The 57,671-nt window shown below is 47.4% G+C and carries 48 protein-coding genes and 1 riboswitch (2 of these 49 cut by a window edge); of the genes, 27 read left to right on the top strand and 21 right to left on the bottom strand.

What is annotated here, in order from left to right:
* From QHH26_09875 to QHH26_09865, 3 genes are all read left to right on the top strand, one after another.
* Positions 1 to 626 carry the 3' portion of a bifunctional 5,10-methylenetetrahydrofolate dehydrogenase/5,10-methenyltetrahydrofolate cyclohydrolase gene (locus tag QHH26_09875; protein MDH7482263.1) on the top strand. The gene continues 238 nt to the left of window position 1, outside the view, so 626 of the gene's 864 nt are visible here — the last part of the coding sequence; its start codon lies beyond the left edge, outside the window; the stop codon is at positions 624 to 626.
* Between the two features lie 9 nt (positions 627 to 635).
* Complete coding sequence (locus QHH26_09870) at positions 636 to 1,532, top strand: polyprenyl synthetase family protein (protein MDH7482262.1); 897 nt, start codon at positions 636 to 638, stop codon at positions 1,530 to 1,532.
* A gap of 91 nt (positions 1,533 to 1,623) precedes the next feature.
* Entirely contained in the window at positions 1,624 to 3,717 is a 2,094-nt protein-coding gene (locus QHH26_09865) for a tetratricopeptide repeat protein (protein ID MDH7482261.1), read from the top strand.
* 85 nt (positions 3,718 to 3,802) lie between these two features.
* On the opposite strand, the gene QHH26_09860 is transcribed toward QHH26_09865, so the two are convergent.
* From QHH26_09860 to QHH26_09840, 5 genes are all read right to left on the bottom strand, one after another.
* On the bottom strand, positions 3,803 to 5,905 hold the full coding sequence (locus tag QHH26_09860) for a tetratricopeptide repeat protein (protein ID MDH7482260.1): 2,103 nt from the start codon (positions 5,903 to 5,905) through the stop codon (positions 3,803 to 3,805).
* A 164-nt stretch (positions 5,906 to 6,069) separates the two neighbouring features.
* The gene (locus tag QHH26_09855) at positions 6,070 to 8,190 is read right to left on the bottom strand and encodes a tetratricopeptide repeat protein (protein ID MDH7482259.1); all 2,121 of its coding nucleotides are present in this window, start codon (positions 8,188 to 8,190) and stop codon (positions 6,070 to 6,072) included.
* Between the two features lie 64 nt (positions 8,191 to 8,254).
* On the bottom strand, positions 8,255 to 10,099 hold the full coding sequence (locus QHH26_09850; protein MDH7482258.1) for a tetratricopeptide repeat protein: 1,845 nt from the start codon (positions 10,097 to 10,099) through the stop codon (positions 8,255 to 8,257).
* Positions 10,089 to 11,771 (bottom strand): tetratricopeptide repeat protein, encoded by a 1,683-nt coding sequence (locus QHH26_09845; GenBank protein ID MDH7482257.1) that lies wholly within the window; start codon positions 11,769 to 11,771, stop codon positions 10,089 to 10,091. Before QHH26_09845 ends, QHH26_09850 begins: the two co-directional genes overlap by 11 nt.
* Positions 11,771 to 13,405: a glycosyltransferase family 39 protein gene (locus tag QHH26_09840; GenBank protein ID MDH7482256.1), complete on the bottom strand. Its 1,635-nt coding sequence runs from the start codon at positions 13,403 to 13,405 to the stop codon at positions 11,771 to 11,773. Before QHH26_09840 ends, QHH26_09845 begins: the two co-directional genes overlap by 1 nt.
* Before the next feature lie 235 nt (positions 13,406 to 13,640).
* On the opposite strand from QHH26_09840, the gene cdaA reads away from it, so the two are divergent.
* Positions 13,641 to 14,528: a diadenylate cyclase CdaA gene (gene cdaA / locus QHH26_09835; protein MDH7482255.1), complete on the top strand. Its 888-nt coding sequence runs from the start codon at positions 13,641 to 13,643 to the stop codon at positions 14,526 to 14,528.
* Positions 14,525 to 15,505 carry a CdaR family protein gene (locus tag QHH26_09830; GenBank protein ID MDH7482254.1) on the top strand — a complete coding sequence of 327 codons (981 nt, stop codon included), beginning with the start codon at positions 14,525 to 14,527 and terminating at the stop codon, positions 15,503 to 15,505. Before cdaA ends, QHH26_09830 begins: the two co-directional genes overlap by 4 nt.
* A gap of 30 nt (positions 15,506 to 15,535) precedes the next feature.
* On the opposite strand, the gene QHH26_09825 is transcribed toward QHH26_09830, so the two are convergent.
* The 12 genes from QHH26_09825 to QHH26_09770 form a co-directional block, all read right to left on the bottom strand.
* Entirely contained in the window at positions 15,536 to 17,536 is a 2,001-nt protein-coding gene (locus QHH26_09825; protein MDH7482253.1) for a diguanylate cyclase, read from the bottom strand.
* A gap of 74 nt (positions 17,537 to 17,610) precedes the next feature.
* Complete coding sequence (locus QHH26_09820) at positions 17,611 to 19,062, bottom strand: transglutaminase domain-containing protein (protein ID MDH7482252.1); 1,452 nt, start codon at positions 19,060 to 19,062, stop codon at positions 17,611 to 17,613.
* Between the two features lie 73 nt (positions 19,063 to 19,135).
* Positions 19,136 to 19,546 (bottom strand): F0F1 ATP synthase subunit epsilon, encoded by a 411-nt coding sequence (locus tag QHH26_09815; protein ID MDH7482251.1) that lies wholly within the window; start codon positions 19,544 to 19,546, stop codon positions 19,136 to 19,138.
* Between the two features lie 80 nt (positions 19,547 to 19,626).
* Positions 19,627 to 21,030, bottom strand: a complete 1,404-nt coding sequence (atpD, locus tag QHH26_09810) for a F0F1 ATP synthase subunit beta (GenBank protein ID MDH7482250.1) — start codon at positions 21,028 to 21,030, stop codon at positions 19,627 to 19,629.
* A 67-nt stretch (positions 21,031 to 21,097) separates the two neighbouring features.
* Positions 21,098 to 21,955, bottom strand: coding sequence for an ATP synthase F1 subunit gamma (gene atpG / locus QHH26_09805; protein ID MDH7482249.1), 858 nt, complete (start codon positions 21,953 to 21,955; stop codon positions 21,098 to 21,100).
* 1 nt (position 21,956) lies between these two features.
* Entirely contained in the window at positions 21,957 to 23,477 is a 1,521-nt protein-coding gene (gene atpA / locus QHH26_09800; GenBank protein MDH7482248.1) for a F0F1 ATP synthase subunit alpha, read from the bottom strand.
* 24 nt (positions 23,478 to 23,501) lie between these two features.
* Complete coding sequence (locus tag QHH26_09795) at positions 23,502 to 24,041, bottom strand: F0F1 ATP synthase subunit delta (protein MDH7482247.1); 540 nt, start codon at positions 24,039 to 24,041, stop codon at positions 23,502 to 23,504.
* A complete protein-coding gene (atpF, locus tag QHH26_09790) occupies positions 24,038 to 24,541 on the bottom strand; it encodes a F0F1 ATP synthase subunit B (GenBank protein ID MDH7482246.1) in 504 nt (167 codons plus the stop codon). Before atpF ends, QHH26_09795 begins: the two co-directional genes overlap by 4 nt.
* A gap of 25 nt (positions 24,542 to 24,566) precedes the next feature.
* The gene (atpE, locus tag QHH26_09785) at positions 24,567 to 24,833 is read right to left on the bottom strand and encodes an ATP synthase F0 subunit C (GenBank protein ID MDH7482245.1); all 267 of its coding nucleotides are present in this window, start codon (positions 24,831 to 24,833) and stop codon (positions 24,567 to 24,569) included.
* 48 nt (positions 24,834 to 24,881) lie between these two features.
* Positions 24,882 to 25,556 (bottom strand): F0F1 ATP synthase subunit A, encoded by a 675-nt coding sequence (gene atpB, locus QHH26_09780; protein MDH7482244.1) that lies wholly within the window; start codon positions 25,554 to 25,556, stop codon positions 24,882 to 24,884.
* A gap of 35 nt (positions 25,557 to 25,591) precedes the next feature.
* The gene (locus tag QHH26_09775; protein ID MDH7482243.1) at positions 25,592 to 25,975 is read right to left on the bottom strand and encodes a hypothetical protein; all 384 of its coding nucleotides are present in this window, start codon (positions 25,973 to 25,975) and stop codon (positions 25,592 to 25,594) included.
* Positions 25,968 to 26,210 (bottom strand): AtpZ/AtpI family protein, encoded by a 243-nt coding sequence (locus QHH26_09770; protein ID MDH7482242.1) that lies wholly within the window; start codon positions 26,208 to 26,210, stop codon positions 25,968 to 25,970. Before QHH26_09770 ends, QHH26_09775 begins: the two co-directional genes overlap by 8 nt.
* Positions 26,211 to 26,570: 360 nt before the next feature.
* Positions 26,571 to 26,673: riboswitch (cyclic di-GMP riboswitch) on the top strand.
* Positions 26,674 to 26,733: 60 nt separating this feature from the next.
* Between QHH26_09770 and QHH26_09765 the strand changes: the two genes are divergently transcribed.
* The 14 genes from QHH26_09765 to QHH26_09700 all read left to right on the top strand — a co-directional run bounded on the left by QHH26_09765 (position 26,734) and on the right by QHH26_09700 (position 43,256).
* A complete protein-coding gene (locus tag QHH26_09765; protein MDH7482241.1) occupies positions 26,734 to 27,039 on the top strand; it encodes a flagellar biosynthesis anti-sigma factor FlgM in 306 nt (101 codons plus the stop codon).
* Positions 27,040 to 27,319: 280 nt separating this feature from the next.
* Positions 27,320 to 28,207 carry a ParB/RepB/Spo0J family partition protein gene (locus tag QHH26_09760; GenBank protein ID MDH7482240.1) on the top strand — a complete coding sequence of 296 codons (888 nt, stop codon included), beginning with the start codon at positions 27,320 to 27,322 and terminating at the stop codon, positions 28,205 to 28,207.
* Between the two features lie 28 nt (positions 28,208 to 28,235).
* The gene (locus QHH26_09755) at positions 28,236 to 28,775 is read left to right on the top strand and encodes a hypothetical protein (GenBank protein ID MDH7482239.1); all 540 of its coding nucleotides are present in this window, start codon (positions 28,236 to 28,238) and stop codon (positions 28,773 to 28,775) included.
* A 303-nt stretch (positions 28,776 to 29,078) separates the two neighbouring features.
* The gene (locus QHH26_09750; protein MDH7482238.1) at positions 29,079 to 31,538 is read left to right on the top strand and encodes a glycoside hydrolase family 38 C-terminal domain-containing protein; all 2,460 of its coding nucleotides are present in this window, start codon (positions 29,079 to 29,081) and stop codon (positions 31,536 to 31,538) included.
* Positions 31,535 to 32,860: a DegT/DnrJ/EryC1/StrS family aminotransferase gene (locus QHH26_09745; protein MDH7482237.1), complete on the top strand. Its 1,326-nt coding sequence runs from the start codon at positions 31,535 to 31,537 to the stop codon at positions 32,858 to 32,860. Before QHH26_09750 ends, QHH26_09745 begins: the two co-directional genes overlap by 4 nt.
* 14 nt (positions 32,861 to 32,874) lie before the next feature.
* Complete coding sequence (locus tag QHH26_09740; protein MDH7482236.1) at positions 32,875 to 35,571, top strand: GH116 family glycosyl hydrolase; 2,697 nt, start codon at positions 32,875 to 32,877, stop codon at positions 35,569 to 35,571.
* A gap of 171 nt (positions 35,572 to 35,742) precedes the next feature.
* Complete coding sequence (locus QHH26_09735) at positions 35,743 to 37,440, top strand: protein kinase (GenBank protein MDH7482235.1); 1,698 nt, start codon at positions 35,743 to 35,745, stop codon at positions 37,438 to 37,440.
* Between the two features lie 2 nt (positions 37,441 to 37,442).
* Complete coding sequence (rpe, locus tag QHH26_09730; protein ID MDH7482234.1) at positions 37,443 to 38,102, top strand: ribulose-phosphate 3-epimerase; 660 nt, start codon at positions 37,443 to 37,445, stop codon at positions 38,100 to 38,102.
* A gap of 38 nt (positions 38,103 to 38,140) precedes the next feature.
* A complete protein-coding gene (locus QHH26_09725; GenBank protein MDH7482233.1) occupies positions 38,141 to 38,518 on the top strand; it encodes a hypothetical protein in 378 nt (125 codons plus the stop codon).
* A 10-nt stretch (positions 38,519 to 38,528) separates the two neighbouring features.
* Complete coding sequence (gene ribD, locus QHH26_09720; GenBank protein MDH7482232.1) at positions 38,529 to 39,587, top strand: bifunctional diaminohydroxyphosphoribosylaminopyrimidine deaminase/5-amino-6-(5-phosphoribosylamino)uracil reductase RibD; 1,059 nt, start codon at positions 38,529 to 38,531, stop codon at positions 39,585 to 39,587.
* 35 nt (positions 39,588 to 39,622) lie between these two features.
* Positions 39,623 to 40,270, top strand: a complete 648-nt coding sequence (locus QHH26_09715; GenBank protein MDH7482231.1) for a riboflavin synthase — start codon at positions 39,623 to 39,625, stop codon at positions 40,268 to 40,270.
* Positions 40,271 to 40,321: 51 nt separating this feature from the next.
* On the top strand, positions 40,322 to 41,557 hold the full coding sequence (locus QHH26_09710; protein MDH7482230.1) for a bifunctional 3,4-dihydroxy-2-butanone-4-phosphate synthase/GTP cyclohydrolase II: 1,236 nt from the start codon (positions 40,322 to 40,324) through the stop codon (positions 41,555 to 41,557).
* Positions 41,558 to 41,593: 36 nt separating this feature from the next.
* Positions 41,594 to 42,067, top strand: coding sequence for a 6,7-dimethyl-8-ribityllumazine synthase (ribE, locus tag QHH26_09705; GenBank protein MDH7482229.1), 474 nt, complete (start codon positions 41,594 to 41,596; stop codon positions 42,065 to 42,067).
* Positions 42,068 to 42,128: 61 nt separating this feature from the next.
* Complete coding sequence (locus QHH26_09700) at positions 42,129 to 43,256, top strand: trypsin-like peptidase domain-containing protein (GenBank protein ID MDH7482228.1); 1,128 nt, start codon at positions 42,129 to 42,131, stop codon at positions 43,254 to 43,256.
* Positions 43,257 to 43,445: 189 nt separating this feature from the next.
* Here the strand turns inward: QHH26_09700 and QHH26_09695 are convergent, their stop codons facing one another.
* On the bottom strand, positions 43,446 to 43,640 hold the full coding sequence (locus tag QHH26_09695; protein ID MDH7482227.1) for a ferredoxin: 195 nt from the start codon (positions 43,638 to 43,640) through the stop codon (positions 43,446 to 43,448).
* Positions 43,641 to 43,800: 160 nt separating this feature from the next.
* Between QHH26_09695 and QHH26_09690 the strand changes: the two genes are divergently transcribed.
* Positions 43,801 to 44,892: an MFS transporter gene (locus QHH26_09690; GenBank protein MDH7482226.1), complete on the top strand. Its 1,092-nt coding sequence runs from the start codon at positions 43,801 to 43,803 to the stop codon at positions 44,890 to 44,892.
* Positions 44,893 to 44,948: 56 nt separating this feature from the next.
* Here QHH26_09690 and QHH26_09685 read toward each other — a convergent pair whose 3' ends face one another.
* The gene (locus QHH26_09685; GenBank protein ID MDH7482225.1) at positions 44,949 to 45,380 is read right to left on the bottom strand and encodes a hypothetical protein; all 432 of its coding nucleotides are present in this window, start codon (positions 45,378 to 45,380) and stop codon (positions 44,949 to 44,951) included.
* A gap of 258 nt (positions 45,381 to 45,638) precedes the next feature.
* On the opposite strand from QHH26_09685, the gene QHH26_09680 reads away from it, so the two are divergent.
* Positions 45,639 to 47,723 (top strand): tetratricopeptide repeat protein, encoded by a 2,085-nt coding sequence (locus QHH26_09680; GenBank protein MDH7482224.1) that lies wholly within the window; start codon positions 45,639 to 45,641, stop codon positions 47,721 to 47,723.
* A gap of 51 nt (positions 47,724 to 47,774) precedes the next feature.
* Here the strand turns inward: QHH26_09680 and QHH26_09675 are convergent, their stop codons facing one another.
* Positions 47,775 to 49,103 carry a Gfo/Idh/MocA family oxidoreductase gene (locus QHH26_09675; protein ID MDH7482223.1) on the bottom strand — a complete coding sequence of 443 codons (1,329 nt, stop codon included), beginning with the start codon at positions 49,101 to 49,103 and terminating at the stop codon, positions 47,775 to 47,777.
* Between the two features lie 209 nt (positions 49,104 to 49,312).
* Here QHH26_09675 and QHH26_09670 point away from each other — a divergent pair, with 209 nt between their 5' ends.
* Positions 49,313 to 50,101 (top strand): sulfite exporter TauE/SafE family protein, encoded by a 789-nt coding sequence (locus tag QHH26_09670; protein MDH7482222.1) that lies wholly within the window; start codon positions 49,313 to 49,315, stop codon positions 50,099 to 50,101.
* Between the two features lie 199 nt (positions 50,102 to 50,300).
* On the opposite strand, the gene QHH26_09665 is transcribed toward QHH26_09670, so the two are convergent.
* On the bottom strand, positions 50,301 to 53,444 hold the full coding sequence (locus tag QHH26_09665; protein MDH7482221.1) for a DUF5107 domain-containing protein: 3,144 nt from the start codon (positions 53,442 to 53,444) through the stop codon (positions 50,301 to 50,303).
* Positions 53,445 to 53,621: 177 nt separating this feature from the next.
* Between QHH26_09665 and QHH26_09660 the strand changes: the two genes are divergently transcribed.
* The 5 genes from QHH26_09660 to QHH26_09640 form a co-directional block, all read left to right on the top strand.
* Positions 53,622 to 54,236, top strand: coding sequence for a PHP domain-containing protein (locus tag QHH26_09660; protein ID MDH7482220.1), 615 nt, complete (start codon positions 53,622 to 53,624; stop codon positions 54,234 to 54,236).
* 80 nt (positions 54,237 to 54,316) lie between these two features.
* A complete protein-coding gene (locus QHH26_09655) occupies positions 54,317 to 55,540 on the top strand; it encodes an MFS transporter (GenBank protein ID MDH7482219.1) in 1,224 nt (407 codons plus the stop codon).
* Between the two features lie 155 nt (positions 55,541 to 55,695).
* On the top strand, positions 55,696 to 56,310 hold the full coding sequence (locus tag QHH26_09650) for a DNA-3-methyladenine glycosylase (GenBank protein MDH7482218.1): 615 nt from the start codon (positions 55,696 to 55,698) through the stop codon (positions 56,308 to 56,310).
* Between the two features lie 153 nt (positions 56,311 to 56,463).
* Positions 56,464 to 57,423 (top strand): sugar-binding protein, encoded by a 960-nt coding sequence (locus tag QHH26_09645; GenBank protein ID MDH7482217.1) that lies wholly within the window; start codon positions 56,464 to 56,466, stop codon positions 57,421 to 57,423.
* Between the two features lie 51 nt (positions 57,424 to 57,474).
* Positions 57,475 to 57,671, top strand: the 5' portion of a protein-coding gene (locus QHH26_09640) for a sugar ABC transporter ATP-binding protein (protein MDH7482216.1). It continues 1,300 nt past the right edge of the window; the window shows 197 of its 1,497 coding nt (coding positions 1–197); it begins with the start codon at positions 57,475 to 57,477; its stop codon lies off the right edge, out of view.

Genomic DNA, 57,671 nt, shown 5'->3' with positions numbered 1-57,671 from the left:
AAGACCTCGTCAAGAAGCTTAGCGCCGACCCAAGCATTCACGGCGTTATGGTTCAGCATCCAGTTCCAAAGCACCTAAACGAACAAAGCATCCTTGATGCTGTTGCTCCAGAAAAAGATGTTGATGGAATCAGCCGATACAGCTTGGGAAGCCTAGTGACTGGAGATCCTTTGTTCGTAGCAGCAACTCCTGCAGGCATTATCGAGCTACTCGACCGATATAATATTCCTATAGAAGGACAGCATGCAGTTGTAGTCGGCCGAAGCATAATCCTTGGCAAACCGGTCGCGCTTTATCTCCTCAACCGCCATGCAACAGTGACTATATGCCACACACGCACCCGAGACCTGGCGGAGATGACAAGGCAGGCAGACATTCTCGTGGCAGCAGTAGGCAAACCGGAAATGATAACGGGCGATATGATTAAAGAAGGCGCAATCGTTATTGATGCAGGCTATAACAAGGTCGAAGGCCGCGATAAGGATGTTGGCGATGTGAACTTCGAACAAGCAGCGGAAAAGGCATCTTGGATAACGCCCGTTCCTGGCGGTGTCGGTCCAATGACGATTGCAATGCTACTAAGAAACACTCTAAAAGCAGCTAGCCGAATAGCAGAACGCAAATAGCTTTTGCTAATGATTAACAAAACCTTTGACCTGCAAGAATATTTTTCGGAAAAGCGCAAGCAAATAGAAGCCGCCCTCGATAGGTTTCTACCACAAGAGGACCAATACCCACAAATCCTCTTCCGCGCAATGAGATATAGCGTCTTAGATGGCGGCAAGCGGATAAGGCCAGTCCTCGTGCTGGCGGCATGCGAAGCTGTAGGCGGTGATTCCGAGAAAGCCTTGCCCACAGCATGCGCCGTTGAATTCATCCATTCCTTCTCCCTGATTCACGATGACCTACCTGCATTAGACAACGATGACTTCCGAAGAGGCAAGCCTACTAATCACAAGGTCTTTGGGGAAGCCATGGCAATGCTTGCAGGAGATGCGCTGCTGGCGCTCGCATTTGAAACAATCACCAAAACTGAAGGCGTGCCTGCAAACACAATACTTGATGTAACGAGGCGGATTGCCGCCGCTGCTGGCACTGGGGGTATGGTTGTCGGTCAAGTTGTAGATATGGAGTCTGAGGGCAGAAAAATTGAACTTGAAACGCTCGAATTCATGCATTCCCACAAAACTGGCGCATTAATCGAGGCGTGCATTGTTTGCGGAGGGCTTCTAGGCGGAGCAACTTCCGAACAGTTGGCGGCGCTGAGCCTTTATGGGCGAAAGATTGGTCTTGCGTTTCAAATTGTTGATGATATCCTCGACCTAGAAGGCGAACAAGAGAAGCTCGGCAAGACAGTCGGAAGCGACCTGCGCAAGCAAAAATCAACCTTTCCTGCAATACTAGGCTTGGAAAAATCAAAAGAAAAGGCTCTGCAAGTCACCCAAGAAGCCTTAAAAGCACTAGAAAGCTTTGACATGCGTGCAGAACCGCTTCGTGCAATTGCACGGTTCATAGTTGAACGCAAGACATAAGATTAAGCAACAAAATTCTCATTAAGGAAAAGCTATGGATTAACACACAAGGCGCCGGTCTGCGCTTCTCTGCAGAGGTGTCAAACTAAGAATGTCGGGAAAGAACGCAAGTTCCCTGCGCCGAGAAATACTGCCAATAGGGCTTATTTTGCTCGCGGCAGTGACGCTTCGAGCCGTATACCTGTTAGAATACAAGGCACACATCCCTTACTATTACCGCGTTACCTTAGACTCCGCCTACTACGACGCATGGGCGCAGAGAGTCGCCGAGGGAAAAGGATATGGGCCGATGCCATTCTATATGGCGCCGCTATACCCCTATTTTTTAGCACTAATTTACAAAATAGCCGGACACAACTACCCTATTATTTATCTACTTCAGGCGGTGCTAGGCACTATAAACACGATTCTTGTCTACATCATCGGGAGAAAGCTTATAAGCCGTGCGGTCGGTCTTGTTGCTTCTGGACTAGTGCTCATTTACTCGCCACTAATCTATCTTGAGACCAAGCTTCTCACTGAGATACTTGCCATAACTTTGAATCTAACCTCAATTCTCGCTCTGATTTATGCCACCGAGCGGCAATCAGCTAGCATGTTTCTAGCCTTAGGACTGGCTTTCGGAATTAGCGCTTTATGCCGCCCTGCTGCCCTCATAATGGCCCTGCTCGCAGTTCTATGGCTTTTGCTAAAATACAAACGCAACAACCGAACAATCTGCTATACTGCACTCCTCCTAATAGGCGTGGTGATTCCGATTATCCCGGTTACCGCGCGAAATTACTTTATAGGCAAGGACTTTGCCTTGCTTTCCACAAATGCAGGCATCGTGTTTGCCCAAGGGAACAGCGAATATGCAACCGGAATATCTACCCCGCTACCAGGGTTTAGCGGCACAATTCTCACCCAACAGCAGGAGGAAATGGCTCAGGCATCGAGTGCACTCGGTAGGCAAGTTAAGCCATCCGAGTCATCGGCATATTGGTTCAGGCTCGCCCTGAGCTTCATCTGCGAGCACCCATTCGAGTATCTGAAACTTCTTGGCCGCAAAGTCATCTGGTCGCTCCACAACCGCGAATCTCCCTGCAGTTACAACATTTATTATGAGCGCGAATATGTTCCTATTCTTCGCTGGCTTGCTTTGCCATTTCCCTTACTTGCCGGACTTGGGTTATTTGGATGGAAAAGATTGCGCGATAGACAGGTCAGCATTCTTGGTCTATACATACTTTCGATTTTCTTAAGCCTAATGATTTTTTCTGTAAGTTCTCGATATCGTGCGCCTATGGTCCCGGCACTAGCAATCTTTTCGGGTTATGGGCTGCTAGAAGCAACCAAGCTTGTTTTAAGAAGGGACATCCGCGGCACTATTTGCTTCATATTATGCATCGCTTTGATGTTTTTACCTTCACTAGTGCGTTTCCCAACCCCCACGGTGACAGCAGAAGCACCGACTAATATGGGATGGAGCTACATGGAGCAGGGCAAAGTCAAAGAGGCGATAGTCCAGTTCAAAAGGGCGCTGGAAATGAATCCAGAATTCTCACATGCGCATAACAACTTAGGCATTGCGTTGGCAAGACAGGGCAAAATTGACGAAGCCATCGCTGAATATGAGGAAGCCTTAAGACTCACACCTAACTATCCTGAAGCACATTTCAACCTTGGCGACGCACTTGTGCGCAAGGGCAGGCTCGATGATGCAATCGCCCACTACCAAGCATCAATCCAGCTTAGGCCAGACTATGCCCCAACGCGCGTTCACCTTGGCAACGCCCTACTTTTAAAAGGTTTGTATGACGAAGCAATTGCCAACTATCAAAAAGCGCTCCAACTTGACCCAGAAGTGCCGGATGCGCGACATAATCTGGAGGTCGCCATCGCCACCAAAAATCTGCTTGAGGGTTCAAGCAAAAAGTCAAAGCAGAACCTAGCAATAGAACACTATAACAGAGCGAACGGCCTACTACGTGAAGGCAAGTTTGATGAAGCTGCAAAGGAATATAAGAAGGCATTGGCTTTTGATCCAAAATTTGGCCGTGCACACAACAACCTTGCAGTAGCACTTTTTATGTCAGGACGGTATGCGGAAGCATGGAACGAGGTCATGCTTGCAAAGAAATATGGTGCCGAGCCAAATCCCAACTTCCTTCGGGGATTATCAGAAAAGATGCAAAAACCCTGAACGCGTGGCCCTTAAGTTTCTAGCTGAAGAAAATAACGACTTTTGGAATTCCTGCCAGCTACGCTCACGCTAAACCCACTGGGCGCTAGTTACCAACCGGACGGTGAGCTTCGTAACTGCGCAATCTCATCTCGATTTCAGGAGCTGCTGGTGAGCCCTGAGTTATCGCCAGCTGAAGCGCTCTGCGTGCCGTAGATATAGCCTGGTCATAGCGGCCAGCGGCGGCATAGGCGGCTGCAAGCGTATCCAGCAAACCCGAATCCTCATATCTGACGGCCTCGCATGCCGCTTTCGCCAGTTTTATCGCCTCTAGCGCATCGCGGTAAGTAGGCTTCTTCTGGGTTGCTAGCAACCAAGCCAAATTGTTCTTCGCCTCAGGCCAGTTTGGGCGAAGCTTTAATGCAACTCGGCAACTTTCAATTGCCTCACGCACTTTTCCTAGCTCCCCCAATGTTATGGACAAATTATAATGTGCATCCGGCAGGAACGGATCGAGTTCAATCGCCTTTTTATAACTCTCAACTGCCTCTTCAGATTTACCCTTTATGCCCAGAAGGATACCTAGATTGATGTGTGCTTGTGCATAATCTGGCTTCGCCATTAGAGCCTTATCGAAGTGCATTGCCGCTTCATCAAGCCTCCCCTGCTTTAGAAGAAGTCCTCCATAGTTGTTATGAGCCCGCGCATGCTTAGGATCTATTTTCAAAGCTTTTTGGAAATGAAAAGCGGCTTTTTCAAAGTCCATGCTTTGAAAATATGCAATTGCCAGATTATGATGTGCATCTGCCCAAGTAGGTTCGATTTTCAATGCCTTCTTGAAATGCTCGATTGCCTGAGCATGTTTTCCTAGAGCGGTTAATGCAAGGCCAAGGTTGTTTTCTGCCACGGGATTTTCCTTTGTCACTTTTAGGGCATGGCTGAACAACGTCACGCTATCTCGCCAATGCGTCACTTGCCTAAATGTCGTTGCCGCTAGAATCATGACAAGAACACAAGCTACTGCTGAGAAAATAAGGTTTTGTCTGATATCTGCTGTCTGGCACTTTTTCCCGACCTGCTTGCCCGTTCGGATAGACTCAATTAAATCAGGGATTCCCCACGCGAGAATAACAAACAAACCAATCAACGGAATATATGTGTATCTATCTGCCATCGCCTGCCAACCAACCTGAACAAAGCCAATCACAGGAACCAAGGTGCCCAAATACCAGAACCATCCAAACACAAGATATGGCCGCCTTCGGGACTGCCAGAGCACCAAGGCAGTAATGGCGACAATAATCACAAGCGCACCAATCATTTTCCATGCAACTATGACGGCTGGGTATGGATAAAAGACCGATAGGCCGCTTGGAATTATCATCTTGCCAATATATGAGACATAGGAGATTAACGCATTGCCTATGCGCATTCCAATCGGGTAACGCTCCAGCGTGGCGACACTGAGGCCCTTCTGCTGAGCGATATACGTGATTATTGCAGAACCAATGGTAAGCACAAAAAAGGGTATTTTCTCAACCAATAGTTTCTTATTCGTAAGTGTAGAGAACAACGAGGGATTTGCAGCGCTAAGACGGCGAAGAGGCCAGAAATCCATGAGGAGAAGAACGAATGGGAGCGTCAAAACCATGGGCTTTGCCATCAATCCAAGAGCAAAGAATACGATAACTGGGATGTAAGTTGCAATCCTAGGGGATTGAACATATCGGATGTAGGCTAATATCGTAATCATCCAAAAAAGGGTGCTTAGAACATCCTTTCTCTCTGCTACCCAGGCAACCGACTCAACATGAAGCGGATGCACGGCAAACAAAGCCGCAACAAACCCACTCTTCCAAATCGACCTAGTAAGAAGGCTAAGAATACCAAACAGCAATAGTGTGTTCGCTATGTGTATAAATAAATTTATGAGGTGGTGACCTATTGGATTCAAGCCGAAAAGCTGGCAGTCGAGCATGTGAGACAACCATGTAAGAGGATGCCAGTTGCTCTCGTGCATTGTGGTGAACGCCCAGCCAACGTTTGCAAGCGTAAGGCCAGCCCTAACATGACTGTTGTCTGTTACATATTCGTCATCGTCATAATTTATAAAGCCATTGCCGAATAGAGGCACAAAAGCAACGATGGCTACAAGTATAAGCAAACACCCGGCCAAATATGACCCATACATTTTGACAAAGCCATCCATTCCGCGAGCAAACCTCCCTTAGCCTTTGGATATGTGGTAAATAAAACTTCAAAATGGATTTTAGCTCGTTTCGAATTTAATTTCTTGGTGCCTGAAAAACGTCAACCGCCTCGCTTAACCTTAATTCAAGAATAAGTTTTGTGACATCTTAATCCCTAATCAATCTATTCGCCGGGATCGGGCATTTTTTGAGAAAGTGAGTTTAGCAATGCAGGCACCGGATTGAACCCATACCTCTTGCAGAGATGTATTTCTTCCCATGCCTTAGCATATTCTCCTTTATAAAAGTATGCCGCCGCCAAGTTATGGTGCGCTTCAGCATGGTTCGGCCTGATTCTTATGGCGCGCTTATATTCCTCTATTGCTTCGTCATACTTCTTTTGAAGCAGCAAAACATTGCCCAAATTGTTTAGTGCCTCTGGGTATTCGGGCTTGTAGCGAATGGCCTCGCGATATGCCTTAATCGCTTCATCAAACCTGCCAAGTCGCCTTAGTGCCAACCCCATATTGTAATGCGCCTCAGCAAACGAAGGCTTTAACTCAACAGCCTTCTTGTACTCCGCCAAAGCCTCGTCATACTTGCCTTGATCAGCAAGCATTTTTCCTATGCTAAGGTGGGCGCCGGCGTCGTCCTGCTTGATTCCCAAAGCCCTTGAATAGTTTTGCAGTGCCTCTTTTGCCTTGCCTTGGGCAGCAAGAACATTACCCATGTTATAGTAGGCCCTTGGGTCATTCGGGTTGAGTTTGAGCACCTCTTTGTATTCGCGGATGGCGTCGTCGTACATGCCTAATTGAGCATATGCATTCGCCAAGTTACCGTGCGCATCACCATACATCGGTGAAATTTCAAGCGCCCGCTTGTAGTGCGGAATTGCCTCCTCCAGCCGCCCCTGCCATGCCAGGGCAATTCCCAAGTTATTGTGTGCCGTGTCATTATTTTCCGTAACAGCAAGTGCGCGCTCGAACAAGGTTATGCTATTCTTCCAATACCCTACCTGAAACCATGTGCCTATCATTAAAGCAACAATCGCAATGCATGCCGCAAATGGAAAAATGGTCGTCGCTTCTACTTTCTGCCTTCCATCCTCTTTGCCATCGGAATTGCTCTTTCTAATCAATTCGGGTATTCCCCAAGCAATGGCTACGAAGAGACCAATCAGTGGTATGTATGTATATCTGTCTGCCATCGCTTGCATGCCAACCTGGACAAGGCCAATTACTGGTACCAAAGTGCCGAGATACCAAAGCCAACCTACCACCAGATATGGTCGCCGACTCGCAAACCGCCACACAAAATACGAAATGCTTGCAAGTACAACGAATCCCCACAGGACCTTCCACATCGCCAGGTCTCTACCAGGATGCGGATAAAAGCATGCTAAATCGTTTGGCCAGAGTGTTTTTCGGATGTAGCTTGAATATGCAGCGAAAGCATTAGCTATTCGAACACCGAATGGGTAAAACTCAAAGGTCTGAACCGAACCCTGTTTCTTCTGAGCATAGAAGGTTATCACACACGACGCAAGGGTCATCAGAAAAAGCGGCGTTTTCTCCCTCAAAAGGCTCATATTCTCACTAAACCTGACAAAACCTTTGCCTGACTTTCGCCCACTCGCTAAATTGCCCGCCTTATGCTTTCCCTCCACGCCGCAAGACACACAAAGCCCTGAATTACTAGAAAACGTTGTCCGACCAAGGGGCCAGTAGTCCATGAGAAGGAGCACAAAAGGAAGCGTTACAAGCATTGGCTTTGACATCAAACCAAGTGCAAACAAAACAACGACCGGCAAGTAAGTTCCCAGACGCGGTGATGACGCATATCGGAAATACGCCAACATGGTAAGTAGCCAAAAGAAGGTGCTTAGAACATCCTTTCTCTCTGCAATCCATGCAACCGATTCGACATGCAATGGATGTATGGCAAAAAGCGCCGCCACAAAGCCGCTTCTCCACACACATCCAGTCATTAACATGAGCACCAAAAAGAGAAGCACAACATTTGCTATATGAAATATCAAATTGGTCAAATGGTGGCCCATAGCATTAGGACCATAAAGTTGGGCATCGAGCATATGGGATAACCATGTAAGCGGATGCCAGTTGCTCTCGTGAATTCTGGTAAAAGCCCACACAATGCTCTGCGCCGTTAGACCTGCCTGCACTGGTGGGTTATCGGTTACATACTTATCGTCGTCATAATTGGTAAAGTCATGCCGAAGAACAGGCCAATAGACCGCAACTGTAATAATGACAAGTAATAATCCTACTAAATATGGGGAGCGCATTCCAAACCACCTTCCACTTCTTGCAAATGCCCCTGATGATACAAAAATTAGACATGAAGGAGGGTCACTCCTTGCCTGCTTTGATTGCCAAAAATTTCCTAAATTTGTGGTCAGGCTTAAAACCATGCTTCTCTGCCAGGCAAAGCTCCTCCCAGGCACGTTCATATTCACCAGCGATAGAGAATGCAACTGCCAAGTTAAAGTGTGCCTCTGCATAGCTGGGTCTAATTTCAACAGCCCTAGTTAGATATTTTATTGCACTTTGGTTGTCTCCTTTTTGGCCTAATACTGAACCGAGGTTCATCAGCGCCAACACATGGTCAGGCTTTATCGCTAACGCCTTTCGAAATTCCGCCTCTGCTTCTTCAAGCCTCCCTCGCGAGCAAAAAGCAATCCCAAGATTGTAGTAGACATCAGCATCATCTGCGGTTCCCCTCAATGCTCTTGCGAACTCCGTCCCCGCAGAGTTCAAGTCCCCCTTCTCAGCCAAAGTAGTTGCTAAGTTCAAACGAGCATCAGGGTAATTCGGCCTAATCTTGAGAGCTTTTCGAAAATGAGCAACCGCTTCATCGATTCTGCCTTTTTCTTTGAGTGCCACCCCTAGGTTATGATGTGCAAGCCAATTATTCGACGTCACTTTAATAGCATGGCTGAATAGAGTCTGGCCATTCTGCCAATAACCAACCTGCACCCAGGTGGAAACCATCAGGGCAGCGATGACCAATGCGGCTGCAATAGTGAATATCATGGACTCCGAAAACCGAGGAATCGAAAATTTTTCCTCCCTCCCTATATATTCACCCATGCTGGGCGCCAGCCATGCTATTATCATGAAGATGCCAATTAAGGGAATATAAGTATACCTATCTGCCATTGCGTGGGAGCCGACCTGAACGAGCCCAATGACTGGGGCAATGGTGATAAGATACCAAAACCACCCCACGGGAAGAAACGGCTTACGCTTACCTATCGCAAGCACCAAAAACGTTATTGCAACTATTAAGAGAGCAGCTCCGACCACCTGCCACTCTGGAACTGAATCACCGGGATGTGGGTAGAATACGGCAAGCCTTCGCGGCCAGACGGTCTTTGCAAGGTAGCCTACACAAGCAACCAATGAATTTGACAACCGGATTCCTAATGGAATGGCTTCCAAACTTGCCAGGGCTCTGCCGCCTTTTTGAGCGATAAGTGCCCCGACGCCCGCTCCAAATGAGAGTATTAAAAGAGGTATTTTCTCAGCTAAAAGACCTTTGACTGAAACCCTATTGATTAGCGAATGGCTTGACAATGCAGTACGCCCAATAGGCCAGTAGTCCATGAGGATGAGCACAAGCGGAAGAGTTACTAGCATTGGCTTGGCCATAAGACCCATTGCGAAAAACACAACAACAAGGATGTAGGTTCCAATCCTCGGAGAAGAGGTATATCTGACATATGCCCACAACGTCAACATCAAAAATAACGTACAAAGCACGTCTTTCCGCTGAGCAACCCATGCTACCGATTCCACATGAAGTGGGTGCACGGCAAACAACGCTGCGACAAACCAGCTCTTCCATGCTGAGCTAGTCATCTTATTTAAGACGGCAAACAGCAACAAGGTGTTTGCGATATGAAGAAGCAGATTTGTTAGGTGATAAATAAACGGTTTTTCTCCAAACAAAGTGTGTTCTAGCATGTACGACAGCCAAACCAAAGGATGCCAGAAACAAGCTTCCGTTGTTGTAAACGCCCAGGTTACCCCTTCAAACGTCAGCCCACGCTTGACATGATCGTTCTGTGTAATATAAACATCTTCATCAAAACCAACAAAATCGAAGTTCAATACTCGCCAATACACTGCAAGTATTATTAAAACCAGAAGAAATAAGCGCACATAGCTAGCCAAATTAGGTTTATTTACCATCTGGATTTACCTGCCTCTTCCGCAGCATCTCCAGGGCTTGCTGTGCCACCCTCAAATTCGGATTAATGCTAACAGCCTTTGCAAACTCTGCAGTAGCCTCATCAAATCGGCCCAACCTAGCCAATATTGCTCCAAGGTTGTAGTGCGCAAGGGCATTGGTTGGATTGAGGGATATGGCTTTTTGGTATTCGCTAATAGCTTCATTAAAACGCCCCAATTTAGAGAGTGCATTACCCATATTGGTGTGTGCATCGGCATATTCAGGTTTGGCTCGAATAGCAGCAAGATAGTGGCAAATTGCCTCGGTATACCTACCCTCAGCCGCAAGAGCAACTCCCAGATTGTTGTGCATCAACCAATTACCATGCGTGACGGCGACTGCATGCCGATACAAAGAGATGCTATCTTGCCAGTAGCTAACTTGGACCCAAGTGGAGAACATTATAACACCGACTGATATTCCAACCACCAATGGGAGAACATTGGAAGCGAAATAGTGAGGCAATCTACCCTTCAACCTTTCGCCTTGCTTGCCTTTGATTCTCAAATACCCGACCAAGTCTGGAACTCCCCAAGCAATCATTATAAACAGACCAATTAGCGGTATGTATGTATATCTGTCAGCCATCGCCTGGCCGCCAACTTGAACAAAACCAATGACAGGAATAAGGGTGCTAAGATACCAAAGCCAACCTGTTATGAAGAACGGTTTGGTACGCCTTGTAAACACCGCGAACAAAGAAATTGCCAAGAGAGTTAGCATCGCCAAAACAACCTGCCAAGTTGCTATTGAATTGCCGGGATGGGGATAGAAAACTGCTAAGTTCCTTGGCCAGAACATCTTGCCTATATAATTGACATATGAGAGAACCGCATTAGCCGTGCGGATTCCAAAAGAGTATTGTTCAAAAGAACCAACAGCACCACCCTTCTGCTGAGCAATGTATGTTATAACGCAAGACGAGATAGCTAAAATTAACAAAGGTACCTTCTCAAAAAACAGCCACCCCATGGAAGCCGCTCTTTTAGTTGACGATGAGTAAGAAGGAATAGACGAAGAAACACGGCCGAGGGGCCAATAATCCAAAAGAAGGAGCACAAAGGGAAGAGTCACCACCATTGGCTTTGACATTAGACCAAGGATAAAGAAAACAACAACTAACGCATATCTGCTGAATATCGGATTTCTAACATATCTGATATATGCCAATATTGTGAGTAAAAAGAAAAACGTGCTCAGAACATCCTTTTTCTCTGCAATCCATACTACTGACTCCACGTGAAGAGGATGCAAAGCAAACAACACTGCAACGAAAGCACTCTTCCATTGTGACCCGGTTATCTTACTCAGCAACCCAAAAAGCAAGAGGGAATTCACTATGTGAAACATCAAATTAACAAGGTGATGACCAGCAGGCTTTAGCCCAAAGAGCATGCAATCGAGCATGTGAAAAATCCAAGTAAGGGGATGCCAGTTGGCAGAATAGAACGATGTGAAAGCCCATTTAAGATTTTCTAAGCTTATACCTGTCCTAACGTGCTCGTTTAAAAGCACATATGGCTTATCGTCGAAAACAAAATCATGTTCCAGAACTCGACAGAAAACAGCTCCGGTTGCAAATATCAGAAATAGACCAACGGCAATTGAAAGTCTGTTCGCATGCAGATGCATCACCCTCCGGAATCGGCAATTCGCTCGTAAATGTAAATATCGTGTTGCTCAGGTAGTCCGCGGCCGTCCGCATCCCTATCCCAAAGGTACAAAGTAAACTCCGGAGAGAGTATATCAATAATGCCAACTGTATGATAATTGTTCATAATCTGATTTACAAACCAGCCGAACACTTCGTTGGTTGATCCCCTAGCAATACACCATGAACTTTGCATATTAAAGAAAATCAAATATTTCGGCTTTGCTTTATCAAGAAGCCGAATCATGTCACGCTGCATCTCTATCGCATACTGTTGGACTTCCACGAGCGGGTATGTGTAAATATAGGGCACGGCTGAACGACGATGTGCATAAAATGGTACTTGTGGTTCAGATCCAAATACTACAATTTTGTCCTTTTCACTAGTAAGCTTCCGGATATACTTTGCTATCTCTATTGATTCTGGAAATGGGCTGTTCTCGTAAACAGCTCTGCATAGCATACGATTGTCTGCTTTAAATAAAAGATCACCCTGCGTGTAAAGACCATAGGTTGATGCGAATACAAAAATAATGACGGGTATAAAACCGAGCAACGGAACTTTCGATTCTCTCAATACGCGATTCGTTGAGACAACGCTTCTAGCAACGAATAACGAGGCTGCGGGTAGCAAAAGTATAAAGTAATGTTGGCGAAAGTAGAGACCTGGACAAACAGCTAGGAATGAAAATACCAGGAAACCCACAAGAAACGCCGCATGCTCACGGGATTTCCTATCCCAAATAAACGCCGTTAGCCCCAATGCCGACAGAAGCCAAAGAGGCAAAACTGGTATCCCTATAGCTTCTGCGCTCAGATTGAAATTCTCGATTCCGGACGAAAGCGTGGTCAAGCGTGTATATTCGCTTGCGTACTTTACCGTCCAGAACCAGAACTTGTCAAAAACCCCCACCGCCAAGAGTACAGCGCACGTCACAACGTAGGGAATTGCAACCCCAACCGCCAGTAGCCCTTCTGCATTAGGTAGCCTTGGCAACACAACTGAACGATTCCTTAATCGGAGGTAGAAAGTATAAAGAATAGCAAAGATTGCAAAAAACATCCCATGCTGCTTTACAATAATCGCAAAACCAAAAAGCAAGCCGCTTAAGAAGAACATCAATGGCCGCCCTTTTGTGTAGGCTTTCAACAAAAGAAGCATACCACCGACTGCAGGCAGGATGACAAAATGCTCAGAGTTGGCCCACAAACCTTGTATCCACGGGCTTATGGAGAACATAGCAAAGCTAATCCCTGAAATGACCCCAGCACTCTCGCCCATCAAACGCTTGCCAACAAAGTAAATAAGAATAATAGTAGCAACATTTGCGCACAGAAGACCAAGGTGAATCCCAGCTATCGTTTGGCCAAAGAGCAGCATAATTAGCGCATAGACAACATAGATTCCAGGCAACTTCATACTATATGCCAGAAGGTAGGGTGGTACTCCTTCAAGCATGAGTCGTGCCATATAGGCATATTCGCCTTCGTCCCTCTCCAATGGAACATCTAGAAATCGGATTCGGACTATAATGACAAGCGCTATTGTAAGGAAAAGCGCTCCGCGAAGAGCCCAGATGTAATGCCACTTAAGCTTTTCTCGCAAGTTTTTCAAACGCATGTCTTCTAATTATGCTCCGAAAATTGCACTTTCTGCACTATTGCGAATAAGGGGAATTAAAAATTCAAGAAGCATTTATATTTGTTGCACGGCAAGTCTAACATGAGGTTTGACGCAGTGTCAACACGGGCTAGAATTAATCTGCTCGCTTTGGTTGACCCTCATCATAGCCTGTGCTATACTTTTTCAAGAATTTTTAAAGATACCTTGGCGGCAAGCAAGAATCAAGATGAATGCTGGATTAACAATATCGCCCTGGCGATTTTTTAGCGTAGATTACATCTGGCCCGTGGTAGATGTAATCGTAGTCGCTTTCGTCATTTACAAGCTAATGATGCTTGTAAAAGGCACGCGCGCATGGCAGATAATGTGGGGATTAGGAATATTCTTCCTCTTAGTTTTTATAAGCGATTACCTCCACCTCCGAGCACTCAACTGGATACTTAGAGTATTTGTCCCCTTGGGCCCGGTTGCGCTTGTAATCCTCTTTTTTCCAGAGCTTCGCCATGCGCTTGAGGAAATTGGCCGGCTAAAATTTCTAGGCCAAGGTTTCCATGCCCTAGGGCGAGAAGACATCATGGACTTCGTTGATCAACTTAGCAAGGCTATTGCCGAGATGTCAAGGACCAAAACAGGCGCGCTTATTGTAATAGAACGTGACGTTGGCCTTGACAACATTATTGCAACCGGCAACAAGCTTGATTCGGCTGTTTCCGCTGAGCTTCTGAGGACGATATTCCATCCCGGCAGTCCGCTCCACGATGGGGCGGTTATAATCCGAGGCAACCGAATCGTTGCTGCGAGCTGTACGCTTCCTCTTAGCGACAATCCAAGGTTTGGCACGATGATTCATACCAGACACAAAGCAGCTCTAGGGGTCGCTGAGGAGAGCGACGCAATCGTATTGGTTGTTTCAGAGGAAACGGGAACAATTTCCTATGCAGCAGAAGGAGAGCTTCTCCGCGGGTTGAGCCCTGAACAGGTCCGCGCAAAGCTTGTTGAAGCGTTACAACTTACCCCAGAAGACGAGAGGAGGTTCAGGCTCGGGCGAACGGTCTCAAACGCATTCTTAAAAGTGCGAATTGGGAGCACGTCGGGCGAGCGGAGAAACCCATGATTAGGCACAACCTTCCATACAAACTACTTGCCTTGGGTATAGCGCTCGTCATATGGTTCTATGCCAACAAGGGATACAACCCAAACGTCTCTAAAGAACTATCCGGCATTCCGCTGGCAGTCCGCAAGGTCGAACCAGGCCTAATTGTTACCAGCAAACCTGCTACAATCAAGGTCATCCTCGAAGGTCCTCGCGAGCATGTCGACGCAATAGCCGCAGACCCAGAGGAAATACAAGTGCACGTCAGCGCCCGAGGGAAGGGAGAAGGCAAGCATAAATTACCAGTAATTGTTACTCCCCCCCAAGGCTATGCTGGGCTAGTGCGGGGCACAGCCGTTCCCAGCGAAGTCTTCATCACTCTCGTCCGTGAGGCCCGACGGGTGATGAAAGCGGAGGTTGATTTTGCCGGCAGTCCACCCGTAGGCTTTCGTTTTGGCGCTCCCTCATTTACGCCTGCAAAGGTAGTTGTGCGGGGAATGCCCGAGCTCGTAAACCGCATAAGCCGCCTAACCGCGACTGTGCAACCAGGAGAATTAAGAGAGGGAATAATAGAGGGGGACTATCTATTAACAGCGCGGGACAGCAACGACCGCGAGATTCGCGGAATTGATATATCGCCAAGCAAAGTTCACCTTCGGCTTAGCTTAGAGAAAGTCCCTGCAAGTCGCATGGTATTTGTATGCCCTACAATTGTTGGACGCCCTCCTTTCCCTTACAAAGTAAGCAAAATTGACGTCCAACCACAGACAGTAGCACTGAATGGCCGGCCGGAACAGTTGATGCGTATAAGCACGGTAGGAACTGAGACGCTAAACCTCTCCAATCGTACTCGGTCTTTTACTCAGCGCCTCAAGATAGTGCCTCCCCCAGGAACTTCCATCTCGAATGGAAGCAGAGTTCAAGTTAGCGTCCAAATTGCCTTAATTCAGCCTGAGGTGCCAACCACTCCGCCCAAACTCAATAACGAACCGCAGTGACCAAGCATATAGCAAGCATAATTCAAGGAATTATGCAGCCTTATCCTGTGATTCCTCCTCAAAACCTTCTGCTGAGAGTTCGCTCAGAAAAGCCTCGACAACCTTGGGATCAAACTGGGTGCCGCTGTTATTCTTCAACACCTCAATTGCTTTGCTTATGGAAAAGCCTTTCCTGTATGGCCGGTTTGAAGTTAAGGCATCGAAAGCATCTGCAACAGCGATTATTCGCGCAAAAAGTGGTATTTCTTCCTGTGCAAGCCCAGAAGGATAACCTGTTCCGTCATAGCGTTCATGGTGATATAGAATTCCCGGGAGTATCAAATCAAGATTTTGTGAGCCACGGATGATCGAAACGCCTACCTGCGGATGGGTCTTGACAAGTTTTAGCTCATCTTCCGTAAGACTTGCCGGTTTTTCAAGCACACAGTCCGGCACGCCAATCTTCCCGATATCGTGAAGTCGGGCAGCCATATGTAATAGCTCCAACTGCTCATTATCTAGCCCAAAATGCTTGCCTATCAGTAAAGCATATCTGCTAACATTTTCCGAGTGGTTTCGCGTATATGGGTCTCGGGCATCTATGGCTGCAGCCAAGACCTTAATTGCACTTCCTGTCGGGTCTTGCAAGAACATAGAGACATGAGAAGGATCACTTGCACGCGCTCCAATTCCGGCTTTGTAAGCACATACTCGGTCACGCCCAAGTCGCTTTGCCTGATAAAGCGCTGAATCCGCCGCCATTATCAAACCCATTTTCTCCTTGCTGTGCTGCGGGTATACAGCTATCCCTATGCTTACCGTCAAGCTTATTGCTTGGTTTTCGGCATCCCCTATCAATTCTTTGGTAAGCTTAAACGCATGCGCGGATACAGCTCTTCTAATCTTCTCGGCAGTTTTCAAAGCACCGAGCAATCCTTCCCCAGGTAGTATAATGGCAAACTCCTCACCACCATATCGAGCTGCAATATTCTTTTCGTGTAGATTTCGCTTAAGCAAACCAGCTATTTGGCGGAGAATATCATCGCCGGCCATATGTCCCAGTGAATCATTAATCAACTTGAACCTGTCAATATCAAGCATCAGCAGAGCAAGTTCGCCCGATTGCTGTTTGGCACGGTCAATCTCTTCTTGCAACCTGGCTTGAAAGTAACCATGGTTGTAAAGCCCAGTTAGATAGTCCAAATTAATCCGGGAAAGCATTTCTTCCTTATGTTCGAGCAATTGCAGAATTTCATTGAAAGCACTAGCAACCTGTCCTATCTCGTCAGACCTATGGTCATCCGTAAGCCTTGCCAATTCTCCCTTAACCACAGCATGCAAACGACTGACAAACTGCGTGATTGGACGAAAGATAATCGCTGAGAATATTGAGGTCAGCACGATGGAAAATATGACGGATGTTAACAAGAAAAATGCACCCACACGCCGCATTTGGGCCAGCTCACTTTCAAGCTGGTTGGCAGACACTTCTACTCCCACGACGCCTACCAACCGGCCCGAGCTGTTCCGAATTGGCGCATATCCTGATATCCAATTGCCCCAGGGGGCATGCTTGACCTTCGCGACGGATGACGGGCGCAAAAGCGCGTCCCTCAATTCTGGTAGTTGCGATGCGTCAAATTTGTCGCCGATGTGGGGAACAAGCTTTGAGCCTTGTTCTGTGCCTACGAGAAATTTCCATGTCTTGAGATTCTTGCTCGGACGCAGTATGTAGATACGTCTTACTTCGGGATTTGCGGCTCTATAGCGGACTAACAGTTTCTTTGTTTGCCTGTATGCTTCCGTATCTTCGTCTCCGCGCTCATGAAGCAACTCAAGCTCTTCTGCGTTAATTTGTTGGGCAACGCTGTTGGCAAAAAACGCAGGCCTTTTGCATATCTCATCAAAGAGTGTTTGGCGAGCATAGTAGTAAAATGCACAAATACCGCTTGTGCCCACCAACATTACCAGACAGGCAACAAGAGCGCATAGTTTCCAACGCCAAGATGACTGGCCTGATGCTTTTGCTTTTCGAATGCCAATTTTCCGCATAACTTACTATTAATAATTGGCAATAATAAGCTTCTGCTTGAGTTTTAATTTGGGGGTTTTTGCGAAGGCATACTCTACTTAAACTCTAAGATTTCAGCTTTAAGGCTACCCATTGTCTTTACAGTATCGAACATTGCGCCGGTATCGCCTTCCGCTAGCTTGATGTGCGTTGCATCCACAAAGTCAGATGGGAGCGTCGGGTCAATTGGTATCCACTCGCCTACGTAACTCTCCGCCCAAGCATGGTAGAAAAATCCACCCTTCCAATGCACCAGACCAGCCACAAGTTTGGTAGGAATTCCAACGGCCCGTGCGAGAGCCGCATAAAGTATGGCGTAATCACGGCAAACACCGGTTTTCGTATGAAGCACATCCAGAGATGACCTGACAATTCCGATATTCCCTTTCGATTGCATGTTAGCATGAACCCATGACCTTAAGCGAGCAGCAGCAAGATAGGCATTCTTTTCGTTGCCTATGATATCTTTAGCCGTCTGCTGGATTTCAGAGTTTGTGGGTTGGACATAGGGGCTGTCACCAAGATACTTCTCCAGATTCGGATCCTGAATAGGCAAGTTAGGCGCATTCGCTGGAACGAAGTCGGAAGAAGTGATCTCATACTCAGCCGACGGCTTTTCGCCAGAGGTATAAGTCACTTTCTGACGCTTATCGCTAATCGCCAACGATTTGTCGGACAGCCCAATCAACCTTACCTTCATATATCTTACCTGCCGCGGATTTGGGATATCGGTTGTGGTCGGCGCCGACGTCATGACTGCAAGATCTGCGGGTGGCGTGTAGGCCCCTCCAATATTTTGCGCAACCTCTTGGGGTTCGCGGAGCATCACCATCCCCATTAGGGCGGTTACTTTCAGAACCTCGCCATTTTCATCTTGCCAACATGTCATTTCGCCCAATGGTGTTAGGTTTTTTACGACAAAGGCATCATAAACCTTATCACCCAGCTTAAGCTCCTCTCTTCGCAATACTTCAATCTGAAGGTCGTCGAGCATTAAGCTGATGGGATTGAAACACTTAACTGTCATTTTGTCGCCAATTTTTAGCTTCATCATGGCTGGGAAGAACGTAGAATCTCCAACTAGTTGACTTCCCTTCGGAATTGGAATCGTTTTCGTGCTCTTTTCGCCTTCCGATAAAAGCTCAGCCAAAACTTCCTTTTCGCTGAACTTTGCAGTAACTTTGGTAGTATGGCCGCCTGACGACATATCAAATAATTGATAAATCGGCGCAAACTCTTTATTAAGGTAGATGGTAGTCTCCATAATGATTTCTACTGGCTCGCCCAGAGAGAGGAGGCGCGTAAAGCTTGTGCTTTCTAGCTTATAACCCTCCTTACCCTGAAACTTTGCTTTGTCAATCGCGAACCTTGCATAACCAATCTTAGTATCGCCAAGATAGATTCCCATCCATGTTTCGCTAGGTATCTGTTGGCCATTAGCCGGCGCATGCGAGATAAGTGCCGCCGACACCATTACTGTAGCCGCTTTGATGATTACTTTTGCCATGTTAAACCTGCTAAACACTTTTGTCACGCTCCAGAGAAAAAATCTTTCACTACGCGTATTTGTAAAAGGAAGTTTATCCGCCACGTGCTACTTTCAGCCTGGTCAGCGCCCTTTTAAGGGCTGCCTCGGCACGGGCATAGTCAATTCCACGTGCGCGCTCCTTGAGGCGCTCCTCGGCACGCCGTTTGGCAGCTTCCGCGCGGGCAACGTCTATCTCTTCTGCACGCTCTGCCGAATCAGCTAAGATACGGACGATATTTTTGCGGACTTCTATAAACCCCCCAGAGACTGCGAGGCGTATCACATTACCATCTTGTTGGCGAACCACAGCCTCGCCAATATCAAGCTCAGCCACCAGCGGGGCATGGTCTGCCAGAATTCCAAGGGAGCCTTCGATGCCCGGAACGACCAAGGAGACTGCGTCCACCTGCAGAACTACTCGCTCAGGGGTTGCTATTTCAAGTTTAAACGTTTTTTGCGGCATAATCGCACCAAGTAAATGATGAGATACTAATGAATTTTAGCGACTGTCTACCACTAGGCAAGAGTGAGTGAAAATATCTCTTAAGCTGCTGCCTTTATTTGCTCAGCTTTTTCCACCGCCTCATCTATGCCGCCGACCATATAAAATGCCTGCTCTGGGAGATCATCGTGCTTGCCTTCGATGATTTCCTTGAATCCCCTTATGGTTTCGCTGAGTGGTACATAGCGACCTGGCTGTCCTGTAAACTGCTCTGCAACAAAGTTTGGTTGTGATAGGAAAAGTTGGATTCGCCGTGCCCGATGGACCACTAACTTATCTTCCTCTGAGAGTTCCTCGATGCCCAGAATGGCAATGATGTCCTGCAGTTCCCTATATCTTTGGAGCGTTGCCTGAACACTTCGAGCAACCGAGTAGTGTTCTTCGCCAACAATTCTAGGGTCGAGGATACGAGATGTCGAAACCAACGGGTCAACAGCGGGATAAATTCCCATTTCCACTATTCGACGTTCAAGATAGGTTGTCGCATCCAGATGCGCAAATGTAGTTGCTGGTGCAGGGTCGGTGGGGTCATCTGCGGGCACATAGATAGCTTGAATCGAAGTGATGGATCCCCTCTTGGTTGAAGTAATTCGTTCTTCAAGCGCCCCAAGCTCAGTTGCAAGAGTCGGTTGGTAGCCAACAGCAGACGGCATCCGTCCAAGAAGAGCCGAGACTTCCGAGCCAGCTTGAACAAATCGGAAAATGTTATCAATAAAGAGCAAAACATCCTGTCTCAGCTCATCCCGGAAGTATTCAGCCATGCTAAGCGCCGAAAGCCCAACCCTGAGTCGGGCACCTGGCGGCTCGTTCATTTGCCCGAATACCATGGTCGTTTTCTCGATAACGCCTGATTCCTTCATTTCAAGCCATAGGTCGTTTCCCTCGCGAGTACGCTCCCCAATTCCTGCAAACACTGAATAGCCGCCATGCTCAGTGGCAATATTCCTAATAAGCTCCATGATAAGGACAGTTTTGCCTACGCCTGCGCCACCGAACAGACCCACTTTTCCTCCTTTGGCATATGGGCACAGAAGATCAATAACCTTTAGACCGGTTTCGAACTGCTCGGTAACAGTGCTTTGTTCCTCTAGCGAAGGAGCAGGACGGTGAATTGGATACCGTTTTTCAGTGTTCACTGGACCGGCGTTATCTATCGGCTCACCCAGGAGGTTGAATACTCGTCCAAGCGTCTCCTTCCCCACCGGAACTGTTATTGGGCCGCCTGTGTCAATTGCTTTCATGCCGCGAACAAGCCCGTCAGTGCTTGCCATGGCTATGCATCTGACAACCTCGTTCCCTAGCATCTGCGCAGCTTCGACGGTCAAATTAATATTTCTGCTCTCGTCAACTATCTTGATTGCATTTAGAATTTCTGGAAGCTGGCCGATTGGAAATCTTATATCAACTACTGGCCCAATTACTTCGATAACTCGTCCTTCTGCCATGTCTTGAGCTCTCCATCCTAAGGGGCAAGTTTTATGTTCTCTTACGTAGAAGAAATATGCCGCCTGCCTATTTCACTGCCTCCGCGCTACTAACAATCTCAGTAAGCTCTTTGGTGATTGCAGCTTGCCGAGCGCGGTTATATTGCACAGTCAAATCACTTATCATATCCTCGGCATTGTCCGTTGCCAAGGTCATAGCCGTCATTCTTGCTGCATGCTCGCTCGCCAGCGACTCAAGCATCGCCTGATAGATTTGATTATTTACATAGCGGGGCAGCAGACTAGCGAAAAGTGCTTCTGGCGGCGGCTCAAATATGTATTCTATCTGCTCTTCCCGCTCATCGTTAGATTGCGGCCGCACAGGCAACAACTGCAATTCGGTCACTTGTTGCCTTACAGCGCTATAAAACCTCGTGTATACAATGTACACGACGTCAACCTGCTTTGTTTCAAACAAGCTCATAATCTCTCGGCCAATCTGCCGGGCCTCGGCGAAGGTAATCTCAGATGTCGGCATTGGTAAGAAAGACACGATGTCATAGCCACGCTTGACATAGTAGACATTTGCCCGGCGGCCAACTATGACAAGCTTGACATGTTCTTTGCCATATGGCTTTATCAGGGTGTCAACCTTGCGGATGACATTCGTGCTATATCCGCCTGCCATACCTCTGTCCGAGGTTATCACCAGCACCCCTATATTCACAGGCTCGCGAACCTCTAAAAGAGGATGACTAACCTGCGCCCCAACTGCTGAAAGGTCTGCAATTAGACTATGCATTTCTCGAGCATAAGGGCGCCCCTCTGCAACTTTCGATTGGACGCGCTGCAAACGAGCTGCAGAAACAAGCTTCAGCGCTTTGGTTATTTGCTGTACATTTCGAATCGTTTTGATTCGCCGTCGGATTTCGCGAATTCCCGCCATTCTATTTGCTTATCTCCGCCTTGAACTCGGCTTTGAATTCTTCAATTGCCTTCCTTAGTAGGTCCTCGGTGGCTTTGCTGAGCTCACCAGTTTTAGCGATTTGCCTACCGACATCAGGATACCTACCATTCATGAAAATATGGAACTCTTTCTCAAACTGCTTAACGGCCTCCAGTGGGACATCATCCAGGTAACCATTATTTGCAACATAAATAATCATCACCTGGTGCTCGACTGGCATTGGCTCATATTGGGGTTGCTTGAGGATTTCTGTGAGCCGCGCGCCGCGGGCAAGTTGTTCCTGCGTAGCCTTGTCGAGGTCGGTCGCAAATTGCGCAAATGCTTGCACTTCACGATATCTCGCAAGATCTAGTCTCAATCGGCCCGCCACCTGCTTCATAGCCTTAATCTGTGCGTTTCCGCCAACCCTAGAAACAGATACACCAACGTTGATGGCCGGCCTAACGCCCGCATAGAAGAGGTCAGCTTCAAGGAATATCTGGCCGTCGGTGATGGAGATTACATTAGTCGGGATGTACGCCGATATGTCACCCGCTTGCGTTTCAATTACAGGGATTGCTGTTAGCGAACCACCACCAAGCTCATCGTTAAGCTTTGCGGCACGCTCCAGCAGTCTTGCATGTAGGTAAAATACATCCCCAGGATAAGCCTCACGGCCCGGCGGGCGCCTTAGAAGAAGAGAGATTTGCCTATATGCCTGGGCGTGCTTTGAAAGGTCATCATAAAATACGACGGCATGCCTTCCTGTGTCGCGAAACTCCTCGCCCATTGCGCATCCGGCATATGGTGCAAGATACTGAAGCGGCGCTGGGTCGCTTGCAGTTGCGCTTACAATTGTGGTGTACTCCATCGCGCCGAAATCCTCAAGAGTTTTCACAACTTGAGCTACAGTGGAAAGCTTCTGTCCGATTGCAACGTAGATACAGTAGATGTCCTTATCCTTTTGGTTGATGATTGTATCAACTATGATTGCCGTCTTCCCAGTCTGCCGGTCGCCGATTATTAGCTCTCGCTGCCCCCGCCCAATAGGAATCATGCTATCAATAGCCTTCAAACCAGTTTGGAGGGGTTCCTTTACTGGTCGGCGGTCAACAACACCAGGTGCTCGAGCTTCCACGTGGCGGAACTTATCGGTCACAATTGGCCCCTTGTCATCAAGCGGCTGGCCAAGCGCATTCACGACGCGCCCCTTCAGCGCATCGCCCACAGGAACCTGAACGATTTTGCCAGTTCGCTTGGCCACGTCACCTTCTTTTATTTCGATATCCGAGCCCAAAATGATACAGCCAACATTGTCTTCCTCAAGATTAAAAATCATCCCGAAGACGCCGTTCTGGAACTCGATTAACTCGCCTGCCATGGCGTCGCTTAGACCATAAAGGCGAGCAATTCCATCGCCAACCTGAAGAACGGTGCCAACGCCGACCTCTTTTAGTTCCTTACTATATGCTCCCAGCTCCTTTTCAAGGATTGAAGTTACCTCTTCAGGTCTTATTGTTATGTCCATCTAACGCTCCCGTTTCGTTTATCTACCGAGCATTTGATTTCTCAGCGACTCTAGGTAGCCTTTCACACTCCCATCAATTACTGTGTCGCCAATTCGTAGAACCAACCCCCCAATTAGCGTTGGGTCTTCGTGAAGCTCTAGCTCGACCTGCTTACCCGTAAACGCCTCCAGCTTAGCCCGAAGCGCCGACTTCTCATCCAAAGTAAGCGGCAAGGCACTCGTCACCTGAACTAAGACGATGCCACGGTAGTCGTTGGCAAGCTTTACATACTCCTTCTCAACCTCGGTTAATATGCGTTCTCGACGTTTTTCGATTACAAGGCCAAGAAAATTAAGCGTGAGTTCCTGAACCCTTCCACTAAATATATCCCTCACTATTTCTTTCTTGCGCTCAATCGGGATAAGCGGTTGCTCTAGGACCTCCGTCAGTTGAGACACAGACTCCAGCGAGTAAGTAACCAATCCAAGATCGCTTTCCACTAAGTCTATACTATCAGAGGCCTTTGCCGCTTCAAACAAAGCAGCCGCATATCGTTTTGCGAGAACCGTCAACTTCATTTTTTGGCTTCCAGCTTTTCAATGAAATCACTTACAAGCTTTCTATGCCGTTCTTCATCCAGGGCCTCACCAATAACTTTGCCGGCCGCGGCAAGAGATATGTTTACCACTTCTTCTCTGAGTTGGGCAAGTATTTTCTCGCGCTCCCGAGCAAGGTCCTCTTGCCCTCGCTGAAGGATGCTTTCAGCACGATTTCGCGCTTCAGCCAGGATTTCCTCTTTAGCGGCGTTTGCCTCCCTTACTGCAGCCTGCACTCGCGATCGTGCCTCTGCTTCTATGCTAGCCATGCGCTGTTCGAACTCGGCCCGCAGCTGTTCAGCCTTTGCCCGCTCTTCATTGGCATTATCAATTGCCAGCTTAATCTGCCTTTGGCGCTCATCAAGAAAAGCAAGAACAGGACGAAACAGGTAACGAGCTAGTACTATCCACAAGAGGATAAAACCCGTTACTTGAGCCGCCATGACTTTTGGGTCAATGCCAAGCTCTTTAAGGGCTTCCATTTGCCTCTTCCCCCATACTAGCCTATTAGTGGATTAGCTTCAGTATCGCGTCGGTCGCAGGCAGTCTGGTGAAGAGTAGCAGGAGCACAATCACCAGCACATAGATTACCAGAGACTCAATAATTGCAAGACCGATAATCATTGCGAGCTGAATTTTTCCGGCTGCCTCAGGCTGACGGGCAATTCCCTCAAGCGCCGAACTTGCTGCCCTACCTTGAGCCATTGCTGCAGAAAGGACGGCGATAGGCAGTCCCAGCCCGATTGCCAGAACCATTGCCACGAAGTAACTCACTAAACACTCCTCCTTTGCGTAAAACGAGTTTTTGTACAAAAAGGTGTTTTAATGCTCTTCACTTCCAGCAATTGCCATTGCAATATACGTGGCAGAAAGCATCGTAAATACAAGAGCCTGGATAAAAGATGTAAAAATAGCAAATAACATTATAGGAAATTGGGTAGGCAAAGCTATAATGTATGGTATCACCACAAACGTCAGGCTGGCAAGTACGGCAAGCACGGTTTCCTCGCCAAAGATGTTTCCGTAAAGACGAATAGAAAGTGATAAAGGCCTAGCCAGCATGCCTATTAATTCTATTGGGAATATAAGAATCCACAGCCAAGGGGGACCGGGTAGCATTTGCTTCAAATAATTGACAAACCCAAGCTTGCGTATTCCCGCTACATTAAACATTACAAACACAATCAAAGCTAGCGAAATTGTCGTGCTCAAATTACTAGTAGGCGACCTGAGCGGGGGAATTAATCCAAGTAAGTTCATGACTAGTATGTAAATAAACAAGGTACCGATAAATGGGGTATATTTCCTCCCCTCGGGGCCAATTACCCCCCGGGTAAAATCATCAAGCGAGGCAACGATAAACTCTACAAAGTTCTGCCGACGTGAGGTCGGAACTAGCTCAAGTTTGCGAGTAAGCAAAACTGCCAAGATGCAAAGCGCAACAATCACTAGAACCGACATCCCAAAATACAACCATGGGCTTACTTCATACTCCACTTTTGGAACCCTCGCAATTAAACATCGCTCATGTCTTAGGACTGCTTGCTCTTATTTTGTTCAGCAATTAGTATGCCAGCAAGCTTAGCGTAAAGCGCAAAATGCACGAGGACAATTCCTCCGAAGAATGCAGCTGCGTTGAACTTACTCCATCTTACCAAAGCAATCAGAATAATAAAAGCGATCGGATATTTGATAAGAGAAAACTTGAGCAAGGCTCTTTTCCCCTTAGATTCTCCCGGCACAAATGCCTTTCTCACTATTTGATGAAAAGCAAACAAAATTGCCGTGCCCACAGCCATGCCAATTGTTATATTGACGGCAACCCAGGTGCTTCGGAATACCCAGCACCAAATCATAGCAATTACCCACGAAATTGCGATAGAACGATATGCTCTTACAATGACGCCCTCATCCATCAGACGAGTTGTTTTCCCCCTCTTGGATTGCCTGCAATAACATCCTAAACATCTCCACAAATCCTGCCACAATTCCAAGCACCGTAAACACCAGCATCAACCATGGTTCGGTGCCAAATTTCTGGTCAAGCCAACGACCGAACAACAATCCAATAACTGTCGAGATTACCAGCACAAGGCCAGCGCTCAACGCAAGGCCTGCACCTCTCATCCATCTATATCTATTATATGGCATGACGCGTTCCGCACAATTATGCCCGCTTATCAGCTTGTGGGTTGGCAGGCATCCTTGATATTATACCAAACTTCTCAAAACGCACCACCCGCACTTTTGAGAGTCACATATAAACCAGCCGCCAAAAAATGCCCAATCTCACCTTGAGCATTATTTTCTTTTTATTATTGGCAAATGTTCCTTTCATTTTTTAAATAGGGTCAGATTGTGCGTCATCAGCAAAAGGACGAGGTTGACAGCCTGCAAAGAGAGTGGTATACTGACAGCGCTGAAAATTCTTTTGCCAAAAGAATTTTTAGTAAAAATGCCCTTAAGATATTTCACAGTCAGTCCGATAATACAAATAGGAAAAAATAACGAAGAACGAAAAGGCAAACTCTTCGAAAGAAGGGGACGCAAAGCCAAGGGTCTAACCCCGGGAAACTCGGAAAGAGATTCCGGGAATGACAGCCTGGTTGCCGTCTAAGCTTCGGAGCGTTTGCCTTTTTGTTTTTGGCGCTCCGAAGCGGAAGAGGGGCTGAAAATGCAGATATCAGCAATAGAAGTAGCAAAGCTTTTGGCCGCCGAAAGCACAAGACTCGGAAAGCAGAAAACACCAGATTTGGAATTCAAAGAGATTACCGCCGATGAACTACCTGAATCCAAAATAGTCGAGCCGGATGCCGCCGAAGTTGAGCGTGTTGTTCAAATGGTCAAAGAAATGCCCGATGTGCGAGAGGAAATAGTTATGCGGCTAAAAGAGCGCATCGAGAAAGGCGAATACAAAATTTCCGGCGAGGAAATCGCCGAGATGATGCTCCGTCGGATGCGCGCAGATAGAATTCGCTAATTACCATCCACTGGGTATCAACTAAGCAAGAGAGGCTTTCCTTAAAAAGTGGCCTCTCTTGTTTTTTTCATTAGTAGAAATAAAGAGCAAGCTATTTAAGCCCTCCTAATTGCTCGGTTTGAATATCATCACCAAAGCGACAAGTTCGACAATATTATTCTCCCATTTGCCAGAGGGTCAATAATTTTCTTAAAAGGAAATTGTTCTTAAAGTTAACAATATTTATTGTTATCAAAGCAGGAGGATTTTCAAAAATGCCTGTTGAAGTTAAAAAATAACCATGGACATCATAGACAAGAACACTCGCATGGACACAAAGAAACAAGACAATGCCTCGAATATACCTAGGCCTGTTGAAATACAATCTGTCATTGACATCGACATTGACAAGATAAGGCTCAACCCCTATCAACCACGAAAATCATTTGACGACCAGAAACTTCATGAACTTGCAGAATCCATACGACAAAATGGCATACTTCAACCCATCGTAGTGCGACCTGTAGATAACGGTGCGTTCGAACTTGTGGCTGGCGAACGCAGATTCAGAGCGGCGGTTCTAGCAGGCCTTGACAGCATCCCAGGAGTCGCTCGGCAGCTCTCAGAAAGGGAATCGCTTGAGATCGCACTTATAGAAAACCTCCAACGAGAAGACATTAAACCTCTCGAATGCGCCCAAGCTTACCGGCGACTTATGGATGAATTTGGTCTAACGCAGGAGCAAGTTGCCGAGCGTGTTGGAAAAAGCCGCCCGGCGGTGGCAAATACCCTTCGTCTTTTGAACCTTCCAGCAGAAATCTTGGAAAGCCTCGACCGCGAGCAGATTACAGAAGGGCATGCGCGAGCCCTTCTCTCCATTCCAAACCCCGAAGAACAACTCAAGGCATGGGAGAAGATTGTCAAGGACGGCCTCAGTGTCAGGGAAGCCGAAAGGCTGTCCAGGATGTCAGCGACAGGCAAGCCGCCTCGCCATGTCAAAGTTTCACGTGAAACTAGACGTCATGGACACACAAACCCGCATATTGCAAATGTCGAAGATAAACTCAGGCGATTCCTCGGCACAAAAGTTTCGATTTCAACCAATCATGAAAATAAAGGCCGCATAGAAATCGAATTCTACGGGGAGGATGACCTAATGCGCATAATCGACCTAATTTTTCAAACATAATTAATGCAAAAGGGAGGAAAGCAGGGTAATGAATGAGGTGATCTATGACATGTCAATCAAAGAGGCGTCGGAGATCCTCGAAAAGAGTGATCGTCAAATACGCCGCTATGTCAAAGCTAACCGTCTTAAAGCCAGACCAGTCAGAGTCGATGGACATATTAAATTAATGTTCAATCGCGAGCAAGTTTTGAACTTCAAGGAAACTTTGATGAAAGAAAGCGCACTTGGGGAATCTGATAATAAAATAATGGTTGATGCTAAACTTATCAACAAAGCAACGGATGGGGAATCGGAAAAGGACGAGACTGCTGTCATAGACGGTATAGCTTCGATAGCGCCGGACCATATTAAATATGTCATAGACACCCTCTTGGAGCAAATAAAAGAATTGCGAGCGGAGAATCGCGAGCTTCATTATCAGCTGGAACAGCGTTCAGGACAAGTAGGCTTCCTACAAGGGAGGGTTGAGACACTACAAGAAGAGCTCAAAATGCTTGCACCAGCACCAAAAACACGCGAAGAGATAACTCAGCGAAAACCTTGGTATCGCAAAATTTTCGGGGGGTAACGCCCGAGAGTCTCGTGTTCGGGAGCCAACCTATCATGACTTTAGATGGTCATGTTTAAAAATGACATAGACGTAAGATTGGCAATGACAGCAAGGCAGGCCTGCAATAAATACTAGAGTTACTTAATAACTTCTAAAATCTTCAGGGAGTCATATATTGCTTATTAAACTCTCTAATGTCCCACAGTTCTACTCCGTGCGCAAACCTGGTAAATAGAATCCATAAATCCACAAGGGATTAATCAACTTTCCGGCTAATGTATAATCATCTGCACATCAAAAACTAAAATGGAGGCTCTACTGGTGAGACTAAGTGTAGCTCTGACTTTAATATTTGCTTTCTTTTTATGGCTATTCCCAACGGACTTGCATCCAGATTCAGCAATTGACGAAGCATCCATTAAGGAATATACCGTTCATCTTATTGGACACGCACACATTGACATGAACTGGCTTTGGCTTTGGCCAGAAACAGTTGAGGTATGCAAAAACACGTTCTCCACAATGCTCAAATTCATGGAAGAATATCCGCAATTCCGTTTCTCACAAAGCCAGGCATCAGCATATTTGCCAATCGAAGAGCAATATCCCGAAATTTTTAGGCAAATACAGGAACGCGTAAAAAGCGGGCAATGGGAAATTACCGGAGGAACATGGACCGAAGGCGACATGAACATGGCCTCCGGTGAAGCAATTGTTCGCCAAATTCTCTATGCCAAGCGTTACTTTATGGAAAAGTTCGGCGTTGAACCGCTAATCTGCTGGGAGCCTGACACATTCGGACACGCATGGACTATCCCTCAAATATTAGCAAAGAGTGGCATCAAGTACTACTATTTTATGCGCTGCGGCAAAGGTGAACCTGTATTTTGGTGGGAATCCCCGGATGGATCTCGAGTTCTTGCATTTAATCGCGGCAGTTACAACGGCTCCATTAATGAAAGCATCAAGGATGCTGTACTTGACTTAGCCAGACGCTATGACGTCAAAGACGCAATGTTCGTCTATGGTGTCGGTGACCACGGGGGTGGCCCAACTAGGAAAGATATTGAAAAAGCCCTCGAGCTTGGAAAACGCAAAGACTTTCCAAATGTCAAGTTTGACACAGCCGTTGGCTTCTTTGACACCTTGCTAGCGCAAAAGAAAGAGTTTCCTGTTATAAGCAATGAATTAAATTTCGTATTTAGAGGCTGCTATACTAGCCACTCAGATATCAAGAAGATGAACCGCACTATGGAAAATCTGCTGCCGACGGCAGAAACGTTCTCTTCACTAGCGGTTCCTTTTGGCTTCAAATACCCTGCCGAGGAGTTCGTAGAAGCTTGGCGAAATACATGTTTCAACCAATTCCATGACATCCTTGACGGCACGGCGATACACGGCTCCTACGACTACTCAAAGAAGCTTTTCGATAAGGCATATTCGATTGGAGAAGCAGCGCTAAAAGGCGCTCTTAAAACTCTTGCTGACAAAGTAAATACTACAGGCGCTGGAATGCCCATCATAGTATTCAACCCGCTCTCCTGGCAACGAACAGAATCAATAAGCTTGCCCTTACCCAAAAACCTAGTCGGACGAGAAATAAGCGTATGGGACGCTAAAAACCATGAAATGACTTCGCAAATCATCAATGGTCAGTTAGTATTTACAGCAAAAGATGTTCCTTCAGTTGGCTATAAAACATTCTATATTCGCGCAAAGCCGTCAAAAATAAGACAAACGGCACTTTCTCAGGAACCAACAATAGAGAACGAATACTTCAAAGTAACTGTTGATAAGCTTTCCGGTACTATCACCAATATTTATGACAAGAAAACCAGCCGCAATGTTCTCCCTCCGAATAGCAAGGCTGCGCTTCTTCAAGTATTGATTGAAGATCCCGCCGGGATGTCAGCCTGGAATATCGGAAACATTAAGCAGACCTTTGACTTAGACAAAGCCGAGTTTGTCAATGTCATAGCACCAGGTGTCATACGTGTCAAACACAAGTTCAACAAATCCACATTCATGCAAGATATAATCCTCCGTCCTGGTGTGCCGCGGATTGATTTCAAAATGACCGCCGACTGGTTCGAGCAAGGAACATCCAAGACGGATGGTGCAATGCTAAAAGTAGCATTCCCTGTCAATGTCAAGGATGGCAAGGCTGTCTTTGACATCCCTTTTGGAAGCATCGAACGGCCCTCAAATGGCGATGAAGTTCCCGCACTAAAATGGATAGACTTATCCGGCAAAGATTACGGGGTCAGCCTGTTAAACGACTGCAAATATGGCCATGACGTCAAAGACAACGTTATGCGCCTTTCCCTGCTAAGAGCATCGGATGATCCTGACCCGACACCCGACCAGGGACGACATGAAATTACTTATTCTCTCTATCCCCACGCAGGTGATTGGCGTCAGGCCAACACGCCAAGAAGAGGCTTTGAGCTAAACAACCCGCTCATCCCAATTTTTGCTCAAAGGCACCCAGGCAATCTGCCTGAGGAGCACTCATTTCTCAGCATAGAACCGCCGAACCTAATCGTCACAGCACTAAAGAAAGCAGAGGATTCAAATGACCTTATACTTAGGTTTTACGAATGCAAAGGAGAACCAGGAACTGCAAGAATTAATATGGGAATGAAGGTGCGAGCCGCCTTGGAAACCGACTTAGCCGAGCGGCCGCTTCACAAGCCTGCCCTGGCGCTTAGGGGAAGGGATGTTACTATTCCTTTCGGTAAATGGGAAATTAAAACACTTAGATTGGAGCTAGCAAAATGAGTAAATTGGCTTTATTTGGTGGAGAAAAGGCTGTCAAAAGCAACGACGGCGACATTTTCACTTGGCCAATCGTCACAAAAGAGGACGAGGCTGCGGTGCTCGAAGTACTTCAGCGCGGAGCCATGTCCGGCACAGATGTAACTAAGCAATTCGAAGAAGAATTTGCTGCATGGTTGGGCTGCAAATACGCCCTGGCACACAATAACGGCACGGCAGCCATTCAAGCGGCAATGTTTGGATGCAAGATTGGAGTAGGAGATGAGATAATTTGTCCAAGCATAACCTACTGGGCATCAGCAATTCCGGCGTTCACACTTGGCGCAACTGTTGTATTTGCAGATGTAGATCCTTGGACGCTCTGCCTCGACCCGGACGACATTGAAAGATGGATTTCCGACCGAACAAAAGCAATTATGGTTGTCCATTATTTAGGCTACCCAGCGGATATGGACCGCATTATGGCGATTGCCCGCAAACATGGTTTGAAGGTAATAGAAGACGTATCGCATGCACATGGCGGCCTCTATAAAGGGAAAAAAGTCGGTACTTTTGGCGATGTGGCTGCAATGTCCTTAATGAGCGGCAAATCTCTGCCCATTGGTGAAGGTGGCATTCTCTGCACCGACGACCTTGAAATTTATGAGCGTGCAATCGCATTTGGGCACTATGAGCGCTTTGGAGCAAACATAACAACACCCTACCTCAAACAGTTCGCTGGGCTTCCCCTAGGTGGTTACAAATATCGGATGCACCAACTAAGTTCAGCAATGGGAAGGGTTCAACTAAAACATTATGATGAAAGAATGCAAGAAATAGATAAGGCAATGAATTACTTCTGGGATGGCTTGGAGGGTGTCCCAGGCATTAGGGCGCACAGACCGCCTAAAGGGTCGAACTGCACAATGGGTGGGTGGTATGCATGCCACGGGATATACGTACCAGAAGAACTAGGCGGACTTTCCGTGACCCGATTCACAGAAGCGGTGAGGGCGGAAGGTTGCCCTACAAGTCCTGGGGCGAATAACGCTTTACACCTCCATCCACTTTTCACCAAGTGCGATGTCTATGGCCATGGAAAGCCCACCAGAATAGCAAACTCCACACGCGACGTGCGCCAATATAAGGGCGACCTACCAGTAAGCGAAGGAGTAGGAGCAAGGACTTACTCAATCCCATGGTTTAAGAAATACCGGCCAGAAATCATTGACCAGTACATAGAGGCGTTTAGAAAAGTTTGCGATAACTACGAGGAGTTATTAGCCGATGATCCAGGTAACCCTGAGAATATTGGCGGCTGGCATTTCTTCCAGCACTCCAGCTAACATTGGAGGAAGAAATGGGCAAAATACCATATAAGCATAGCGAACTTACCAGAATTGGTGAACAGCGTACTTTTGAAGGCGAAGCTACCAGTGAGATAGCTTTTCCACTGGGAGGAATTGGTACAGGAACCATCAGCCTTGGAGGAAGAGGCAACCTTCGAGATTTTGAGGTCATGAACCAAGCTGCCAAGGGAACTGTTTGGCCTTTCACTTTCTTCGCACTTTGGGCTAAAGAAGAAAAAGGGAAACCGGTTGCCAAAGTGCTTGAAGGCAGAGTTCCACCTCCATATCGAAGCGGCTTCGGAGAACCACAAGCTCAGTTATTAGGCCTTCCAAGATTTCGAGGTGCTAGTTTCAAAGGCGAATATCCTGTTGCAAACCTCAAACTTTCCGACCCAGATATAATGGTAAATGTATCTTTAGTTGCTTGGAATCCATTTATACCTCTTAATATTAAGGACAGCGCCATCCCTGTAGCAATCTTCGAATGGACGTTCAGTAATCCAAACGATAAACCTGTTAGCATATCACTGGCTGCCAGCATATCAAATCCTTTAATTGCAAGAGACGAGAACGGTAACCCAACGAGCGCAGGTTCATTGAACGCCTTCAAGTCTACCGGCAACCTGCGTGGAATATTCCTAACGCACCCCAAGGCCAACCCTGCAAGCCCTGAGTACGGCACAGTAGCCATAAGCACTACTTGGAACGACCTGGACATCCAAACACACTGGTACAGAGGAGGTTGGTGGGATAAGTGCCACATTTTCTGGGACGACTTCTCCACTGACGGCCGCATTACCGAAGTGATGGATTCCGATCCCACGCCTAGTGTTGCCGATGTTTCATCGCTGGTTTTACACGCTGAAATTCCACCTAACGGATCGGTTACAATGCCCATATTTCTCACTTGGCTATTTCCAATGATGGCGAATCCCTGGCCTCCGGAGGGACTGCAGAACCCAAAACCTTTTAAAACATATCCAGGTGCACAGTTTGACGATGCATGGGGAGTTGCTGAATATGTTGCAAAAAATTTTGAACGCCTCAAAGGAGAAACAGAGCTATGGCGTAGGGCAATCTTCAACAGCACTCTGCCTGCACACGTTCTCGACGCTATAACATCTCAGGCGAGCATCATGCGCTCGTGCACATGCTTCCTTTTAGAAGACGGCAGCTTTTACGGATGGGAGGGTTGCCGCGATAAAGGCGGTTGCTGCCCCGGCAACTGCACCCATGTTTGGAACTATGAACAGGCGGTAGCATTTTTATTCCCGCAACTCGAACGCACCATGCGGCAAACTGAATTCCTCTATAACACTCGCAAAACAGGCCACATGGGCTTTCGTACAAAGCTGCCAAGAGGCTCAGAAATATGGAATTTTAAGCCTTGTGCTGATGGCCAAATGGGCACCATTATTCAAGTTTACCGCGACTGGCAGCTCTCAGGCGACGACGAGTTCCTCAGAGAGATTTGGCCAAAGGTCAAGCTTGCTTTGGAATATGCTTGGACGATGACAAGGGAAAAGATGGCTCCTCCAGCCAGGGAGGGCGACCGTAGCCACGATTCCCTATGGGATCCCAACAAGGATGGCGTCATGGAGGGAGAGCAACACAACACCTACGACATAGAGTTCTTTGGTCCCAATACAATGTGCACTGCCATGTACCTTGGTGCTCTTCGAGCTTGCGAGGAAATAGCTCGCTACCTCGGCGAAACTGAAAAGGCGGAAGAGTATCGCGCCATCTACGAGAGCGGGCGGTCAAAAGTTGAGTCTGAGCTATGGAATGGCGAATATTATATCCAAAAGGTTATGTTAATCGATGGCGTAGAAGTCCCAGACAACCTGAAAACCCCTAAAATTAGCGAGCCATCTTGCCCATGTAAGCAATCACCAGGAGGTCCTGCAGCCGCTTTAGGTAATGGCGATATTATGCCGAAGTATCAATATGGCGAAGGGTGTTTGTCTGACCAGCTTCTTGGCCAATGGGCAGCTCATGTTGCCGGGTTGGGATACTTGCTAGACCCATATCAGGTACGGACCGCGCTCAAATCCATTTTCGACAACAATTTCCTATCATCCGTAGGAAATTTTCCAAATGTCCAGAGGGTGTACGCGTTGAATGACGAAGCCGGACTTTTGCTGTGCACATGGCCGCACGGAAACCGTCCTGCGCTACCTTTCGTATATTCTGACGAGGTCTGGACGGGCATTGAATATCAGGTAGCCGCTCATTTAATATACGAAGGCTGGATTGAAGAAGGCCTTGCAATCGTGAAAGCTACACGCGACAGATACGCTGGTTACAATAGAAATCCCTGGAACGAAGTGGAGTGCGGTCATCATTATGCAAGAGCAATGTCTTCGTGGTCGGTTAAGCTTGCTCTCGACGGATTTACATATAGCCTAGTAGAAAAAAGATTGGGCTTCGCACCAAAGCTTAATCCTGAGAATTATAGCACAGTCTGGAATACAGGCACAGGATGGGGTATTTACTCTCAAGACCTTGGCAATGGCGTATTCACATTCGAGGTCCTATATGGAAGCCAGCAACTTAGTCGCTTAGACATTGCAGACCTTCCCCAAACAGATATCGCTATAAATGGCCCGGATGGCATGGTATCTGCGCACATTGAGGGTCAATCAGTATTATTCGACAAGCCAATAACGCTAAAAGCCGGCGAGAAGTTAGTAATCACCGCCTGTTAACTATTGCTGTCATGACTTCTTAAAGGCCCTAGCAAAGAAAAGGCTTAAGCCAGGCAATATTTGGCGATATTGAGACGCCAAAATAGGAATAATATTGCAATTGTCGAATAATGTAAAATAACTTAGAAATAAATGCTTATTAAAAGGCGAGCCGCTTAACGGAGAATTGTCTTGATTGGTACAGTTCTTAAACATCGCTATGAGGTACTTGAGAAGATTGGGGAGGGAAACCTTTTCACAGTTTACAAGTGCCAAGACAAGATTGACAACCGCACAGTTGCTGTGAAGGTTCTGCTTCCCCAGTATGCCGCAAACGGCATGTTTGCCGAACGTATGATAGTTGAAGCGCAAGCGATGATTGGCGTTCGTCACCCGGGCATCGTGGAGGTATTAGACACCGGTTGTCAAGATGGCAACTACTTCATAGTTGTTGAGTACGTCAAGGGAGTAGACCTTCGGGAGCGGCTGCGCAGAAGCACACCCCTTACACTTTTAACAGCTATTGACCTCGGCATGGCACTCTGCGACGCCCTGGATTATGCACACCGCAGAGGCTTCGTACATGGGGACCTCCGTCCGGGAAACATTCTGGTAACTGCTGAGGGCCAGATTAAGATAGCAGATTTTTGGGTCAACGAGGCAGTAGTATCATCGCAGTCAATCCGCACAAACGCTATGATGCGGGCGATTCATTACATGGCACCCGAAGTTGCCGAGGGCAAGCAAGCTAGTACCGCAAGCGATATCTACTCACTCGGCATAATACTTTTTGAAGCACTAACCGGCACGCTTCCGTTTGAGGGCGACACGCCGATTACAGTAGCGCTAAAGCATGCCAAGGAACCAGTGCCTTCCCCACGCACATTAAATCCTGGCATACCGAAGACACTCGAAGCTGTCATTGTCAAGGCGCTTCAGAAACTACCCCATCAGAGATTTCGCTCAGCTAAAGCTATGTTCAACGACTTAAAGGCAATCCGCGACGCGCTCAACCTGACGAAAACGGTAACGTGGACTCCTGTCTCGGAGAAGGAGACTCCCGAGCCTCCAAGCGAAGAGGTGGAGGAGGAGTGGGAGGAAATACCGATTTTGTCTGCTATTCTAAGGACGCTCATCGTTATAGTCGCCTTGATAGGCTTATTTGGTGTCATGGTAATCGGATATGTATGGATGAGCCCTGGAGAAGTTGAGGTACCAAATCTTATTGGTCAGCAAATTGACCGTGCAAGGATAATTGCCGACCAAAAGCACATAACATTAAATATCAAGGGCGAAGAGTATAATGAAAACACAGAAAAATTCCCAAAAGGGACAATATACTTCATGAACCCTGCGCCAGGCCGCCATATTAAAGAGGGCAAGTCCGTCGATGTTTGGGTGAGCAAAGGCTCAAAGTATACAAAAACACCTTCTATAGTCAATCTCACAATGGAAGACGCCCGTGAGAAAATCATAAATGCGGGGCTTACAGTCGGTGAGATTTCACAAGATTACAATGACACCATTCCAGCTGGAAGTGTGATATCCCAATCACCTGCCCCTGGAACACGCCAAGAAAGGGGCCAGCGTGTGAATATGGTCGTAAGCCTTGGCCCAAAATTCGAAGAGGAGATACCAACACCTCCAGAAGAGGAAACTCGCGCGTCCATGGAGCCAAGATCCTTCGATGTAATTATAAAGAAAGTGCCCCCTGGCCGCGATAATCAGACAGTCCAGATTGTCGTAGTTGATGATCTTGGCGAGAAAGTAGCATACACCGGCGTAGCAAAGCCTGGCGATAGAATCCAACAAACCGTCGAGGGAATAGGTGAACGCATAGTAATTCGCGTTTACATAGACGGCAAGCTCGTGCAGGAGGAAACAAAGTGAAAATAAAGATTTCTCCATCCCTCCTATCCGCTGATTTCAGCAATCTCGAACGTGCCGTTCGCCAAGTAACGGAGGGCGGAGCAGATAGCCTGCACCTAGATATCATGGATGGAAGGTTTGTGCCAAATATCACATTTGGACCACTTGTCGTTCGAAGCATCCGCGGCAAAACCGATTTGCCATTCTGTGGCCATTTAATGATTATTGAGCCCGAATCGATTCTGGCCGAGTTCATTGCCGCCGGATGTGATACAATAATCGTGCATGCTGAGGCTTGTGCCCACCTGCATCGGACTTTGCAACAGATACGAGAGCTTGGAGCGGCACCAGGAGTTGCATTAAACCCTTCAACGCCGTTATGCTTAATCGAAAATGTTCTATCCGAAATAGACGAGTTGCTGATAATGACAGTTAACCCCGGCTTTGGAGGTCAGGACTTCATACCTGAAATGCTTCCTAAAATAAAAGCTGCGCGGGCAATGATTGAAAATTCGGGCCGAAAGATAGATATATCAGTGGATGGCGGAATTAATACTAAAACCTGTGAGCTAGTGACTGCAGCGGGCGCAAACGTATTAGTTGCCGGATCCTTTGTATTTAATGGCCCGGAGTGCATCGAGAAGGCTATCTCGGATCTCCGTCGGCACTGTCGCGAGGTTTGATTTTTCCTTTCCCACTGGAAAGGGCAGAGGAAAATATTATGGGTTTGCTTGTCTACGCAATCCTAGCGGGCTCCATCATCATCCTTTTGCTAGCCTATGAGATGTCAAGGTGGCCGGTGCGCGGGAGACTACTGACACGGCGGCAGAAAATTGCTCGGGTAGCAAGCGGAATAGTTGCGCTCGCCATTCTCAGCCTTATGGTGCTAGGTGGCCAAGCCAGTGAAGCCGGCAATTCAATCTCGGCGTTGATGTATTGGATGATCTGTCTAGCGTTGGCATTTGGCTTGGTTGCTTTGGCGCTTCTAGACCTACGCGACATAGGCATTGGCTACGGTGAACAAAGGAAACGCATAATTCACGACTTGACTACTGGAACAGATGAAAATGCTGGCAGCCAAGAATCAAAAAACACCTGAGACTACCTTCATGAGACGAGCAATTCAGCTCGCCAAGCGCGGACACACCAGCCCCAACCCAATGGTCGGGGCTGTCGTTGTCCGTGAAGGCAAAATTGTAGGCGAAGGGTTTCATCCGAAGGCAGGCGAACCGCACGCCGAGGTATTCGCCCTACGACATGCAGGTGATTTGGCAAATGGGGCGGACTTGTATGTATCGCTAGAACCCTGCTGTCACCAAGGGCGCACCCCGCCTTGCACCGATGCAATTATAAAAGCTCGCATTCGAAGGGTTTTCGCCGCTATGGTAGACCCAAACCCTCAGGTCGCAGGTAAGGGCATCGAGGCACTGCGGTCGGCGGGAATCGAAGTCGACGTCGGCCTCCTCGAATCAGAAGCCCATGAGCTCAATCGTGGCTATATCAAACGCGTTACCAAAGAACTGCCATTCGTTCTTTGGAAGTGCGCTATGACGCTGGACGGCAAAATATGCACGCGAACTGGAGATTCACGATGGATCACCTCAACAAAGGCAAGGCGATACGTCCACCGTCTGCGCAGCCAGTCAGACGCGATTCTCGTCGGCATTGGTACAATACGTGCAGACGACCCTGAGCTTACAGTTCGCGAAGTTCGCGCTGCAGTTCAGCCCATACGAGTTGTGGTAGATACCAAAGCATCTATACCTTTAAATGCAAAGGTGTTGCGACCTGACGCGCCAACCATTTTGGCAGTTGGAAGGAGTGCGCCAGAAGCAAACCTGGATTTACTTTGGAATATCCAAGCTAGGATTCTTTCCATTCGAGAGGTAAATGGCAAGGTTGACCTTCGCTATTTGATGGGCGAACTCGCTAAAATGGGCATAAACAATGTCCTTCTTGAAGGGGGCGGCGAGCTTGCGGCATCCATGATTGCCGAACGCCTAGTAGATAAAGGTCTAATCTTCATCGCTCCAAAAATAGTAGGAGGACGCTCGGCAAAAACACCCGTCGAAGGAGAAGGCATCGAGTTGATGGCCCAAGCCCTGAGCGTGTCAAATTTGAAAGTACGCCGTTTTGGCGATGACTTAGCCTTGGAATTCGACTTCTAACTCAAACTTAAGCCATCTATAACTCAAGGTAAAAAATGTTTACAGGTTTGATTGAAGAAAAAGGAAAAATCGTTCAAATCGAGCGTGGACCTGCAGGGCTGAAACTCACAATCAACGCCCCAGAGATCTCGAGGGATGCCGCTATCGGCGACAGTGTAAGCGTGAACGGCGTGTGTCTGACTGCTGTCGGCGTCAATCCGCCCAATATCACATTTGACGTTGTGCGCGAGACCGTAGAAAGAAGCAACCTTGGCAATCTCAAACCCGGCAACTTTGTAAACCTCGAACGTCCACTTAAGGCGGGCGGCCGCCTTGGCGGGCATATAGTATTGGGTCATATTGACGGAAAAGGAACAATTCGGGAGATTCACAAGAGTAGAGATTCAACTTCGATTCGCATACAAGCACCACCGAATATCATGCAGTATATTGTCGAGAAAGGCTCAATAGCGGTGGATGGGATTAGCCTCACCGTTGCCGAGTGTGGCAAAGATTGGTTTGCCGTGGCGATAATACCCCATACGTGGGAAGCCACAACACTCAGCGAGAAGACCATCGGAGACACAATAAACCTCGAAACTGATATAATAGGTAAGTACGTACATAAATTCTTATCAAGGAATACTCCTGCTTCCGATGAGCGCCTTATTAACTTGCTGTCGGAAGGAGGATTCATGGAATAACAAGTAATTAGAAGCCATAACTGATATCGCATTAATTACCGGAAACGCATCATGTTTTGCACTATTGAAGAAGCAATTGAAGAGATTCGTGCAGGAAGAATGCTGATTGTCGTGGATGATGAAGATCGCGAAAACGAAGGCGACTTCATCATGGCGGCAGAAAAGGTTACTCCCGAAGCCATTAATTTTATGGCGAAGTACGGGCGTGGGCTTATATGCGTGGCGACAACCCGAGCACGAATCGAAGAGCTCGGCCTATCGATGATGGTTGAGAAAAACACCGCCTTACTTGGAACACCTTTTACAGTGAGCGTGGACGCAATTCACGGCACAACGACCGGCATTTCTGCATACGACAGGGCGCACACTATAAAGGTCTTTATTGACCCTGCCACGAAGCCATCGGATTTGGCCAAGCCAGGACATGTATTTCCACTTGTAGCACGCGAAGGCGGGGTGCTAAAACGAGCTGGCCATACAGAAGCCGCCGTAGATTTGGCTCGGCTCGCTGGACTGAATCCAAGCGGCGTGCTTTGCGAGATACTAAGTGAAGACGGAACCATGGCACGGCTTCCGGAGCTCCAAGAAATTGCAAAGAGGTTTGGTCTAAAAATTGCCACAGTTGCCGACCTCATCAGATACCGCAGACGAACCGAGAAGCTTATCAAACGTGTTGCGCTCACCCGCCTCCCCACTCCTTATGGTGAATTCCAACTCCACGCATATGAGACCGAGATTGAAGACAATCCATACATCGCTCTAACAATGGGCGATGTGTCAACCGGAGAGCCAGTACTTGTGCGCATACACTCAAGCTGTCTCACGGGCGATGTATTCCACTCCCTGAGATGTGACTGCGGTCAGCAAATGGAGCTAGCCTTATCCAAAATTGCAGAGGAAGGAAGAGGCGTCTTTGTCTACATCCAGCAGGAGGGACGAGGCATCGGCCTCTTGAACAAAATGAAGGCATATCAGCTCCAGGATGAAGGATATGACACCGTCGAAGCAAACGAGCGGCTTGGCTATCCTGCCGATCTCAGAGATTACGGCATCGGAGCCCAAGTGCTTATTGATCTCGGAGTAAGGAAAATAAGATACATGACCAACAATCCAGCAAAATTAGCTGGATTGGCAGGATATGACCTTGAGATAGTAGAGCGTGTCCCCCTCGTAGCAACGCCGAATAGCAATAGCTTGCGTTATCTTCAAACCAAGCGTGAAAAGATGGGACATCTAATTGACACCGAGGATCTAATAGGGGAGCAAAAAAGCGGCGTGGGCCAATAAACCTATCAGGTCCAACTTTTCAAAAGGAGGATTTTCATGGCTAAGGTATATGAAGGCAAACTGCTTGCCAACGGACTGAGGTTTGGCATAGTGGTCAGTAGATTCAATGAGTTTATTACTAAAAAACTTCTCGAAGGCGCACTAGATGCGCTTGCCAGACATGGTGCAGTTCAGGATAATATTGGGATAGCATGGGTGCCAGGCACATTTGAGATACCAATAGTCGCCAAAAAAATGGCTTCCTCGGGGAAATTCGATGCCGTTATATGTCTGGGCGCCCTAATTCGAGGCGCAACTCCACACTTCGACTACCTAGCGGCAGAGGTAACGAAGGGAATAGCGCAGACGGCGCTTAGCACTGGCATCCCAACAGTTTATGGCATTATCACAGCCGACACCATCGAACAAGCAATCGAACGCGCCGGTACGAAGCAGGGCAATAAAGGCTTCGATGCAGCCGAAACAGCCATAGAGATGGCAAATGTGATGAAAGAGTTAGAAAAAAAGTAAAGGCATTTTGCAAAGTAGAAAATTTAGCCAATAATAAATAGCCAATTAAAAAGGTAAAGCAATGAAAAAAGTCGCTTCTTATGTTTTCGTTTTTGTTTTAGGCTTTGCCGCGTGCGCTTGGATTCTAAAAGAATGGGGTTACACCCGCCCTGAAAATGCTGGGCTAGTGATTTCGCAAGGCACAAGAACAAAACAAGTTGTGCAAAAGGGACTCAACCCTATTGCAGATGCCGCCGCTAAGGTAGCACCAGCCGTCGTCAATATAGACACTGTAAGCGAAATCCGAATGTCATCACCAATCGAAGAGTTCTTTGGTTTCCCAGCGCCCAAATCTCAAGTAAGAGGCCAAGGCTCGGGGGTAATTATACGAAAAGATGGTTACATTTTAACAAATAACCATGTTGTAGAAGGAGCAAACAAAATTGTAGTGCGCCTTGCCGATGGGCGCCGTTTCAAAGGCAGAATAATAGGCAGAGACCCGCGATCGGATTTAGCAGTAATCAAAATTGACGCCAACAACCTGCCTGTAGCAGTGCTTGGAGATTCCGACAACCTCAGAGTAGGAGACTGGGCGATAGCAATTGGCAATCCGTTAGGCTTCAGCAACACCGTTACTGTGGGCGTAATAAGTGCAACCAAGCGCACTGACTTTCCATTGCCAAACGGCAGTGTTCTTGAGGAAGTCATTCAGACAGATGCAGCAATCAACCAAGGAAACAGCGGCGGCGCACTGGCAAATATAAACGGCGAAGTGATAGGAATTAACACGGCGATTCTATCGGAGACTGGCGGAAACATAGGCCTAGGGTTTGCAATTCCTATCAACAACGCTAAAACGATAGTAGCTCAACTCATCGAAAAGGGCGAAGTTGTACGTCCGTGGGTTGGAGTTGCTCTGCAAGACCTCGGGGGTGACCTAGCAGCCTGGTACGAACAGAGGGGCTTCAAAGGCAACCATGGAGTTATAATTGCTCAAGTTGTACCTGATAGCCCAGCCGCAAAGGCTGGAATAATGCAATACGACATAATTACCGATGTTGACGGAAAGAAGTTGCGAAGCGCATCAGAGTTCGTTAAAATTGTTGCCAAGCACAAAATTGGCGACATTATTAGAGTGACCATTTGGCGAGACGGCGTTACAAGAGTAGTTGCAATAAGGCTCGCAAAGATGCCGGCCGGAGTTCAATAGCCCACGGCATCATTCATTCCAAGCATAGAATGAATTCGCTAAAAAGGCCATCCGTCGAATATGGCTGATGGCCTACTCATTAAAAGCAATATAAGGGGAAATTTAAAAGTTTCTTCAATAAACTAGAACCTGCCAATAAAACTTAGCACTTTACTGCAAAGCGGTTAAAAACCCTAATTTTAAACCTAACTAATCCTCCTCAATGCTTATTGCGCCTGTCGGACAGGCTTCAGCGGCCTCGCGAACTTTTTCTTCAAGCTCGGGGCCTGGATTTTCATTGATAACATGTGCAAGGTTATCATCGCCCATCTCAAAAACTTCTGGACAAATATCCGCACAAATTGCATCTCCTATGCAAAGGCTTTCATCAATCTCGGGTCTCATTTGAATCCTCCTTTCTTTTCTTTTTACTTTTCCCATTTATGTATTTAAATACACAGAGGATTATTCTCCCCTTACGGTGAAATACTCCTTGTTCATGAGCAAAATAAACACATTTTATATGAGGTTTTTTTGCTTTACCATCCCAGCCCTAATGGATGGTATGATAGCTCTGGTTCAGGTCGCCCTTCCTCTGCTAGCAATCCAGTTTGGCGCAAGTCCTCATTTTCTAGGGCTTCTCGGTTGGACAGCTCAAAGCGTGCGCCTGCCAGTATGTCTTGCATCCGGTGCACTATCTGAAAAAATCGGCCGTACCACCGTAATTTTCCCCTCCGCTGTTCTAGCATGCATTGCATGTCTTGGCCTCTCTTTTTCACAAAACAATGCCGAAATTCTAATAATTTACATCCTCTTTATGGCATCAATAGGTGCGTTTTATCCCTCCCTCCAAGCTTTCATTGGCGACAGGAGCCCAATTGGAGAACTCAGGAAAAATCTTTCTGCGTTCAATGCCGGGTGGACGATAGGTGGCGCAACATGTGGTTTGGTAGCTGGATACACTTTCGCCAAAAGCCGCGGACTCCCCTTTGAAATTGGAGCGCTTTTCGTTGCCTTAGTAATCATCCTAGTGTATGCTTGGCATAAAACCTACACCTATATGCAACATTCTGATTCAAAAGGATTATCCCCGTCAGCGGGACCTAGCCCAGGTCCACTGCTAGCCATCGCAAGAATGGGACACTTCCTAGGTTTTTTTGCATATGCGGCTGCCCGACAGCTTTTCCCAAAGCTTGCAGTTGAGTTAGGGATGAAACCTGGAGAAATTGGACTCCTTGTTGGCATGCTGTTAGTTGGCCAGGCACTCGGAATCGCCGTCGCAGGCGCCGGACCATGGTGGCGAGGCAAACTATGGCCTTTGTTGCTCGCACAAGGGATGGTGTTAGTCTCGGGGCTGGTAGTATTCTATACCTCAATAGCCGCTTTTTTCGCAAGCGCCTTCCTAATCCAGGGGGTTGGGCTCGGAATAGCTTATACAGCGGCGCTTTATTATGGGTTGCAAGCAAGGATAAATATGGGCAGGAATACAGGAATCCACGAGTCACTAGTAGCTGGAGGTAACATTCTCGGCAGTTTGGTCGGTGGAGAAACAGCCGAGATGATTTCATTACGAGCGCCTTATATGGCAACGGCAATATTTGCAGCACTGCTCATGCTTTCAGGCTTAGTTTATTGGCATTCAAATCGGCAGAGGTAGTGCTCTAATCTTTACGAACACCCCTTGGGAAGAAACCTATATCACTCGCCTCCTAATCATAACTTGCGCTTTGATGTCTTAACAACCAAGACAATGAGCAACACACAAACAATGAACCAAGGGATGTTTACTGCAATTATCCCACCGCTTATTCCTTTTAGTAAGTTTGAAGCCTGTGTATATGCTAGAAGAGCACCTCCTACTAAAAATTGTGCAAGACCCTGAAGCCAAAGCTCCCTATCGCGCTTCTTATTGGCTTCGAAAGAAATCAGCAAGCCAAGGACTGTGAAGATAACTGCAAAAGCAATTCCGGCTGGACGCATTGATATCTGGGTAAATATTGCAAGCAAAACCGCTCCGACAATCCCAACTAACAATGCAACCCCAACTAAGTAATATTTGTTTTTGGTCAACCCACAAGCCGCCACGCCGGCAGATATGGCAATAAGAAGCACAAACAACGCAATCGGCAATGTTTGGCACTCCATAATGTTGGCCCCTTGGAAAGTTATTGGCGATAAACTCAATTTACCACCTCTTCTACTTTTGCATCATAAGTTCCTTCATTTAAGGGCAAGATACCTAAGAACACCATCTGACAATCAAAATACCGCTATTCGACTTAAGATGAAAAAACTTTTAAACCCCTACGACAATAACGCACCAAAGGGCAAAGCGAAGCAGGTTTACCTCGTACTATCATCGAATACCTCAATTGCACTATAAATCCTGGGAGGAGCGTTCAAATGGCATGGCATCGCAGTCAATTTGGTCAGCGATTAGCCATAAGCCTGTTTCTTGCGTTGACTATACTCGCCGCTTATTGGCCGACGCTCAGGCACGAATTTGTTTTTGATGACCGACCTTACGTATCTGAGAACAAAAATGTTCAAGAGGGGCTAACTCCCAAGGCAGTTGCATGGGCATTCACTTCTGTGCGGGCCGCGAATTGGCACCCTATCACTTGGCTATCCCATGCATTTGACTGCCAACTTTTTGGCTTGAAACCGGCAGGCCACCACGCAACCAACATAGTCCTTCATGCATTAAATTCAATCTTGCTCTTCTTTATATTTGCACAAGTAACAGGGTTTACGTGGAGGAGCGCCTTTGTCGCAGGTTTATTTGCGCTTCATCCCCTTCACGTGGAATCGGTAGCATGGGTGGCGGAACGAAAAGATCTACTCAGTACATTCTTTCTACTGCTAACAATTTGGGCGTATTTTCGATACTCTAAATCCCCAGGAATCAAAACATATATACCTGTAGTGCTTTTCTTTGTGCTAGGCCTAATGTCAAAGCCTATGCTTGTAACCCTGCCTTTCGTACTACTCCTACTTGATTACTGGCCAATAGGACGCTTAGCACTTTCTAAACGTTCACCATCCATTAAGCCATCAATAATTTCAAAGCTGGTGGTCGAAAAAATACCGCTTTTTATCCTATCGTTTGCCTCAAGCATAATCACATATCGCGTCCAACAGGCAGCAGGCGCAATGGGACGAGAAGGAGAGCTAATGCCGATTGGCATCCGCCTCGCAAATGCATTTGTCTCCTACGTAGCTTATATTCTTAAGATGATTTGGCCAAGGGCGCTATCAGTGCTATACCCACATCCTGTTCGAAACCTCCCTGAATGGCAAACAATCGCCGCGGCATTCATCCTCGTCGCAATTACTTTGCTAGCTGTCAACGCATACCATAAACGGCCTTACATCACAGTAGGTTGGCTCTGGTACGTGGGAACTCTCGTTCCAGTAATTGGAATTGTCCAAGTTGGAGCACAGGCGATGGCAGATAGGTATACCTATATACCACTGATTGGTCTTTTCGTGATAATTGCATGGGGAATCCCTGAGCTCATCGGAAATACAGCCACAAAAGAAAGAATGGGTGAAAAAAGGAACGGAGAATATCGCCCATTTGCTTTCTTTATTCGCTCAGCTCTCCCACCCGTGGCCATCTTCTCTCTCTTCGCTTTAACTTTATGCACCCGCACTCAAGTCGGCTACTGGAAAAATGCCCTTACGCTTTTCAGCCATGCAATCCACGTTACTAGGGGCAACTACCTAGCACACAATAATTATGGAGCAGCACTCGAAGATGCCGGGCGTGCGGATGAGGCCGCAGCGCACTATCAAATTGCTATTAGAATCAGGCCTACATATGTGGATGCATTGAACAACATGGGGAATGCTTTCCGACGGCAGAAAAAGTGGGCAGAAGCTGAGCATATGTACCGAAGGGTATTAGAACTCGAACCATCGAATGCGAAGGCCCGTATCAGCCTGGGGGCTGTTCTCAAAGAGGAAGGAAAAGTTGATGAAGCAATCGCCGAGTACAGGAAGCTTGGCCAAGCAGCGCCTGATTCGGCAGCAATGCACAATGACCTTGGGACTGCACTCAGCGCCAAGGGCAAGATAGCAGAAGCAATTCAAGAATGGAAAAAAGCCATCCAGATTGATTCGCAGTGCGTTGAGGCGCACCACAATCTAGGGATTGCATTGACTGACCAAGGCAAAATCGAGGAAGCCATTGAACACTACCGCCGCGCCATTGAGATTGCGCCAAATCATGTAAACGCTAATCTAAACCTCGGGGCGCTGCTTGCCGAGCAAGGAAGGCATAAAGCAGCTATACCTTATTTCTTGAAAGTCGTAAAAATCGAACCTCAGAATGCCGAGGCCCACCACAACCTTGCCGTATCGCTTTTCCTTACAGGAAAGTATCGCCAAGCTTGGAACCACATCCATCTCTGCCAAAAATATGGCCTCAAGCCTGACCCGCGCCTCGTGCGCGACCTCTCAGCAAAAATGCCGGAACCGCGGTGATAGAACCCAAAAACAATAAGCCTTGCTTAGCAGTTCAACGCTTCCGATTTATTATATACGCCATGGCTTGCGGCCTGGCCTGCTTAGAAACAGATTTGCCTCGTCGTCGTTGACGAACTCCTCTTTCTTTGGGTCCCAATCCAACTTCCGCCCACCAAGACGGAGAGAGATATTTGCAAGATGGCAGACAGTCACTGACCTATGGCCAATTTCTGCATCGCAGATTGGTTGCCTCTTCCCATCGCGAATACATTCTATAAAGTTGCCCATATGGTCGTTGGATTCATAAAGCCTAACGGCGTTTGCAGGTAGCGGATCCTCGAGAAGACGAGGATCGCTAGCTTCAATCTTGCCACGGCTCACAAATATCCAGCCTTCATCACCCTGGAAGTGTACGCCGTTCTCTCCTTGGTTGGTACATCGAAGTCTAATGCCACCAGGATAGATGAACGTAACATCAAACGCGGGGAACGTGTTGTAACAATTCGGGCATGGGTTGGGCGCTTCGGCGCTTCCATAGACTTGGATAGGTCCTGAGCGCTCTGTTCCGAGTCCCCATTGGGCGATGTCATTATGATGCGCACCCCAGTCTGTAAGCATCCCCCCAGAATACTCCATCCACCATCTGAAAGTCCCATGCGTTCGTTCGGGAACATAATCGGTTTTGAATGCGGGACCAAGCCACATATCCCAATCGAGATCCTCCGGTACAGGCTTCACCTCGAATGGTCCGCCCCTTGGACCAGTTGGTAAATGCGTTTCTACCCACTTGATTCTACCGATGCGGCCATTTCTCACCAATTCACAGGCAAGTCGAAATTTCGCATCCGAACGCTGTTGGCTTCCCGTCTGGAATATGCGCTTTGTTTCACGCCAGACTTTAACAAGCTTTTTCCCCTCATCTATCGTAAGCGTGAGCGGCTTCTCGCAGTACACATGCTTACCAGCTTTCATCGCCGCGATGCACATGTATGCATGCCAATGATCAGGCGTCCCAATAATTACCGCATCTATATCTTTGCGAGCAAGGACTTCCCGAAAATCACGATAACCTTTGCAATCAGGGCCAAACTCTTCACATGCCTCTTTTAGATGCTGAGCATCCACATCGCATGCAGCAACAATCTTGCACCCATTGCGATTGGCAGCTGCGCGGGCATTATGCAACCCCATTCTATATCCACCCTTGCTACCACCGGTGCCAATTACTCCAAATTGTATAGTATCATTTTTGGCTATCCTACGGGTCTCGGCAGCAAGAGCTTCTTTATTGGAAGCCTCAACTTCCTTAGCAAACCATGCAGGGATTCCAGCAACAGCCAGCCCCGTGACCGACTTTGCCAGAAACTCACGTCTTGAAAGACCTTCTTTGTAAACCAAATTAGAAACCTCCAAAACGAAGACTTTAAACTTCCAGCTCGAAATACTGGCTAACTTTCGTATTCACCACGAGCCTATGTTTATCCTCCATACGAAGCCCAGTTCTTGCTTCACTAATAGAAGCTAGAGTATAATGTGGGCTGGCATGCACAAATAAGTAGGAAAGGAACAAAAAACTGAGCACCTCAAGAAGTACACGTAGCGGATGCTTGCCATATAGAATCTTCCTCTCAGTCGCCATCGGATTTACCGCAGGCATGATGAGTGGACTTCTAGGCATCGGCGGTGGAGTAATAGTTGTACCAGCGCTGGTTTATTTAGTTCACCTATCCCAGCGTCAGGCCCACGGCACCTCACTAGTTGCCATCCTTCTCTCAGCAGTTACAGGCGCATGCTACTACAGCACTCACGGGAAAGTTGATTGGTTAATCGGCACCGAGATGGCTTTTGGTGGCGTGATTGGCGCAATCATTGGCGCAAAGTTATGCTCGATATGTAGCAATCGCAGGCTAAGGCAGTTCTTCGGCATCTTCTTAGTACTAATTGGCTTGAGAATGATCGCTGATTGGATAATAAACGGGAGCTCTACCGGAAATCATGCTCAAATCATCGATGCCGCTTCGTTTGCAGGAGGTTTCCTGGTAATAATTGCAGGTCTAGTAACGGGCATCTTAAGCGGACTTCTTGGCATTGGCGGCGGAGTAATTATGATCCCAACGTTGGTATTATTGTTAGGCTTTCCACAAAAGCTTGCTCAAGGCATTTCGTTAGCAGTTATAGTGCCTGTCTCAGTTTCCGGCTCGCTAATGCACTACACCCAGGGCAACGTGAGACTAAAGGTAGCCGTATGGGTAGCAATTGGAGGATTTATTGGCAGTCTGGTAGGCTCAAAGATAGCCATCGGTGCAGAAGAAGTTACCCTTAAAGCAATGTTTGGCTTGCTAATGTTAGCATTTGGAGTAAGCATGGCCAGACCGCGCCAAGCAAAGCCGGCGTAGCCTTCAAGGAAATTTTATACTCACCGATTGACAAGCAGCCATTATAGCCCTATACTTATCGGCGAGCCTGGTAAATCTATCAGGCATTATAGACCGAATATTGCCGAATCTATCTCCTTCATCCTCATTTAGGGCCACGGCTCATGTCGTGGCCTTTCTATCGCTTTAAAGCCGAACTAACTGACAAGTTAATGAATGCCTATACTGCTGTGGGTTCGACCGTCCACCAGACCGGAATTGGCATTCGGCGGCCTTCGGAACGGGTTTGGCAAACAGCCTCGAGGTATGCATGCATTTTTGCAGGAGCAGATAGCTCAATCTCACGGGCGGTTTTGAAGCAGACAGCTGCAGATTCGGCTTCTCCCATTGCCAAAAGATGAAGTCCCTGGAGATATGCATCCCGGGCGTGAGCATGAGGATTATCCGCATCCCTAAGGGCGCTTGTCGGAAGCAAAAGGTCAAAAGCATCACTTGCATCTTTTCTTCCAAGTTTTTCGCGCGCTCGGCCAACATAAAATGCCTGTTCAGCGCCTCGCACGGCAATGTCATCTGCTGCCGACTTCCATGCAAGAACTGCTTCTTTGGTTAAGCCAAGCTGCTCTAGCGCAAGACCAAGGAGATAATATGCCTGGGCATCGCTGGAATCATGGAATTTGCTCGCCCCGATATTTTCCGGATATTCGGTCGCCTTCTGGAAATCTCGAGCCGCCTCTTTAAAGTTCCGTTCGCTAAACAGTCGCGCGCCTCGCATAAGGAGTGCCCTAACATATAATATTCGTGTGTGATATGCCAGCTCCGGCACAAAGAAACGCTTAGTAGTTATCAACTCTACTGCCTCGTCAAGCCGCCCCACTTCAAGAAATGCCCTAACTGCACGTTCCAGACATCCACTATCGTCCGGCGCATATTTTAGGATATTCTCTGCAACTTTAACCCGCTCAGCATCCCTACCCGTTGTCTCAGCCAGAATGTCCAAATCACGCAGAGTCTCTGCATCCCCTGGGCTAACTTGATTCGCCTTTAGCATAAACTTATAAGCTGTCTCCGGATCATTCTTCTTACACCAGTATGCTAATGCAAGGTTCCGATAAGGCATATGATTAGCGCTTCCTGCTTCACAAGCTTGCTTCCAGTGTTCAATTGCCTCATCAATGCGCCCATGAACGTAAAGCATGCAGCCAATGTGAGTTCTAGCTTCTGCGTCAGGCTGCCTTTCAAGAATGCGCATTAATATCCCGCGGTGAGCAAAACAATTTACTATTCCTAACTCATCTGGCCGGCGTTTGCTCGGCAATTCTATTCCAAGCTCAACTGCAATGCCATTTAAAAATGGATCATCCGGCGGCCCATATTCGACCCAAGCATTAATGACCTCCCTTGCCTCCTCCAACAAACCTAGCTCGAAGTACCATGCAGCCGCATCCATGTCTTCCTGGAATCCTTCCAACAAAAGTGTTGGATATACTTGCCTTTTCTTACCAGAAGATTGAACCAGGTCTGATGAATTAAAAAGCCCACTTTCGAGGAAATACCTCTCCCACTGCGCCGTTCGCCATAAAGGGTCTGTATCCTGCAACTTACAAATCAAACTAAGCCCCTGTTCTGTCTCTCCGAGTTTTCTAGCTGATACCGCCGCCGCAAGGGTGAGTAGAGGATCACAAGGATTGTTCTCGTATAGTTGGATAACCTCTTTGTACGCACCATCCCGTAGACCTGCTAGAGCCAATCGCCAAGATGCAAGTTTGCCAAAAACCGTATCTTTAAGAAGCGACCTCCAAAGCTTTCCAGCCTCCGGCGAATCACCCAAGGCTAGCGCCAGATATGCCGTTGCTTCAGGGTCGTGGCGGAAGCACAACGCAATGCGTGCCTGTTCGGCAGCTTCTTGCAAGCGTCCGGCGAGCAACCTCAGCCTTGCAAGCCCCTTCCGGCCTTCGGCTTCATGCTCTGTGCCAAGTAGTCGCCAATAATGCTCCTCCGCAGTCGCTAAGGAATCCAACCGCTCGAAAACACAAGCCGCCTGAAGTACTTCATCAGGCGTCTGCACTTTCGGAGGCATCACACTAGTGCGCGGCACCGCATTTCGAATCCTATCTTTCGCAAGAGAATCGTATTGGAGAATGGGCCTCCCGCCGCTATCCCTAATCTCTATGTTCAATTCTTTTGCAGGATGCTCAATTGATATTCTTTCTACGCAACCTGGCAATAAATCAAGCCGCCGCTCTTTTATGGTAATGCCTCCCTGCAAAACCAGAACTTGAGCTTGAGGAACCTTTCGAGTCATCTGGATGATGACCTCGGTGGCCGCACCTTCCTCACGTATGTTTATAACGCCTTCTTTGTGTGCCTTCACAAAACCGCCAGTTGGGCCAACAGGTATCCATACTTCGTTAAACTCAACAAGCTCATGAGGCATGAGAAAGTCAAAATCACCTTGCGTGGCAAATCTTCCTGCTTGAATCTCAAAGTAATCGCCAGCATTTTCAGTAAGCATTCTCTGCCAAAGCCTACCCATTTCATCCCTGCCCCAGAAGAAGGCTTTTCTGCCTGGCAATTCCTCCCTGGGCGACCAGTGAGCAACCCCATAATCCCAATCCCAATAGTAAATCCCAAAAAAATCGTCGTAGACTTCAGTGGCAAAAATATCGCACGAGGTTTCATGCGCATATGCCCAGCTTAGGTCAGTTCCTTTGTGGACAGGCCACGCCATCTCGTCTCCATAAGCGCCAGAAGTAGCCATCGTCATTGGATAAATTAGTTGGGTGCGAGGTGTCTGATAAACTCCAGCGTTAGTCCACCAATAGTGGCGATGGGGCATAGAAGTTCCGTTATAGAGTCTGCCATGCTGGAAGAACCGATACTCCTCGGGAGCAAGACGAACTTCCATTGTGAAACGCATCCCCGTCATGCGCTCAGTATGACCAAATATAATCGAAACCGAGCCATCGGCATTCTGGCGCGTAACATAAGGAATTCTCGAATAAGTATAAACGGAATGGCCAATGGGGAAGTTGTACTCGATGCCGCCGGAAATCCATGCGCCTCGGATAGCTATAAGCGCCGGTTTTATACAGTCATTTCTGTAAAATATTTCACGCCCGAGCAACTTATCATATGCAGAGAACAAGCGACAACCAAAATCGGGTAGAAACGTCAAGCGAAGAAACTCATTCTCAAGTATAACACAATCATACTGCCTAACGATACGTTCTGAGCTCAGGCGGTTCTGCATTCTATAAGGATAGGGATGAGCCCCCAACTGCTTGGTAAAGCAAGGATTTGGACTCTCCGAACGCAAAACATATGTCGGCAGTTCTATAGTTTCACGACGAACCTCTGCACTCATAACATCTCTCCCTAAGAATCTAACCGCCGATACCTTACACGGCACATTAGTAGATTCCTTCAACGAATACCCTTCTTTGAACACCTCTGAAGGGTAAGCCGACTGCCATGTCAAAATGTAAGTTGAGGCGACTCGGGTAAATAATATCACACTGTACTATGCAGAGGTGCTGTGGCTGTGTCTGGGCTTAATAATTCAAAAATAAGAGTAGCACTCCACATTCACACACTATATTCTCCATGCGCTGAGACAAAACTTGAAGACATTAATGAATACTGCCGCAAACTCGAGATAGACGTAATTGCTGTGACTGACCACAACACAATCGGTGGCGCACTATATCTACGTGCACTAGCCCCCGACCTCCGAATTATAATCGGAGAGGAAATCCAAACACGACAAGGAGAAATTATCGGTCTTTTTCTAGAGCAAGAGATTGAGCCAGGCCTCGATGCAGTAGAGACTTGCGAGCGTATAAAAGCTCAGCATGGTTTGGTCTACGTCCCGCATCCATTCGACATTTTCAAAATTCGTCGCTTGAAAAAGCAAACCCTGATGCAGATACTCGACATGGTGGACATAATCGAAGTGTTCAATGCAAAATCAATTTTTAAAATATTCAATTGGAAAGCTTCAAGATTTGCAAAAAAGTATGGAAAAATCGGGGCAGCTGGAAGCGACGCACACCACCTAGAAGCTATTGGTCTTTGTTTAAATGAAATGGAGGACTTCTCGAGCCCAATGGAGTTTCTAAGGAACCTACGCAATGCACGATTAATAAAACACTCTTAAGCCCTCTCCATGCTTAGGACTTAAAGACATCTCAACCAGACAGAACGGTAAAAATTGGCGTTACTAAAGAAAACAAACCTATGCCTTACTATCGGAAAAACTTACTAATACTTTCAACCACAATATTTTTAACCTGTGTGAGCTGGAACCAAATTATCCCATTCTTACCGCTATTCATGAAGGAGCTGAATGTTGGCGAAGGAAAGCTTCTAGGATGGGTCGGGATAATCTTTGCACTTCAATCCGGCGCCAGCATAATTGCACTGCCCTTTTGGGGAAAACTCGGCGATAAATATGGCCGCAAGCCAATGGCAGTTCGAGCTGGTATGTGCCTCAGCGCGATTTACTTTGCAATGAGCATATGTACTACGCCTCTCCAACTTGCCATTCTCCGGTTCCTAAACGGGGCTTTGACCGGCTTCATTCCCTCTTCGATGGCACTTATAGCCACGAATACGCCTGAGGAGTTTGCTCCTCGCTCAATCGCCACCGCCCAAACCGCCTCAGCTGCTGGTCTTATTATTGGACCGGTAATAGGCGCAGGCCTTGCTGAACTTGTTGGTTATAGGATTTCCATGAGAATATCAGGCTTCGCTGTCCTACTTTCAGCAATTCTTGTCTGGCTAATGGTGAAGGAACCAAACAAGGCAAGTACAGGGGAGGAGACAAGCTTACTTCAAGATTTCATAATCTCTTTCAACTCACGCATTCTCAGCTCAATTATGTTGACAGTAATGATCTATGGAATCTATATTGGCGCAATCAACCCAATTTTGGCGCTTCACTTAACGAACATGAATGGCGGGCACGCGCCTAGCTGGCTTGCTGGGTTTGTCTTCTCCCTCCTGCCCGGTGCATTTATATTGAGCGCCCATTCCTGGAGCAGACTTGGCGAACAGAGAGGCTACAATCGAACGATACAGGCAGGATTAATTGGCGCCGGTGCGTGTGCTGTCGCTTTAACTTTTGTGAGAAACGTATGGTTATTTTCAGCAATCTTTTTTATAGCTGGGATTTTCCTTGCTGCATTAAACCCGTCTACTGGCGCAATCATCTGCACAAAAGTCGGCGAGCATTTCCGCGGCAGGGCATATGGAATGCACACCTCAGCCAACATGATTGGAAATATGATTGCGCCACTTCTCGCAGCGAAAATTGGCTCTTGGCTTGGAATTCCCTCTGTCTTTGCCTTTGTTGGAATCACAGCGCTTACAGGGGCGATAGTGTTTCCAATATTGGTAGCAGGATGGGCACGGGATAAATGGGAAACCGGCATCGGCGCAGATTCATCCGCTATTAATTAGCTGCTTGCAAACCGCAAGAGAACATAAGCCTTGTGGCAAAGAAGCGAGCATACTGATTTTAAGAAGCCAACACAAAGATGACAAACCAGCTCCGCCCAGCGCCCAATAGGCACGCAATTCAATGCAAGGCGTTAGCTATGTTATAATATTGCACCATGGTTTATTCGAAATTCAAACCACTTCCGCGGGAGTTTTACGCCGGCAATACCGTAGATGTGGCGCGTGCGTTGCTGGGCAAAGTGCTCGTGCATATAACCGATGACGGAACAATTGCAGGACGAATTGTTGAAACCGAGGCATACCTATGCGACGATCCCGCCTGCCATGCCTCACGAGGAGAAACTGCACGCAACTCTGTAATGTTCGGCGAGCCAGGGCATGCATATGTGTATTTTACTTACGGTATGCACTTTTGCTTCAATGCGGTAACCGGCCCCAAAGGAGTAGGCGAAGCTGTGCTTATCCGAGCTGCCGAACCGCTTGATGGCATCGAAATCATGGCTGAAAAGCGCGGGACGGACGACATAATAAACCTGGCTAATGGCCCAGGAAAGCTCTGCCGAGCATTCGGGCTTGACCGCCGCCACAATGGCCTTGACCTAACGCTAAGCAAACTTTTCATTACTGATGACGGTTACGTTCCCGCCGAAATAGTAACCGCTACAAGAATCGGCATCCGCCTAGCTGCCGACAAACCTTGGCGGTTCTATATCGCAGGAAACCCATATGTTTCAAAGATAAATAACCATCGCCCGAATATTAGCCCCTAATGTTTATAGAAGCCGAAAAGACAGAGTTAGAGGATTTCTGCACAAGCTTGCGTTACAGCCCATGTGCAGGAATTCGGCGTGTTCCTAGATAACGTATCATTGTTCTCGGCAGTTGTAAATATTGCCTAATACTTTCGCGAAGTGGAGGACCAAATGAAAAGATTTGCCTTTGTTCTAGCTGCCCTACTCATAGCCCTCACAATTGTATCGTGCGGGCGAAAGACCAGCGGGAAAGTCAAGGTTGCTTTTGTCTCAAACACCGTCTCACCGTTTTGGCGCATAGCCAAAGCCGGCGTCAATGCTGGGGAAAGAGATTTTAACGTCGAGTGCGACTTCCGCATGCCAGCCCAGGGAAACGCAACTGAACAGAAACAAATTCTAGAGGATTTGCTTGTCAAGGGCGTTACTGGCATCGCAATCTCGCCAATTAACCCCGCGAACCAAACTGACATCCTTAATCAGGTTGCTGAGTCTGCCAATCTAATTACCATGGACTCCGATGCTCCGGAATCAAAGCGGATATGCTACGTCGGTACAAACAATTACCAAGCAGGCAGAACAGCAGGCAAGGAAATAAAAAAGGCTCTGCCAAATGGTGGCAAAGTCGTCTTGTTTGTGGGAACCCTCGACGCACTTAATGCCCGGGAGCGGCGGCAGGGAATCATAGACGAAGTCAAGGGCTCAAAGGTACAAATAATTGACACACTCACCGACAATGCAGACCACGTAAAAGCGAAGCAGAACGTCGAAAACACTATTGTCAAGCACCCCGACGTTGCTGGCCTCATGGGACTCTGGAGCTACAACGGACCAGCAATTGCTGAGGCAGTCAAGGCGGCAGGCAAGGTTGGCAAGATCAAGGTCGTTGTCTTCGATGAGGAAGACGGCACACTCCAAGGGATAAAAGATGGAGTTATTTTCTCCACTATTGTCCAGAACCCATACCAATTTGGCTATCAGTCCATGCGCATTCTCGCAGCTCTGGCAAGGGGCGAAGACCCAAAAATACCAAAAAATAAGGTCATCTATCTTCCAGAGAGAGTGATTAATAAGACCAACGTTGATGCCTTCTGGAAAGAGCTGAAAAAGCATTTGGCAGAGGGAGAGAAATAATAGTAACTTCACTTTAATAAAAGGACTGCCGATCAAGCGAGTTAATATCTCATGGCAAATCCTCTGCTTTTAATGAAAGGAATAACAAAACGTTTCCCTGGCGTAGTTGCGCTCGACAATGTTGACTTTGAGCTCTACACCGGTGAAATCTGTGGGCTAGTCGGCGAGAACGGCGCTGGCAAATCCACCCTCATACGCATACTTGGCGGCATCTTTCCAGCCGACTCAGGTGAGATTTTTGTTGAGGG

It is taken from the genome of Armatimonadota bacterium (genome assembly GCA_029907255.1).
GTDB lineage: Bacteria > Armatimonadota > UBA5829 > DTJY01 > DTJY01 > JAIMAU01.
This window is presented reverse-complemented; position numbering and strand designations above follow the sequence as displayed.

Coding starts and splice junctions, on each gene's coding strand:
- QHH26_09740 (MDH7482236.1), top strand. CDS start 32,875: ATGGGCAAAATACCATATAAGCATAGCGAACTTACCAGAATTGGTGAA.
- QHH26_09815 (MDH7482251.1), bottom strand. CDS start 19,546: ATGCCGCAAAAAACGTTTAAACTTGAAATAGCAACCCCTGAGCGAGTA.
- atpG (MDH7482249.1), bottom strand. CDS start 21,955: ATGGCGGGAATTCGCGAAATCCGACGGCGAATCAAAACGATTCGAAAT.
- QHH26_09690 (MDH7482226.1), top strand. CDS start 43,801: ATGATAGCTCTGGTTCAGGTCGCCCTTCCTCTGCTAGCAATCCAGTTT.
- QHH26_09870 (MDH7482262.1), top strand. CDS start 636: ATGATTAACAAAACCTTTGACCTGCAAGAATATTTTTCGGAAAAGCGC.
- QHH26_09760 (MDH7482240.1), top strand. CDS start 27,320: ATGGACATCATAGACAAGAACACTCGCATGGACACAAAGAAACAAGAC.
- ribD (MDH7482232.1), top strand. CDS start 38,529: ATGAGACGAGCAATTCAGCTCGCCAAGCGCGGACACACCAGCCCCAAC.
- QHH26_09645 (MDH7482217.1), top strand. CDS start 56,464: ATGAAAAGATTTGCCTTTGTTCTAGCTGCCCTACTCATAGCCCTCACA.
- atpF (MDH7482246.1), bottom strand. CDS start 24,541: ATGGAAGCCCTTAAAGAGCTTGGCATTGACCCAAAAGTCATGGCGGCT.
- QHH26_09650 (MDH7482218.1), top strand. CDS start 55,696: ATGGTTTATTCGAAATTCAAACCACTTCCGCGGGAGTTTTACGCCGGC.
- QHH26_09680 (MDH7482224.1), top strand. CDS start 45,639: ATGGCATGGCATCGCAGTCAATTTGGTCAGCGATTAGCCATAAGCCTG.
- QHH26_09755 (MDH7482239.1), top strand. CDS start 28,236: ATGAATGAGGTGATCTATGACATGTCAATCAAAGAGGCGTCGGAGATC.
- QHH26_09665 (MDH7482221.1), bottom strand. CDS start 53,444: ATGAGTGCAGAGGTTCGTCGTGAAACTATAGAACTGCCGACATATGTT.
- QHH26_09765 (MDH7482241.1), top strand. CDS start 26,734: ATGCAGATATCAGCAATAGAAGTAGCAAAGCTTTTGGCCGCCGAAAGC.
- QHH26_09850 (MDH7482258.1), bottom strand. CDS start 10,099: ATGGTAAATAAACCTAATTTGGCTAGCTATGTGCGCTTATTTCTTCTG.
- QHH26_09830 (MDH7482254.1), top strand. CDS start 14,525: ATGATTAGGCACAACCTTCCATACAAACTACTTGCCTTGGGTATAGCG.
- QHH26_09845 (MDH7482257.1), bottom strand. CDS start 11,771: ATGCATCTGCATGCGAACAGACTTTCAATTGCCGTTGGTCTATTTCTG.
- QHH26_09725 (MDH7482233.1), top strand. CDS start 38,141: ATGGGTTTGCTTGTCTACGCAATCCTAGCGGGCTCCATCATCATCCTT.
- QHH26_09865 (MDH7482261.1), top strand. CDS start 1,624: ATGTCGGGAAAGAACGCAAGTTCCCTGCGCCGAGAAATACTGCCAATA.
- QHH26_09655 (MDH7482219.1), top strand. CDS start 54,317: ATGCCTTACTATCGGAAAAACTTACTAATACTTTCAACCACAATATTT.
- QHH26_09820 (MDH7482252.1), bottom strand. CDS start 19,062: ATGGCAAAAGTAATCATCAAAGCGGCTACAGTAATGGTGTCGGCGGCA.
- atpD (MDH7482250.1), bottom strand. CDS start 21,030: ATGGCAGAAGGACGAGTTATCGAAGTAATTGGGCCAGTAGTTGATATA.
- QHH26_09770 (MDH7482242.1), bottom strand. CDS start 26,210: ATGCCATATAATAGATATAGATGGATGAGAGGTGCAGGCCTTGCGTTG.
- QHH26_09855 (MDH7482259.1), bottom strand. CDS start 8,190: ATGCGCTCCCCATATTTAGTAGGATTATTACTTGTCATTATTACAGTT.
- QHH26_09860 (MDH7482260.1), bottom strand. CDS start 5,905: ATGGATGGCTTTGTCAAAATGTATGGGTCATATTTGGCCGGGTGTTTG.
- cdaA (MDH7482255.1), top strand. CDS start 13,641: ATGAATGCTGGATTAACAATATCGCCCTGGCGATTTTTTAGCGTAGAT.
- QHH26_09775 (MDH7482243.1), bottom strand. CDS start 25,975: ATGGATGAGGGCGTCATTGTAAGAGCATATCGTTCTATCGCAATTTCG.
- QHH26_09700 (MDH7482228.1), top strand. CDS start 42,129: ATGAAAAAAGTCGCTTCTTATGTTTTCGTTTTTGTTTTAGGCTTTGCC.
- QHH26_09685 (MDH7482225.1), bottom strand. CDS start 45,380: ATGGAGTGCCAAACATTGCCGATTGCGTTGTTTGTGCTTCTTATTGCC.
- QHH26_09695 (MDH7482227.1), bottom strand. CDS start 43,640: ATGAGACCCGAGATTGATGAAAGCCTTTGCATAGGAGATGCAATTTGT.
- QHH26_09825 (MDH7482253.1), bottom strand. CDS start 17,536: ATGCGGAAAATTGGCATTCGAAAAGCAAAAGCATCAGGCCAGTCATCT.
- ribE (MDH7482229.1), top strand. CDS start 41,594: ATGGCTAAGGTATATGAAGGCAAACTGCTTGCCAACGGACTGAGGTTT.
- QHH26_09745 (MDH7482237.1), top strand. CDS start 31,535: ATGAGTAAATTGGCTTTATTTGGTGGAGAAAAGGCTGTCAAAAGCAAC.
- QHH26_09715 (MDH7482231.1), top strand. CDS start 39,623: ATGTTTACAGGTTTGATTGAAGAAAAAGGAAAAATCGTTCAAATCGAG.
- QHH26_09795 (MDH7482247.1), bottom strand. CDS start 24,041: ATGAAGTTGACGGTTCTCGCAAAACGATATGCGGCTGCTTTGTTTGAA.
- QHH26_09710 (MDH7482230.1), top strand. CDS start 40,322: ATGTTTTGCACTATTGAAGAAGCAATTGAAGAGATTCGTGCAGGAAGA.